At 68.1% G+C, this 56,290-nt stretch carries 52 protein-coding genes and 1 rRNA gene (1 of these 53 cut by a window edge); 15 read left to right on the forward strand and 38 right to left on the reverse strand.

Annotation, left to right across the window (positions count from 1 at the left end; translation table 11 throughout):
* Positions 1–124: 124 nt before the first annotated feature.
* Positions 125–1,651: ribosomal RNA gene (locus AC1DBX_RS15315) — 16S ribosomal RNA — on the reverse strand.
* Positions 1,652–1,668: 17 nt separating this feature from the next.
* On the opposite strand from AC1DBX_RS15315, the gene AC1DBX_RS15320 reads away from it, so the two are divergent.
* On the forward strand, positions 1,669–1,872 hold the full coding sequence (locus AC1DBX_RS15320; RefSeq protein ID WP_476932159.1) for a hypothetical protein: 204 nt from the start codon (positions 1,669–1,671) through the stop codon (positions 1,870–1,872).
* A gap of 160 nt (positions 1,873–2,032) precedes the next feature.
* Here the strand turns inward: AC1DBX_RS15320 and tyrS are convergent, their stop codons facing one another.
* The 3 genes from tyrS to AC1DBX_RS15335 all read right to left on the reverse strand — a co-directional run bounded on the left by tyrS (position 2,033) and on the right by AC1DBX_RS15335 (position 6,304).
* Positions 2,033–3,346, reverse strand: coding sequence for a tyrosine--tRNA ligase (gene tyrS, locus AC1DBX_RS15325; protein WP_230007239.1), 1,314 nt, complete (start codon positions 3,344–3,346; stop codon positions 2,033–2,035).
* Positions 3,347–3,406: 60 nt separating this feature from the next.
* Positions 3,407–5,635, reverse strand: coding sequence for a HelD family protein (locus AC1DBX_RS15330; RefSeq protein WP_476849486.1), 2,229 nt, complete (start codon positions 5,633–5,635; stop codon positions 3,407–3,409).
* Between the two features lie 147 nt (positions 5,636–5,782).
* Entirely contained in the window at positions 5,783–6,304 is a 522-nt protein-coding gene (locus AC1DBX_RS15335; RefSeq protein WP_476932188.1) for an adenine phosphoribosyltransferase, read from the reverse strand.
* Positions 6,305–6,491: 187 nt separating this feature from the next.
* Between AC1DBX_RS15335 and AC1DBX_RS15340 the strand changes: the two genes are divergently transcribed.
* Positions 6,492–7,118: a GNAT family N-acetyltransferase gene (locus AC1DBX_RS15340; RefSeq protein WP_476932160.1), complete on the forward strand. Its 627-nt coding sequence runs from the start codon at positions 6,492–6,494 to the stop codon at positions 7,116–7,118.
* On the opposite strand, the gene AC1DBX_RS15345 is transcribed toward AC1DBX_RS15340, so the two are convergent.
* Complete coding sequence (locus AC1DBX_RS15345) at positions 7,115–7,762, reverse strand: hypothetical protein (protein WP_476932161.1); 648 nt, start codon at positions 7,760–7,762, stop codon at positions 7,115–7,117. The genes AC1DBX_RS15340 and AC1DBX_RS15345 overlap by 4 nt on opposite strands.
* A gap of 73 nt (positions 7,763–7,835) precedes the next feature.
* Positions 7,836–8,537, reverse strand: coding sequence for a DNA-3-methyladenine glycosylase (locus AC1DBX_RS15350; RefSeq protein ID WP_476932162.1), 702 nt, complete (start codon positions 8,535–8,537; stop codon positions 7,836–7,838).
* Positions 8,538–8,627: 90 nt separating this feature from the next.
* Between AC1DBX_RS15350 and AC1DBX_RS15355 the strand changes: the two genes are divergently transcribed.
* Together AC1DBX_RS15355 and AC1DBX_RS15360 are read left to right on the forward strand one after the other, a co-directional pair.
* A complete protein-coding gene (locus AC1DBX_RS15355; RefSeq protein ID WP_476932163.1) occupies positions 8,628–10,175 on the forward strand; it encodes an AlkA N-terminal domain-containing protein in 1,548 nt (515 codons plus the stop codon).
* Positions 10,172–10,690 (forward strand): methylated-DNA--[protein]-cysteine S-methyltransferase, encoded by a 519-nt coding sequence (locus AC1DBX_RS15360; protein WP_223917255.1) that lies wholly within the window; start codon positions 10,172–10,174, stop codon positions 10,688–10,690. The genes AC1DBX_RS15355 and AC1DBX_RS15360 overlap by 4 nt, the downstream gene beginning before the upstream one ends.
* A 91-nt stretch (positions 10,691–10,781) precedes the next feature.
* Here AC1DBX_RS15360 and AC1DBX_RS15365 read toward each other — a convergent pair whose 3' ends face one another.
* From AC1DBX_RS15365 to argC, 10 genes are all read right to left on the reverse strand, one after another.
* Entirely contained in the window at positions 10,782–11,519 is a 738-nt protein-coding gene (locus tag AC1DBX_RS15365; RefSeq protein ID WP_230010643.1) for a maleylpyruvate isomerase family mycothiol-dependent enzyme, read from the reverse strand.
* A 57-nt stretch (positions 11,520–11,576) separates the two neighbouring features.
* Positions 11,577–12,113 (reverse strand): pyridoxine/pyridoxamine 5'-phosphate oxidase, encoded by a 537-nt coding sequence (locus AC1DBX_RS15370; protein WP_476932164.1) that lies wholly within the window; start codon positions 12,111–12,113, stop codon positions 11,577–11,579.
* A gap of 178 nt (positions 12,114–12,291) precedes the next feature.
* The gene (gene argH, locus AC1DBX_RS15375; protein ID WP_476856405.1) at positions 12,292–13,719 is read right to left on the reverse strand and encodes an argininosuccinate lyase; all 1,428 of its coding nucleotides are present in this window, start codon (positions 13,717–13,719) and stop codon (positions 12,292–12,294) included.
* Positions 13,720–13,724: 5 nt separating this feature from the next.
* Entirely contained in the window at positions 13,725–14,930 is a 1,206-nt protein-coding gene (locus tag AC1DBX_RS15380; protein WP_028277269.1) for an argininosuccinate synthase, read from the reverse strand.
* A 107-nt stretch (positions 14,931–15,037) separates the two neighbouring features.
* Complete coding sequence (locus AC1DBX_RS15385) at positions 15,038–15,568, reverse strand: arginine repressor (protein WP_079551248.1); 531 nt, start codon at positions 15,566–15,568, stop codon at positions 15,038–15,040.
* Positions 15,568–16,611, reverse strand: coding sequence for an ornithine carbamoyltransferase (gene argF / locus AC1DBX_RS15390; RefSeq protein WP_476872817.1), 1,044 nt, complete (start codon positions 16,609–16,611; stop codon positions 15,568–15,570). The genes AC1DBX_RS15385 and argF overlap by 1 nt, the downstream gene beginning before the upstream one ends.
* A complete protein-coding gene (locus AC1DBX_RS15395; protein ID WP_476887981.1) occupies positions 16,608–17,903 on the reverse strand; it encodes an acetylornithine transaminase in 1,296 nt (431 codons plus the stop codon). Before AC1DBX_RS15395 ends, argF begins: the two co-directional genes overlap by 4 nt.
* 149 nt (positions 17,904–18,052) lie before the next feature.
* Positions 18,053–18,985 (reverse strand): acetylglutamate kinase, encoded by a 933-nt coding sequence (gene argB, locus AC1DBX_RS15400; RefSeq protein ID WP_223917243.1) that lies wholly within the window; start codon positions 18,983–18,985, stop codon positions 18,053–18,055.
* 71 nt (positions 18,986–19,056) lie between these two features.
* Positions 19,057–20,223, reverse strand: a complete 1,167-nt coding sequence (gene argJ, locus AC1DBX_RS15405; protein ID WP_476849476.1) for a bifunctional glutamate N-acetyltransferase/amino-acid acetyltransferase ArgJ — start codon at positions 20,221–20,223, stop codon at positions 19,057–19,059.
* A complete protein-coding gene (argC, locus tag AC1DBX_RS15410) occupies positions 20,220–21,263 on the reverse strand; it encodes an N-acetyl-gamma-glutamyl-phosphate reductase (protein ID WP_476932165.1) in 1,044 nt (347 codons plus the stop codon). Before argC ends, argJ begins: the two co-directional genes overlap by 4 nt.
* Before the next feature lie 185 nt (positions 21,264–21,448).
* On the opposite strand from argC, the gene AC1DBX_RS15415 reads away from it, so the two are divergent.
* The 4 genes from AC1DBX_RS15415 to AC1DBX_RS15430 all read left to right on the forward strand — a co-directional run bounded on the left by AC1DBX_RS15415 (position 21,449) and on the right by AC1DBX_RS15430 (position 29,202).
* Positions 21,449–22,552, forward strand: a complete 1,104-nt coding sequence (locus AC1DBX_RS15415; protein WP_028277262.1) for a fatty acid desaturase family protein — start codon at positions 21,449–21,451, stop codon at positions 22,550–22,552.
* Between the two features lie 164 nt (positions 22,553–22,716).
* Positions 22,717–23,682, forward strand: coding sequence for a quinone oxidoreductase family protein (locus AC1DBX_RS15420; RefSeq protein ID WP_476932166.1), 966 nt, complete (start codon positions 22,717–22,719; stop codon positions 23,680–23,682).
* A gap of 113 nt (positions 23,683–23,795) precedes the next feature.
* Positions 23,796–27,728, forward strand: coding sequence for a Pls/PosA family non-ribosomal peptide synthetase (locus AC1DBX_RS15425; protein ID WP_476932189.1), 3,933 nt, complete (start codon positions 23,796–23,798; stop codon positions 27,726–27,728).
* A 49-nt stretch (positions 27,729–27,777) separates the two neighbouring features.
* On the forward strand, positions 27,778–29,202 hold the full coding sequence (locus AC1DBX_RS15430) for a M1 family metallopeptidase (RefSeq protein ID WP_476859021.1): 1,425 nt from the start codon (positions 27,778–27,780) through the stop codon (positions 29,200–29,202).
* Positions 29,203–29,221: 19 nt separating this feature from the next.
* Here the strand turns inward: AC1DBX_RS15430 and AC1DBX_RS15435 are convergent, their stop codons facing one another.
* From AC1DBX_RS15435 to pheS, 3 genes are read right to left on the reverse strand one after another with little or no spacing between them, the layout of a single operon-like run.
* A complete protein-coding gene (locus AC1DBX_RS15435) occupies positions 29,222–29,968 on the reverse strand; it encodes a 4'-phosphopantetheinyl transferase family protein (RefSeq protein ID WP_476859022.1) in 747 nt (248 codons plus the stop codon).
* 45 nt (positions 29,969–30,013) lie between these two features.
* A complete protein-coding gene (pheT, locus tag AC1DBX_RS15440; protein WP_476932167.1) occupies positions 30,014–32,557 on the reverse strand; it encodes a phenylalanine--tRNA ligase subunit beta in 2,544 nt (847 codons plus the stop codon).
* 2 nt (positions 32,558–32,559) lie between these two features.
* The gene (pheS, locus tag AC1DBX_RS15445) at positions 32,560–33,621 is read right to left on the reverse strand and encodes a phenylalanine--tRNA ligase subunit alpha (RefSeq protein ID WP_028277258.1); all 1,062 of its coding nucleotides are present in this window, start codon (positions 33,619–33,621) and stop codon (positions 32,560–32,562) included.
* 252 nt (positions 33,622–33,873) lie between these two features.
* On the opposite strand from pheS, the gene AC1DBX_RS15450 reads away from it, so the two are divergent.
* Positions 33,874–34,341, forward strand: a complete 468-nt coding sequence (locus tag AC1DBX_RS15450; protein WP_476932168.1) for a hypothetical protein — start codon at positions 33,874–33,876, stop codon at positions 34,339–34,341.
* A gap of 1 nt (position 34,342) precedes the next feature.
* The gene (locus AC1DBX_RS15455; RefSeq protein ID WP_476932169.1) at positions 34,343–34,981 is read left to right on the forward strand and encodes an SIMPL domain-containing protein; all 639 of its coding nucleotides are present in this window, start codon (positions 34,343–34,345) and stop codon (positions 34,979–34,981) included.
* Between the two features lie 82 nt (positions 34,982–35,063).
* On the opposite strand, the gene pcp is transcribed toward AC1DBX_RS15455, so the two are convergent.
* Positions 35,064–35,705 (reverse strand): pyroglutamyl-peptidase I, encoded by a 642-nt coding sequence (gene pcp, locus AC1DBX_RS15460; RefSeq protein WP_476872813.1) that lies wholly within the window; start codon positions 35,703–35,705, stop codon positions 35,064–35,066.
* A 276-nt stretch (positions 35,706–35,981) separates the two neighbouring features.
* On the opposite strand from pcp, the gene AC1DBX_RS15465 reads away from it, so the two are divergent.
* Complete coding sequence (locus AC1DBX_RS15465; protein ID WP_476932170.1) at positions 35,982–37,139, forward strand: Rv2578c family radical SAM protein; 1,158 nt, start codon at positions 35,982–35,984, stop codon at positions 37,137–37,139.
* Positions 37,140–37,230: 91 nt separating this feature from the next.
* On the opposite strand, the gene AC1DBX_RS15470 is transcribed toward AC1DBX_RS15465, so the two are convergent.
* From AC1DBX_RS15470 to AC1DBX_RS15485, 4 genes are all read right to left on the reverse strand, one after another.
* Positions 37,231–38,604 (reverse strand): NAD(P)(+) transhydrogenase (Re/Si-specific) subunit beta, encoded by a 1,374-nt coding sequence (locus AC1DBX_RS15470; protein WP_223917215.1) that lies wholly within the window; start codon positions 38,602–38,604, stop codon positions 37,231–37,233.
* The gene (locus AC1DBX_RS15475; protein WP_230008096.1) at positions 38,601–38,984 is read right to left on the reverse strand and encodes an NAD(P) transhydrogenase subunit alpha part 2; all 384 of its coding nucleotides are present in this window, start codon (positions 38,982–38,984) and stop codon (positions 38,601–38,603) included. The genes AC1DBX_RS15470 and AC1DBX_RS15475 overlap by 4 nt, the downstream gene beginning before the upstream one ends.
* Complete coding sequence (locus AC1DBX_RS15480) at positions 38,984–40,126, reverse strand: Re/Si-specific NAD(P)(+) transhydrogenase subunit alpha (protein ID WP_476932171.1); 1,143 nt, start codon at positions 40,124–40,126, stop codon at positions 38,984–38,986. Before AC1DBX_RS15480 ends, AC1DBX_RS15475 begins: the two co-directional genes overlap by 1 nt.
* A gap of 88 nt (positions 40,127–40,214) precedes the next feature.
* Positions 40,215–40,679 (reverse strand): (deoxy)nucleoside triphosphate pyrophosphohydrolase, encoded by a 465-nt coding sequence (locus tag AC1DBX_RS15485; RefSeq protein WP_476856419.1) that lies wholly within the window; start codon positions 40,677–40,679, stop codon positions 40,215–40,217.
* A 194-nt stretch (positions 40,680–40,873) separates the two neighbouring features.
* On the opposite strand from AC1DBX_RS15485, the gene AC1DBX_RS15490 reads away from it, so the two are divergent.
* On the forward strand, positions 40,874–42,082 hold the full coding sequence (locus AC1DBX_RS15490; protein ID WP_223917209.1) for an MFS transporter: 1,209 nt from the start codon (positions 40,874–40,876) through the stop codon (positions 42,080–42,082).
* A gap of 227 nt (positions 42,083–42,309) precedes the next feature.
* Here the strand turns inward: AC1DBX_RS15490 and AC1DBX_RS15495 are convergent, their stop codons facing one another.
* On the reverse strand, positions 42,310–43,230 hold the full coding sequence (locus AC1DBX_RS15495) for a cation diffusion facilitator family transporter (protein WP_079551287.1): 921 nt from the start codon (positions 43,228–43,230) through the stop codon (positions 42,310–42,312).
* Between the two features lie 230 nt (positions 43,231–43,460).
* On the opposite strand from AC1DBX_RS15495, the gene AC1DBX_RS15500 reads away from it, so the two are divergent.
* Entirely contained in the window at positions 43,461–43,730 is a 270-nt protein-coding gene (locus tag AC1DBX_RS15500) for a GlsB/YeaQ/YmgE family stress response membrane protein (protein WP_230010760.1), read from the forward strand.
* A gap of 149 nt (positions 43,731–43,879) precedes the next feature.
* Here the strand turns inward: AC1DBX_RS15500 and AC1DBX_RS15505 are convergent, their stop codons facing one another.
* The 4 genes from AC1DBX_RS15505 to infC all read right to left on the reverse strand — a co-directional run bounded on the left by AC1DBX_RS15505 (position 43,880) and on the right by infC (position 46,845).
* Positions 43,880–44,776 (reverse strand): TrmH family RNA methyltransferase, encoded by an 897-nt coding sequence (locus tag AC1DBX_RS15505; RefSeq protein ID WP_223917207.1) that lies wholly within the window; start codon positions 44,774–44,776, stop codon positions 43,880–43,882.
* Positions 44,777–44,841: 65 nt separating this feature from the next.
* Positions 44,842–45,312, reverse strand: coding sequence for a 50S ribosomal protein L20 (rplT, locus tag AC1DBX_RS15510; protein ID WP_028277244.1), 471 nt, complete (start codon positions 45,310–45,312; stop codon positions 44,842–44,844).
* 122 nt (positions 45,313–45,434) lie between these two features.
* The gene (gene rpmI / locus AC1DBX_RS15515) at positions 45,435–45,629 is read right to left on the reverse strand and encodes a 50S ribosomal protein L35 (protein WP_003798720.1); all 195 of its coding nucleotides are present in this window, start codon (positions 45,627–45,629) and stop codon (positions 45,435–45,437) included.
* 115 nt (positions 45,630–45,744) lie between these two features.
* A complete protein-coding gene (gene infC, locus AC1DBX_RS15520) occupies positions 45,745–46,845 on the reverse strand; it encodes a translation initiation factor IF-3 (RefSeq protein ID WP_476932172.1) in 1,101 nt (366 codons plus the stop codon).
* Between the two features lie 437 nt (positions 46,846–47,282).
* Between infC and AC1DBX_RS15525 the strand changes: the two genes are divergently transcribed.
* Entirely contained in the window at positions 47,283–47,669 is a 387-nt protein-coding gene (locus tag AC1DBX_RS15525; protein WP_230010214.1) for a DUF1844 domain-containing protein, read from the forward strand.
* A 139-nt stretch (positions 47,670–47,808) separates the two neighbouring features.
* On the opposite strand, the gene AC1DBX_RS15530 is transcribed toward AC1DBX_RS15525, so the two are convergent.
* The 8 genes from AC1DBX_RS15530 to AC1DBX_RS15565 form a co-directional block, all read right to left on the reverse strand.
* Positions 47,809–49,122 (reverse strand): MFS transporter, encoded by a 1,314-nt coding sequence (locus AC1DBX_RS15530; RefSeq protein ID WP_028277241.1) that lies wholly within the window; start codon positions 49,120–49,122, stop codon positions 47,809–47,811.
* Positions 49,123–49,183: 61 nt separating this feature from the next.
* On the reverse strand, positions 49,184–50,125 hold the full coding sequence (locus AC1DBX_RS15535; RefSeq protein ID WP_476932173.1) for an SseB family protein: 942 nt from the start codon (positions 50,123–50,125) through the stop codon (positions 49,184–49,186).
* Positions 50,126–50,139: 14 nt separating this feature from the next.
* Positions 50,140–50,886 (reverse strand): bifunctional 1-(5-phosphoribosyl)-5-((5-phosphoribosylamino)methylideneamino)imidazole-4-carboxamide isomerase/phosphoribosylanthranilate isomerase PriA, encoded by a 747-nt coding sequence (gene priA / locus AC1DBX_RS15540; protein WP_079551296.1) that lies wholly within the window; start codon positions 50,884–50,886, stop codon positions 50,140–50,142.
* A gap of 41 nt (positions 50,887–50,927) precedes the next feature.
* Positions 50,928–51,086, reverse strand: a complete 159-nt coding sequence (locus AC1DBX_RS15545) for a hypothetical protein (RefSeq protein ID WP_164468561.1) — start codon at positions 51,084–51,086, stop codon at positions 50,928–50,930.
* The gene (gene hisH, locus AC1DBX_RS15550) at positions 51,087–51,836 is read right to left on the reverse strand and encodes an imidazole glycerol phosphate synthase subunit HisH (RefSeq protein ID WP_476849458.1); all 750 of its coding nucleotides are present in this window, start codon (positions 51,834–51,836) and stop codon (positions 51,087–51,089) included.
* Positions 51,833–52,459, reverse strand: a complete 627-nt coding sequence (hisB, locus tag AC1DBX_RS15555) for an imidazoleglycerol-phosphate dehydratase HisB (RefSeq protein WP_476849457.1) — start codon at positions 52,457–52,459, stop codon at positions 51,833–51,835. Before hisB ends, hisH begins: the two co-directional genes overlap by 4 nt.
* A gap of 71 nt (positions 52,460–52,530) precedes the next feature.
* A complete protein-coding gene (locus AC1DBX_RS15560; protein WP_230008559.1) occupies positions 52,531–53,649 on the reverse strand; it encodes a histidinol-phosphate transaminase in 1,119 nt (372 codons plus the stop codon).
* Positions 53,650–53,717: 68 nt separating this feature from the next.
* Positions 53,718–54,152, reverse strand: a complete 435-nt coding sequence (locus AC1DBX_RS15565; RefSeq protein WP_476859207.1) for a LysM peptidoglycan-binding domain-containing protein — start codon at positions 54,150–54,152, stop codon at positions 53,718–53,720.
* 517 nt (positions 54,153–54,669) lie between these two features.
* On the opposite strand from AC1DBX_RS15565, the gene lexA reads away from it, so the two are divergent.
* Positions 54,670–55,419, forward strand: a complete 750-nt coding sequence (gene lexA / locus AC1DBX_RS15570) for a transcriptional repressor LexA (RefSeq protein WP_230008558.1) — start codon at positions 54,670–54,672, stop codon at positions 55,417–55,419.
* Between the two features lie 96 nt (positions 55,420–55,515).
* On the opposite strand, the gene AC1DBX_RS15575 is transcribed toward lexA, so the two are convergent.
* Positions 55,516–56,290: the final stretch of an ATP-dependent DNA helicase gene (locus AC1DBX_RS15575; RefSeq protein ID WP_476932174.1), read on the reverse strand. Its footprint extends 1,391 nt past the window's final position; the window shows 775 of its 2,166 coding nt (coding positions 1,392–2,166); the start codon falls outside the window, past its right edge; it ends in the stop codon at positions 55,516–55,518.

Here is a 56,290-nt window from a genome sequence, read left to right on the forward strand (position 1 = left end):
CTATTTGTTGATATTCCACCCGTGAGCACCCGCCGCAGAACTWGCGTCTGCGCAACGGGCGTACTCCTGACAACCCCACCACACSSRCATAACGCCCGGCAGGGTGGTTGTAGGTGCTCCTTAGAAAGGAGGTGATCCAGCCGCACCTTCCGGTACGGCTACCTTGTTACGACTTAGTCCCAATCGCCAGTCCCACCTTCGACAGCTCCCTCCCACAAGGGGTTAGGCCACCGGCTTCGGGTGTTACCAACTTTCGTGACTTGACGGGCGGTGTGTACAAGGCCCGGGAACGTATTCACCGCAGCGTTGCTGATCTGCGATTACTAGCGACTCCGACTTCATGGGGTCGAGTTGCAGACCCCAATCCGAACTGAGACCGGCTTTTTGGGATTAGCTCCACCTCACAGTATCGCAACCCTTTGTACCGGCCATTGTAGCATGCGTGAAGCCCAAGACATAAGGGGCATGATGATTTGACGTCGTCCCCACCTTCCTCCGAGTTGACCCCGGCAGTCTCCCATGAGTCCCCGCCATTACGCGCTGGCAACATGGAACGAGGGTTGCGCTCGTTGCGGGACTTAACCCAACATCTCACGACACGAGCTGACGACAACCATGCACCACCTGTGAACCGGCCCCAAAGGGGAAGGACTGTTTCCAGCCCGGTCCGGCCCATGTCAAGCCTTGGTAAGGTTCTTCGCGTTGCATCGAATTAATCCGCATGCTCCGCCGCTTGTGCGGGCCCCCGTCAATTCCTTTGAGTTTTAGCCTTGCGGCCGTACTCCCCAGGCGGGGCACTTAATGCGTTAGCTACGGCGCGGAAAACGTGGAATGTCCCCCACACCTAGTGCCCAACGTTTACGGCATGGACTACCAGGGTATCTAATCCTGTTCGCTCCCCATGCTTTCGCTCCTCAGCGTCAGTTAATGCCCAGAGACCTGCCTTCGCCATCGGTGTTCCTCCTGATATCTGCGCATTTCACCGCTACACCAGGAATTCCAGTCTCCCCTACATCACTCTAGTCTGCCCGTACCCACCGCAGATCCGGAGTTGAGCCCCGGACTTTCACGGCAGACGCGACAAACCGCCTACGAGCTCTTTACGCCCAATAATTCCGGATAACGCTTGCGCCCTACGTATTACCGCGGCTGCTGGCACGTAGTTAGCCGGCGCTTCTTCTGCAGGTACCGTCACTTTCGCTTCTTCCCTACTGAAAGAGGTTTACAACCCGAAGGCCGTCATCCCTCACGCGGCGTCGCTGCATCAGGCTTGCGCCCATTGTGCAATATTCCCCACTGCTGCCTCCCGTAGGAGTCTGGGCCGTGTCTCAGTCCCAGTGTGGCCGGTCACCCTCTCAGGCCGGCTACCCGTCGTCGCCTTGGTGAGCCATTACCYCACCAACAAGCTGATAGGCCGCGAGTCCATCCAAAACCACAATAAAGCTTTCCACCCCCCACCATGCGATGAGGAGTCATATCCGGTATTAGACCCAGTTTCCCAGGCTTATCCCAGAGTTAAGGGCAGGTTACTCACGTGTTACTCACCCGTTCGCCACTAATCCCCGGTGCAAGCACCGGATCATCGTTCGACTTGCATGTGTTAAGCACGCCGCCAGCGTTCATCCTGAGCCAGGATCAAACTCTCCGTTGAAGTAAAACAGACACAACATGCGCCCCCGGGAAAACGGGATACTTGCCGAAACAATTCATTTCCATGAATTCTCTATTTCGCTTTTCTTCGCTGCGATGTTTACAGCTTATTTCATTCATTTCCACTTTGCAAATTCGCGATTTTCATCGGAATTTCGCTTTGCGGAGCGAATCCGCCCAGCAGAATTGAAGCAATTTTCATTATGTGCGCCTGGCGCATGAAGAATTGCTTCTCATTTGTGGGGGTTTGTCACCACTCAACGGCGGCAACTCAGAAAACAATACACGCTCCTCCCCGGCCGTGCAAATCGGCCGGGAAGGAGCGTGCGGGTGCGTTTTCGGTACCAGTCGGGATCCGCTACCAGTCAGGATCCCGTGCTGGTCAGGGCGCGGCGACTTCCACTGTTGCCAGGTTCTTCTTGCCCCGGCGCAGAAGCAGGTAGCGCCCGTGCAGCAACTCGCTGGCCGCAATAACGGCGTCCGGGTCAGATACCTTCGCATTGTTGACGTAGGCCCCGCCCTCCCCCACAGTGCGGCGTGCGGCGGACTTGCTCTCAGACAGACCGGAGGCGACCAGCAGCTCGATGATGCCCAGGGCGCCGGCGTCAACCGTGGCGGAGGGCAGCTCGGAGGTCGCCGCCTTCAGTGTCGCTTCGTCCAGTACGGAGAGGTCGCCGTTGCCGAACACCGCGGCGGAAGCCGCAATGACCTTCTCGGTGGCGTCCACGCCATGGACGAGCGAAGTCACCTCGTAGGCCAGCTTTCGCTGGCCCTCGCGGGCGAAAGGCCGTTCGGCGATCGCGAGCTCCAGTTCCTCAATCTCGGCGCGGCTCAAGAAGGTGAACACTTTGAGTCGGTCCGCGACGTCGGCGTCCGCCGTGTTGAGCCAGAACTGGTAGAACGCGTACGGGCTGCACATGGTTGGATCCAGCCAGATCGCGTTGCCCTCGCTCTTGCCGAACTTGGTGCCGTCAGAGTTGGTGATGAGCGGCGTTCCCAGGGCGTGGACGTGCTTGCCCTCAACCTTGCGGATGAGCTCGGTGCCACTGGTGAGGTTGCCCCACTGATCCGAGCCGCCGGTCTGCAGCATGCAACCGTAGTCGCGGAACAACTGAAGGTAGTCCATGCCCTGCAGGATCTGGTAGCTGAACTCCGTGTAGCTGATGCCTTCGTCGGAACTGAGGCGGGAGGCAACGGCGTCCTTGCGGAGCATGGTGCCGACACGGTAGTGCTTGCCGATCTCGCGCAGGAAGTCGATGGCGCTCAGGGGCGCCGTCCAGTCCAGGTTGTTGACCATCCGGGCCGCGTTGTCGCCCTCGAAGCTCAGGAACCGGCGGACCTGGGCCTGAAGGTAGCCCACCCACTCGGACACGGTGTCCTTGGTGTTCAGGGTGCGTTCCGCCGTCGGACGCGGATCACCGATCAAGCCCGTGGAGCCGCCCACGAGTCCGAGTGGCTTGTGGCCGGCCAACTGGATCCGGCGCATGAGCAGCAGCTGGACCAGGTTGCCCAGGTGCAGGCTCGGCGCGGTCGGATCGAAGCCGCAGTAATACGTCACGGGGTCGCCGGCGAGGAGCTTTTCGAGCTCCGCCTCATCCGTGGAGACGTGGACAAGGCCGCGCCATTTCAGCTCCTGCCAGATATTGGCAAAGCTGGGATCGTTCTGCTGGGCATCGAGAATATTTAGCTGGGACACGGAATCTAAGTTAGCAGGATCAACCGGGCCGCAGCGCAGGTGACGCCCGCCGGCCCGGGCCTACTCCTCGATGCCTGCCGGGACTCCGGCGGCGGCGATGAGCCGCAGGCGCTGGGTGGGCCGGGTCATGGCCACGTACAGGTCACCCACCCGGCCGTGCTCGTGGTTGAGCATGTCGGTCGGTTCCAGGACCACGACGCCGTCGAATTCCAGCCCCTTCGCCTCGCGGGGACTGATCACCACGATGTCCTGCGCGTAACTCCCGGCGCCCGTCCCGACCCGGTGGCCGTACACGGCCCGCAGTGCCGCGCTGGCCTCGGGGAGAAGGCCGCCGTCGGCGATGACCGCCAGCAGGCCGCCCTCGATGGCGTCCAGTTCCTCCGGAAGCACCTCGACGAGCTTGTTGACGATCTGGCCCTGGCCGACTTTGTCGATGACCGGGGACCAGCGCCCTTCCCGCACGGCCTTGGGCGCCGAAACCACCAATCCGGCCGCGGTCGCCATGCGGGCAGCGGCCTCGGCGATCTGGGACGGGGTGCGGTAGTTGACGGTCAGCTCCTCGAGCTGCCAGCGGTCGCCGAACATGGGGCCCAGGGCGCTGTGCCAGGAGTTGGCACCGGCAACAGAACTGGTCTGCGCGATGTCGCCCACGATCGTGAAGGACTTCAGCGGGCAGCGGCGGACCAGCAGCCGCCACTGCATGGGTGACAGCTCCTGCGCTTCGTCCACCACAATGTGCCCGAAGGCCCAGGAACGGTCCGTGGTGGCACGCTCTGCAGCGGTCAGCCGCGTCTCACGCTCCTGGTTCTGGTCCACCAGGTCTTCGGCCGTGACAAGGACGTCCACACCGGCGGTTTCCATGTTGACCAGGGTCTGCTTGGCGTTGGCCAGGTCGCGGGCCCGGTCTTGTTCCTGCTGCGCCAGGCCGCGCCCGGCGGCGGCATCAAGCTCGCCGAGCAATTCGGCAGCCTCGTCCAGCAGCGGAACGTCGGACTCGGTCCAGGGCGAATCGGCCGGGCGGAGCAGCAGCGCGCGTTCTTCCGGGCTGAGGTTCGGGGTGCATGCCTCGAGGATGGCCGGCTTGCTGAGCAGCTCCCCCACGAGTTTCTCCGGGGTCATCGGCATCCAGCACAGGTTCAGGGCGATCCGGACATCCCGGGCCGAGCGGACATCCTCCGCCAGGTACGAGCGGTCGGCGTTGTTGCCGATGTTGCCTGCCTCCACCAGCTCCGTCATCTGCTCGGTCAATTCGCGGAGCAGGATCTTGACGAAGGAGACGCGGGCCTCGTTGTGCGGTTTGCCCGTGGCGCGCGCCCTCTCCTTGGCGCGGCGGACCTGCCTCGGTGTGAGGACCAGTTTGCGGCCGTCCACCTCAAGGGTCCGGTTTCCGGCCGGAATGCGCTGCCGGTTGGCCACGGCGTTGGCGACCACCTCGGCCATGTCAAGCCGGCCCTTGATGGCGGCGACTGCGGAGTCCGGCTCGGCCACGGCGGTGATCCCGGGCATCAGCCGGCCCAGGCTCGCCATGACGACGCCGGTCTCGCCGAGCGAGGGCAGCACGCGTTCGATGTACTTCATGAAGGACGACGTCGGCCCCACCAGCAGGACGCCGGCGCTCTTGAGCCGGTCCCGGTGCGTGTAGAGCAGGTACGCGGCGCGGTGCAGGGCGACAGCGGTCTTGCCCGTGCCCGGGCCGCCCTGGACCACGAGGGCGCCGGAGATGGAGGAACGGATGATCCGGTCCTGCTCGGACTGGATGGTGCCGACGATGTCTGACATCCGGCCCGTCCGCTTGGAGTTCAGGGCAGCCAGCAGGGCACCCTCGCCCTGGAGCGAATCGTTGTCGGCGAGCATGCCGGCGTCGAGCACGTCATCCTCGATTGCCTTGACCTCGCGGCCCTGCAGGATCAGGTGGCGGCGGCGGCGGACGCCCTGCCGGTCGAACGCCGTGGCCTGGTAGAAATGGCCGGCCTCGGGCGCACGCCAGTCCACCATGAGCCGCTGCAGGTCCTCGGTGGTCAAGCCGATGCGGCCGATGTACTGGGCCTCCCCGGAATCCAGGTCCAGGCGGCCGAACACGAGCCGGTCATCGACGGCGTCGAGCTGGGCGAGGCGGTCCTCGTAGAGGGCGGCGAAGGCATCACGTTCGGAAACGTTCTGCATGGTGCCCACGGCACCGGCCCGGCGCACCTGGGCCAGCTGGGTGCGCTTCTCCGCCCGCAACTCATCGAGCCGGGCGTAAAGTCCGGCCACATAGTCGCGTTCATGGGCCAAATCAGCGTCGTGCATCGAACGTTCCCCTATCGAAAAAGACAGACCCACCATTCTACAGCCATTTCGGCGGCACGGCTGTTGCATGTCGCCGAACAATGCCAAGGCAGTCTTCGTCAGGGAATTCTACCGACACGTCCCGGATGGTCCAGCCCGGCAGGCCCGCTAGATCCGCAACAGGGACCGGACGTTGTGGCCGGTCAGGGCCGTGCGGCCGCCAAGATCGTCGAGTTCCATGACCACACCGATGCCGGCCACGTGGATCCCGCACCGCTCGAACAGCCGCGCCGCGGCGCCGAGCGTGCCGCCCGTGGCGAGCACGTCGTCGAGGATCAGCACCCGGCTCCCCGGCGCCAGGTCCGTGGTGTGCAGCTCAAGGGTGGCGGTGCCGTACTCCAGTGCGTAGTCCTCGGAGAACACCTCGCGCGGAAGCTTGCCGGCCTTGCGAACCGTGATGACCCCGGTCCCGGTGGCGTAGGCGGCGGCCGCCGCGAGCAGGAAGCCGCGGGCCTCCACTCCGGCGACGGCGTCGAACTGGCCCTGGAAAGGTCCCACCAGGGCATCGACGACGGCCCCGAAGGCGGCGCCGTCGGCGAACACCGGGGTCAGGTCCTTGAAGCTGACCCCGGGTTTGGGATAGTCCGGGATGGTGGCGCACAGGCTCTTGATCAGCTCATCCGCCGGCATTGCGGTCGTCGTCTGGTTCGGGTCGCTTTGATTCACCCATCCACCTTACTGGCTGGTAGCGGGAAGCCTCCCGGGCCCCGGCCTTCCGGGCCGGCGGCTCCGCCGCAACCCGCCGGCCATCGAATGTTCACGCTGTCGGTGCCGGATTCGCAGCTCCTGTCCATCCCGCCGGTGATTAAATGCTCGAATGCGACACGAAATCGTCCTCTCCGGCCATGGGGTTCGGCTGGTTCCGCTGGCCCCGCACCATGCGGCGGGCCTCTTCGATTTTGTGGACGCCGGCATGTGGGCAGGCATGGCGGCACCGATGCCGGGGACGGCCCGCGAGCTGGCGGCGCTGTTCCGGTCACGGCTGGAGGATCCCGCCACCATCCCGTTCGCCGTGACGGACGGGCGCACCGGCGCCCTGCTGGGCACGACGTCCCTCCGCGACTACGTTCCGGACCAGCAACGCCTGGAAATCGGCGGAACATTCTACGGGCGGCAGTTCTGGGGCAGCCACGTCAATCCGGCGAGCAAACACATGCTCCTCGCCTACGCCTATGAGGTACTGGAAGTGGACCGGGTGGCTTTCCGCTGCGACGCCCGCAACACCCGGAGCGCGACGGCGATCGAACGGCTCGGCGCACAATTCGAGGGGGTCCTCCGCGGCCACCGCGCGGCGCCGGGCGGGGGACGCGCGGACACCGCCGTCTTCTCGATCCTCTCGCAGGAGTGGCCGCACGTGCGCGAGGACCTGCGGCGCCGGCTCGCCCCCTTCGCCGTCGGCGCCGGCTACTCGCTGGGCAGCTTCGCAGCAACCTGGAACCCCTAATCCCCTGCCGCCGGAGGCAAGGCGTCCGGATGAACGGGAGGCACTGCATCTGGAGGCCCGGCATCTGGAGGCACGGAGTCCGGTTCCGGCGGGCGCAGGAGTTCGTTGGCAAGCCCGTAGGAGACGATGTCCAGCGCTTTTCGGAGCGCGCGTTCGGCGTCGAACCGACCGGCTGCCACGCGGCTCAGCCGGGCGTAGTCCCCGGCCCATCCGGACCGGCGGAACCTGTCGGCGTCACCGTGAAGGAGCCGTCCATAGAGGACGTCCTCGAACAAGTCATGGTCGGCCAGGGCGATTTCGGCCATCAGCGCCTCGCGGTCCCGGATCATCCCGTTGGTGAACATCCCGGCCGCTTCCGCTGCGCCTTGGGCTAGCCGGGAGTCCGCCGAGTAGTTGCACAGGCGCAGCGCCCGCACCACGAGTTTGAGCGAAACGTGTTCTTCGGGAACGATGAATTTGCGCAGCAGGGCCGCGCGGAAGAGCTCAATCCAGTGCCGGCGCTCTGCTTCGACGGAGTCCGCCGCGACCTGCCCGCAGTCGGGGGTGAACAGTTCCACCATGCGGAAGTACTCGGTGGCCAGCTCCGCGAAGATCTGGAGCCGCTCCAGCTCACTGCCCGGTTTTCCGCGCTTTCCCTCGCCCATACTGCTCCATCATCCCCCACCACACGTGCCGGCATCAGGGCGCGGGAACGGGGCGCACACAGTGCCCGCTACCTCACGCGCCGCGGGCGCTTGGCGCCTTTGCCGGCTTTGCTGCCTTGTAGCGGGAGACGGTCGGGTCGCCGCTGAGCCAGAACCGCCAGGGGTACTCGTGGCTGCCGCCGTCGCCGGAGACGCCGACGCGCGGACCGGAGCTGATGCCCGCGGCGACCCCCTCCGGCGGGTACGCGGCCGGTTCCAGCCGGAACGGCGGCGCGAGGGCATTCCGCCCGCTGTCCGCCGTCGTCAGTCCCAGCGCGGTGGCCAGCCGGGCAGGCCCGCTCGCGAGGTCGACATCCGATTTCGACGTCGGCCGCCTGGCCCTCGCCAGCTCATGTCCCGCGACCACTTCGCCGGCCCGCAGCAGGAGCGCCGATGCCACGCCCTCGGGCCCGCACACGATATTGGCGCAATGGTGCATCCCGTACGTGAAATACACGTAGAGGTGGCCGGCCGGGCCGAACATCGGGGCGTTGCGGGCCGTTTGGCCGCGAAAGGTGTGGGACCCGGGGTCAGGGTGGTGCGAATCATGCGGGCCCAGGTATGCCTCCACTTCGGTAATCCGAACCGAGACGGATCCGCCGGGCCCGTCGTGCGTCAGCACCGCGCCGAGGATCAGCGGCGCCACGTGCCGGGCATCGGCCGAAAGCAGCTCGCGGACGGACTCGGCCGCGCCGGACTCCGTGCCGGACTCGGCAGGAAGCGGGCTGGAAGTCATGCTCAGACTTTAACAAACACCGCCGAAGGAGAGGACGGCCGTGTCCGAATTCCGCTAGCAGCTGTTCCGCGAAGCTGGCAGGATGGGGTGATGGACTTCTGGCAGCGCTACCGGGCAATCGATGCCCGGGACACCCGATTCGACGGGCAGTTCTACACAGCTGTCCGGACCACCGGCATCTATTGCCGGCCCTCGTGCCCCGCGCGGACGCCCAAGGCGGACAATGTCACCTTCTATGAAACGTCCGCCGCGGCGCACGACGCCGGCTACCGTGCGTGCAAACGCTGCCTGCCCGAGGCCGTGCCTGGTACGCCGGCCTGGAACGTGCGCTCCGATATCGCCGGCCGGGCCATGCGGCTCATCAATGACGGCGTGATCAACCGCGACGGCGTCGAGGGGCTCGCGGCCCGGCTCGGATACTCCTCGCGCCAGCTCAACCGGATCCTCAGCCACGAACTCGGCGCCGGCCCGCTGTCCCTGGCGCGGGCGAGCCGCGCCCAGACCGCCCGCACCCTGCTGGTCTCCACCGCCATGAAAGTCTCGGACATCGCCTTCGCCGCCGGATTCAGCAGCGTGCGCCAGTTCAACGAGACCATCGGCGAGGTCTTTGCGATGACGCCTTCCGCGCTCCGGGCCACAGCCAGGCATCACCGCTCCCCCGCGGCGACCACAGCGCTCACACTCAACCTTCCGTACCGCGAACCGTTCGACCCGGGCGTCTTTGATTTTTTGGCAGTCCGCGCCATCCCCGGGATCGAGGAAGGTACCTCCACTTCCTACGCCCGGACCCTGCGGCTGACGCACGGCGATGCCCGCTTCCGCGTGGATTACGACGCCGGCGCGCCCGGGCGTCCGCTCGTGCTGACCATCGGCGCCGTCGACCTCCGGGATCTGGCCGCCCTGCTGAGCAGGGTCCGCCGGCTGCTGGACCTGGACGCCGATCCGGTCGCCATCGATGCCGCCCTCGAGGCCGACTCCCGGCTGGCCGCCGCGGTGGCGCGCACGCCGGGCATGCGGATGCCCGGCGCCGTTGATCCGCAGGAACTGCTGATCCGGGCGATGATCGGCCAACAGATCACCGTGGCCGCCGCGCGGACCGCCCTGGTCCAGCTTTCCGCGGTCGGAAGCGCGAGCCTGGTGCCCGACGACGGCCTCCACCGGCTTTTCCCGACGGCCGAGCAGATCGCCGGGACCGGCTTCGAACTGCTCCGAGGCCCGCAGCGGCGGATCGATGCTGTCCGGGACGCCGCGGCGGCGATGGCCTCGGGCGACCTCGACTTCGGCTACGGCGATGACGTGCAGGGGCTGGAGGCCAAACTCCTGCCCCTGTCCGGCGTCGGGCCGTGGACCGTGGGATACGTCGCGATGCGGGTCATCGGCGCGCCGGATGTGTTCCTGGCCAACGACGCCGCGGTCCGCAACGGTATCCGTTCACTCGCCGAGACCCCCGACGGCGCCACACTTACCCCGGATTTCCGTGAGGTCAGCCCCTGGCGCTCCTACGCCACCATGCACCTGTGGCGCGCAGCAGCGGCTGCCCAGGCCGCGGCGCGCAAGCCGTCCCTGCCGCCGAGGCAGGCTCCAACGCAGAACCACAAGCAGACTCCGAAGCAGACTCCGAAGGAAGCGAAACCATGAAAGCCCAGCTGTTGACCATGTCCACCCCGGACGGTCCGTTCACCATCATTGCCCGGGACGGGGCTGTCTTGTCGTCGGGCTGGACCGCCGTTCCCGGCGAGCTGACCGGCCAGATCCACGCTGACCTGCTTCCGGCCGAATTCGAGACCGTCACCGGGCTCGGCGGGATCTCCGAAGCCGTGGAGGCGTTCTATGCCGGCGATCCGGAGCCGGCCATGGGGGTGCCGGTGCTGCAGAAGTCCGGTCCGTTCCGCAGCCATGCCTGGGACGTGCTGCGCACGGTCGCGCCGGGGCGCCCGGTGACCTACACGGAGTATGCGGAGCTGTCCGGCAACGCCAAGGCCGTCCGGGCGGCGGCCAGTGCCTGCGCCTTCAACGCGGCGGCACTGTTTGTTCCCTGCCACCGCGTCATCCGCACCGACGGGACCCTGGGCGGCTTCCGCTGGGGGCTGGCCGTCAAGGGCAGCCTGTTGGACCGGGAACGCGAAGCAGCCCTCGCGACGGCACGGCCCTAGGCCTTATTCCATAGGCCTGCCGGGCCCGGGCGTGCTCAGTTGTTGACCGGCGCACCGTGTGCGAGGGACGGCCTGCCGGACCCGGGCGGGCTCAGTTGTTGACCGGAACGCCGGCAGGCCAGGGCAGCAGCTTCGGAAGGTCGACGCCGTCGGCCGCGGCGGTGGCGCGCAGGCTGCCGAGGGTGGGGTTGCGGCCGGCGAGCCACGCGGCGATGTCCGTGAGCATGCCGTTGATCACGGTCGATGTTCCGCCGCTCCCGATGGCTACCGCCGGCAGGCCAAGCGGCTGCAACACGAAGCGCTGGCCCTCGGGTACCCGCGCGGAGAGGAAATCGAAAAGGTGCCCGCAGAACGGGCGGCTCCAGGTTTCCGGTCCGTGGCCGGTGCCGAGGTCGGCGGCATGGATGACGAGTTCGCGCCACAGTGCCAGGCCGCCGTCGAACACGACTCCCCCGCGGTAGGTGATGGGCTCACGCCAGCCGGCCGCGTCGAGGGAGTCGAAGGCGCGCAGGGCCCGGTCCAACGCCGCGTCGAGGTCGGCCCGGTGCTGCGCGAGGCTGTGGCCGGCCGCCATCTCGATGGCGCGGTTCCGCCCCTCGAAGCCGCCGTCATAGAGTTCGACGCCCTCGCCGCGGGCGGCATATTCGAGCTGCCGGCCCATCGCGTTGGCAATCCCGCAGATGTGGGCCAGCACGTGGCCGCGGCTCCAGCCGGGCAGTTCCGACGGCGCTTTGATGTCCTGTTCCGTCAGTTTCGCGGCGATTCCGGCCACGACTCCGGCGGCGCGGTGCAGTTCTGCCCGAAGGTTCTCTGGTGTGATTGAGGTCATGGCGCCCATCCTAAACCGAGCCACCCGATTAAGTCGGATTAACTGAGCGATGCCCGGTCAGCGGGGCGCGTAGCGGCGCCGGATGTGCCGGCGGTCGTGCCGGGCCTGCCAGAATTCGATTTCGCGCGGCCGGAGGGCGTAGAGCTGCCAGTCTGTGTTTTCATTGTTTGCATTTTCGCTGCCGTCGGCGCCGGGCCGGGCCCGCCAGTCGGCGGCCGAGGCTTCCGCGGACAGCTCCACGACGTCCCCGGCCACGCGGACCTGGCGGCCCTGCTGTTGCCAGAAGAAGTTCAGCGCCGCATGCGGGTTGGCCGTGAGTTCCTTGCCCTTGCGGGATTCCCTGGAGGTTGCGAAGTGCCAGCCGTCGGCGTCGATGTCCTTCAGGATCAGCATCCGCGACGACGGCCGGCCGTGCTCATCGGCGGTGGCCAGGCTGCACGCGTTGGGCTGCGGCACCCCGGCCGCCAGGGCCTCGTCCAGCCACAGCCGGAACAGCTCCGCGGGGTCCGCGGGCGCCGCCGCAGGATCGAAGTCCGGGAGCACTTCCGGGAAGTCGGGCAGGGCACGCAGCAGTTGGCGGAACGATTCGCTCATGTCGCAATGCTAGCGGGGAGTTTTCGGCGGCAAACGCACAACGCTCCCTCACTTTTGGCAAGAAATCCGCCGACGCTCCTGCAGGCAATGCAGGAGCGTCGACCGAGACGCTGCCGGAACTCCCCACCGGCACCGTAGCCTCGCAAGCTCGGCCAGGGAACCCTCTCGCGTGTGCTAACTAGCCCGCGTACTCGCGCGCACCGGCGAGCTCACCCTCGAGGGCCAGCAGCTGGCGTTCGACGGCGGCCGGTGCGGTGCCGCCCTGCGAGTTCCGGCTGTTGAGCGAACCCTCGGTGGACAGGACCGTGCGGACCTCCGGCGTCAGGTGTTCCGAGATGGCGGCGTATTCCTCGTCCGTGAGGTCCCAGAGCTCGACGCCGCGGCTTTCGGCCTGCTTGACCGCGGCGCCGGAGAGCTCGTGCGCCTCGCGGAACGGCACACCCTGGCGGACCAGCCATTCGGCGATGTCCGTCGCCAGGGCGAAACCCTGGGGAGCCAGCGCTTCCATCCGTTCGGTGTTGAACTTCAGCGTCGCGATCATCCCGGAGACTGCCGGGAGCAGGACCTCCAGGGTGTCGGCGGCGTCGAAGACCGGTTCCTTGTCCTCCTGCAGGTCGCGGTTGTACGCGAGCGGCAGGCCCTTCAGGGTGGCCAGCAGCCCGGTCAGGTTGCCGATCAGCCGGCCGGCCTTGCCGCGAGCGAGTTCGGCCACGTCCGGGTTCTTCTTCTGCGGCATGATCGAGGAGCCTGTGGAGTAGGAATCGTGCAGGGTGACGAAGGAGAATTCCTTCGTGGCCCACAGGATCACTTCCTCCGAGACCCGGGACAGGTCCACGCCGATCATGGCCGTGATCCAGGCGAACTCGGCGAAGACGTCGCGGGAGGCGGTGCCGTCGATCGAGTTGTGCGTCGCCGAGAAGAAGCCCAGGTCCGCGGCGACGGCCTCGGGGTCCAGGCCGAGCGAGGAGCCCGCCAGGGCACCGGAGCCGTAGGGCGAAACCCCGGCGCGCTTATCCCAGTCGGCCAGCCGCTGCACATCGCGCAGCAGCGCCCATGCGTGGGCCAGCAGGTGGTGGCTGAGCAGTACCGGCTGGGCGTGCTGCAGGTGGGTGCGGCCGGGCATGGCCACGCCCTTGTGCGCCTTGGCCTGGTCCACGAGAGCGTCAATCGTGGCGAGCACGCCGCGGGCGATGATCCGGGCGTGGTCGCGCAGGAACATCCGTCCCAGGGTGGCCACCTGGTCGTTGCGGGACCGGCCAGCGCGGAGCTTGCCGCCAAGCTGGGTACCGGCGCGCTCGATCAGGCCACGCTCGAGCGAACCGTGCACGTCCTCATCGGACTCGGCCGGCAGGTAGGCTCCGGAGGCGACGTCCTCATCCAGCTGCGTCAGGGCGGCCAGCATGCCGTCCAGTTCGGCGTCGTCCAGCAGCCCGGCCTTGTGCAGCACGCGGGCGTGCGCCTTGGACCCGGCGATGTCGTAGCGGGCCAGCCGCCAGTCGAAGTGCGTGGACTTGCTCAGCGCGGCGAGGGCGTCCGCTGGGCCGCCGGCGAACCGGCCGCCCCACAGCGCTCCCGTATTTGTAGCCTCAGACTTTTGCTCAGCCACAGGGGCTACTCTCCTGCGACGCGGATGTCGCGGCCGGAGGCAACCTTGGCGGACATGCCCCACAGCTCGATGAATCCGCGCGCCATCGACTGGTCGAACGTGTCGCCGGTGTCGTACGTGGCAAGGTCGAAGTCGTAGAGCGAGGTCTCGGAGCGGCGTCCGTTGACGATCGCCTGGCCGCCGTGCAGCACCATGCGGATGTCGCCGGAGACGTATTTCTGGGTGTCCTCGATGAAGGCGTCGAGGGAGCGCTTGAGCGGCGAGAACCACTGGCCGTCGTAGACCAGCTCGGCCCAGCGCTGGCCGACGGTCGCCTTGAAGCGGGCCTGCTCGCGCTCGATCGTGATGTCTTCGAGGTGCTTGTGCGCGGTGATGAGCGCCATGGCGCCCGGTGCCTCGTAGATCTCGCGGGACTTGATGCCCACGAGGCGGTCCTCGACGACGTCGATCCGGCCCACGCCCTGGGCACCGGCGCGGCGGTTGAGTTCCTTGATGGCCTGCAGCGGGGTGACCTTGACGCCGTCGATCGCGACCGGCACGCCGGCTTCGAAGGAGATGGTGACCTCATCCGGTGCCGGCGGGAATTCCGGGGTGGCGGTGTAGTCGTAGATGTCCTTGGTGGGGGCGTTCCAGATGTCCTCGAGGTAGCCGGTTTCGACGGCGCGGCCCCAGACGTTCTGGTCGATCGAGTACGGGTTCTTCTTGGTGGTCTCGATCGGCAGTCCCTTTTCCTCGGCGAAGGCGATGGCCTTGTCGCGGGTCAGGGCGAGGTCACGGACCGGGGCGATGCACTTAAGGTCCGGGCCGAGGGTCTGGATGCCGACTTCGAAGCGGACCTGGTCGTTGCCCTTGCCGGTGCAGCCGTGGGCGACGGTGGTGGCGCCGAATTCGCGGGCGGCCTTGACCAGGTGCTTGACGATCACCGGACGGGAGATGGCGGAGACCAGCGGGTAGTGGCCCTGGTAGAGGGCGTTGGCCTTCAGCGTGGGCACGCAGTACTCGTTGGCGAACTCGTCGCTGGCGTCGGCGACGTAGGCCTCGACGGCGCCGCAGCCCAGCGCGCGCTGGCGGATGGTCTCCAGCGATTCGCCGCCCTGTCCGACGTCGACCGCCACGGCGATGACCTCGGCGCCGGTGGCTTCACCGATCCAGCCGATGGCTACGGAAGTATCCAGGCCACCGGAGTAGGCCAGAACAATACGCTCAGTCACGGAAATGCTCCTTAGTTGTTTGGTGATGCATTAAGTCTGGGAAAAGCTCTGTTGCAAGCCTGTCACACACCCGGGTGCCCGGTCCTGTGAAGGGCTCATGGTGTGGCTTATTGGCCGGCTTCCTCGGCGAACTGCAGGAAGCGTGCGGCGATGTCCGCGCCGCCCAGGGGGTCCCGGGTGACAAGCAGGACGGTGTCGTCCCCGGCGATGGTGCCCAGGATCGAGGGCATTACGGAGTGGTCGATGGCGAGGGCCAGGAAGTTCGCGGCGCCCGGCGGGGTCCGAAGCACCACGAGGTTGGCGGAGGCCTCGGCGGTGACGAGCAGTTCCCCGCACAACCGGGTCAGCCGGGCGTCGAGGATTTCCTGCGTGACGCCGCTCTTGGCCGCCCGCTCGCCGCCCTCCCCCGGGACGGCGTAGACCAGCACGCCGTCCTTGCCGCGGACCCGGACGGCGCCGAGTTCCACGAGGTCTCGTGACAGCGTGGCCTGGGTGACCTGGACGCCGTCGTCCGCGAGCAGCGCCGCGAGCTCGGCCTGGGAACGGACAGATTCGCCCGTGAGAATCGCCGTGATCCGCGCCTGCCGGGCTGTCTTGGTGGCCGGGCTGGCCCCAGGAGAGGCTGGCTGGACGGACATCAGGCCGGTCCGCCCACCGGTGCCGGACCATCGAGTGGCGCGAGCCCACCGACTGGCGCCAGACCGTCAACCACTGCCAGACCCGAGCGGTGCATGAGCCAGGCCATGAGTGCCTTCTGCGCGTGCAGCCGGTTTTCGGCCTCGTCCCAGACCACCGACTGCGGGCCGTCAATGACGTCGGCGGCGATCTCGTAGCCCCGGTAGGCCGGGAGGCAGTGCAGCACGACGGCGTCCGGCGCCGCGAGCTTCATCGCGTCGGCATCCACGGAATAGGCGCGGAACAGCTTCATCCGCGCTTCCTTCTCCGCCTCCTGGCCCATGGACACCCACGTGTCGGTCGCGACGACGTCGGCGCCCAGGAGCGCTTCGGCGGGGTCAACCGTCACCAGCACCGAGCCGCCGGTCTCCGCGGCACGGTCCTCGGCGGCGGCGATGATCTCCGGCGACGGCAGGTAGCCCTCCGGTCCGGCGATACGGACGTTCATGCCCGCCGTCACGCCGGCCAGCAGGTAGGAGTTGGCCATGTTGTTGGCCGAGTCGCCCAGGTAGGCCATGGTCAGGCCCTGGAGCGAGCCTTTGTGTTCCTTGACGGTCAGCAGATCGGCTAGGAGCTGGCATGGGTGGTAGTCATCGCACAGGGCGTTGATGACCGGAACGCGGGAGTTCTCGGCCATGGCGACGAGCCCGGCGTGCGCGCCGGTGCGCCACACAATGGTGGAGACCATGCGTTCGAGCACCTTGGCAGTGTCCTCGACCGATTCTTTGTGCCCGATCTGCGCCTCGCCGGGGTTGATGATGAGCGCGTTGCCGCCCATGTCCGCGATGCCGGTGGCGAAGGAGACCCTGGTCCGGGTGGAGGTCTTGTCGAAGATGACGGCCACCGTCCGGCGGCCGTTGCCGTCTGCGGCGAAGGGCTGCACGCTGTAGGGCGCGGCCTTCATCCTGACGGCGAGCTCGAGGACCTCGGCCTGCTCGGCCGGGCTGAGGTCCGTGTCCTTGAGGAAATGGCGGGTGGGCACTGAGGCGGTCACGGCGGCGGTCACTTGGCGTCCTTTGCAGCGTTGGTCTTGGCGGTCTCGAGCAATGCGGGCAGGGCGGCCAGGAAAAGGTCTGCCTGCTCGGTGGTCAGGATCAGCGGGGGCGCCAGCCGGATGGTGCGCGGGCCCGGGCTGTTGACGATGAACCCGGCGTCGAGGCCGGCGGCCACGACGCCCGGGGCGACGTCGGCGTCGAGGTCGAAGCCGATCAGCAGCCCCTCGCCGCGGACCTCTGTCACGCCGGCGATTCCGGCGAGGCCGGCGCGCAGATGCTCCCCCAGGTTCCGGACGTGGGCCAGGATGTCCTGGTTTTCCAGGACGTGCAGGGTGGCGAGGGCGGCGGCGGTGGCCACCGGGTTGCCGCCGAAGGTCGTCCCGTGCTGGCCGGCAGTCAGCAGAGCAGACGTTTCCGGGCCGAACGTGACGAGCGCGCCGACCGGGAAGCCGCCGCCCAGGCCCTTGGCGAGGGTCACGGCGTCGGGCACGATGCCGGCGTCCTCGCTGGCCAGCCACTTGCCGGTGCGGCCGATGCCGGTCTGGACCTCGTCGAGGATCAGCAGGGCGCCGGCCGCGCTCGTGGCCTCGCGGGCCGCCTTGAGGTAGCCGGCAGGCAGCGGCCGGACGCCGGCCTCTCCTTGGATCGGTTCGAGGAAGACGGCGGCAGTGGTCTCATCAATGGCGGCGCGGAGCGCCTCGATGTCACCGAACGGGACATGCACGACGCCGCCGGGCAGCGGCGCGAATGGCGCCCGGTAGGCCTCCTTGGAGGTCAGCGCGAGGGCGCCCATGGTGCGCCCGTGGAAGGCGCCTTCGAGCGCGATGATCTTGGTGCGCGGCTTCGCTGTTTTTTCCGCGACAGTATTCTCCGCGGCCGCGGACTGGCTGGCGCCACTGTTACGGCGCGCCAGCTTGAAGGCCGCCTCGACGGCTTCGGTGCCGGAGTTGGCGAAGAACACCTTGGAGCCGGCCGGGGCCTTGGACAGTTCCAGCAGCTTCTCGGCCAGGGCGATCTGGGTGGGGCTCGTGAAGAAGTTCGAGACATGGCCCAGGGTGGCCAGCTGGCTGGAGATCACCGAGGTCACGAACGGGTGGGCGTGGCCGAGGGCGTTCACCGCGATGCCGCCGAGCAGGTCCAGGTATTCCTTGCCGTCGGCGTCCCACACGAGGCAGCCGGCGCCGCGGACCAGGACCCGCTGCGGGGTGCCGAAGACGCCCAGCAGGGAGGAGGAGTAGCGGGACAGCCACTCGGCTCCGCTGCGGCTGGAAACGATTGTGGTTGCGGCGGTCTCCGCAGCGATGGGGGCCCCGCCCGTCCCCGGACTCACCCCCTCCTCGCCAGCTCGGACGGGGACCCCGGAGGCCGTGGGCCCACCGCGGTGCCCGACCACACCCGGCCCCCCATCGCTGCTGCGGCCTTCAGCGGAATGGCTCAGTTCAGTGCTGCTCACTATGCGTTCACTTCCTCGTCGGGGACGACCTGGGTGCCGATGCCGGCGGTCGTAAAGGTTTCCAGGAGCATCGAGTGCGGCAGGCGGCCGTCCACGATGTGGGCGCGCTCGACGCCGTCGTCAATGGCTTTCAGGCACGCCGCCATCTTCGGGATCATGCCGGACTCAAGGCGCGGCAGCATCTCGCGCAGCTCCGACGCCGTCAGCGACGAAATGAGCGATGACCTGTCCGGCCAGTTGGCGTAGAGGCCTTCGACATCGGTCAGGATGACCAGCTTGGAGGCACCCAGGGCCGACGCCACCGCGGCCGCCGCCGTGTCCGCGTTCACATTAAGTACCTGACCGGTGGTGGATCCGTCGTCGTGGATTTCCGGGGCGACGGTGGAGATCACTGGAATCCGGCCGGCCGCGAGGATGTCCACAATCCCTTCCGGGTTCACCCCGACCACCTCGCCCACCAGGCCCAGGTCCACCTCTTCGCCGTCCACCACGGTGCCGGTGCGGACGGCGCGGAGCAGGCCGCCGTCTTCGCCGGACATCCCGACGGCGTACGGGCCGTGGGAGTTGATTAGGCCCACGAGTTCGCGTCCCACCTGGCCGGTGAGGACCATCCGGACCACGTCCATGGCCTCGGGCGTGGTGACACGCAGCCCGCCCTTGAATTCGGATTCGATCCCGAGCCGGCTGAGCATGGCGTTGATCTGCGGGCCGCCGCCATGCACCACCACGGGGTGGATGCCGACGTGGTGCAGGAACACGACGTCCTCGGCGAAGGCGCGGCGGAGCTCGTCGTTGACCATGGCATTGCCGCCGTACTTGATCACCATGGTGCTGCCGGCAAAGCGCTGGATCCAGGGCAGCGCCTCGATCAGCGTAGCGGCTTTGTCCCGGGCGTCGGACTGGGAGGTGGTCTCGCGTGTCTGGGTGTTCATGCTGTTCGTCCTCTGTTCATCCCTACTGTTCATCCCTACTGTTCATCCGTCTGTTCATCCCTCCGGGGAGGTCAGCTGGAGTAGGCGCTGTTTTCGTGGACGTAGTCGTGGGTGAGGTCGTTGGTGAGGATCGTGGCCTCGGCTGCACCGGCCTGCAGGTCGATTTCGACCAGGACCTCGCGCGGTTCGAGGTCCACGAGGTTCCGGTCATCGCCGATGCTGCCGTTGCGGCAGATCTGCACACCGTTCATGGACACGTTCAGCTGGTCCGGTTCGAAGGCCGCGTCGGTGGTGCCGACGGCGGACAGCACGCGGCCCCAGTTGGGGTCCTTGCCGAAGATCGCGGTCTTGAACAGGTTGGAGCGGGCGACGGCGCGGCTGACGATTTCGGCGTCCCGCTCGCTCGCGGCGTTGAACGTCCGGATCGCGATGTCGTGGCTGGCGCCCTCGGCGTCGCCGATCAGTTTCCGGGCCAGCTCGGCGCAGACCTGGGTCAGGCCGGCGCCGAAGTCGGCGGCGGACGGCGCGGCACCGGAGGCGCCGGAGGCGAGCAGCACCACGGTGTCGTTGGTGGACATGCAGCCGTCCGAGTCCGCCCGGTCGAAGGTGAGCCGCGTGGCGTTGCGGAGTTCGGCGTCGAGCACGTCCGGCGGGACGTCGGCGTCCGTGGTGAGGACCACCAGCATGGTGGCCAGGCCCGGGGCCAGCATGCCGGCGCCCTTGGCCATGCCGCCGATGGTGAACTGCGTGCCGTCCGCGGCCGTGCCGGTGAAGACGGACTGCTTGGACACCGAATCCGTGGTCATGATCGCGGTGGCCGCTGCGGGGCCGCCGTCCGCGGCCAGGGCTGCGGTGGCGGAACCGATCCCGGCCAGGATTTTCTCCATGGGGAGCTGCTCGCCAATCAGTCCGGTGGAGCAGACCACGACGTCGGTGGCGGAGACGCCGAGGGCTTCGGCGGTCTTCTCCGCGGTGGTGTGCGTGTTCTGGAACCCCTGGGGCCCGGTGCAGGCGTTGGCCCCGCCGGAGTTGAGGATCACGGCATCCACGCGGCCGTCCTTGACCACTTCGCGGGACCAGTGCACGGGGGCCGCGGCGACGCGGTTGGACGTGAAGACCGCCGCGGCGGCCTTGGACGGGCCGTCGTTGACCACGAGGGCCACATCCGGCTTGCCGGAAGCCTTGAGCCCGGCCGTCACGCCGGCGGCGCGGAATCCCTGCGGTGCGGTGATGCTCACGGTGCGACTCCCGGGAGGTTGAGGCCGGCGGTTTCCGCCAGGCCGAGGGCTAGGTTCATGGACTGCACGGCCCCGCCGGCGGTCCCCTTGGTGAGGTTGTCGATGGCGCAGCACACGATCACGCGGCCGGTGTGCTCATCGAAGGCGAGCTGCATGACCGTGTGGTTAGATCCCTGGACCGATTTCGTGGAGGGCCACTGCCCCTCGGGGAGCAGGTGCACGAACGGTTCGTCGTCGTAGGCTTCGGCCCAGGCGGCACGCAGGTCTGCGGCAGTGACTCTGCGGCCTGGCTGCTGCCGCACCCTGGCGGTCGCCGTGGTGAGGATGCCGCGGCTCATCGGCGCCAGCGTGGGCGTGAAGGAGACGGTGACCGGGGCCCCCAGCGCTTTCGAGAGTCCCTGTTCGATCTCGGGGGTGTGCCGGTGTCCCCCGCCGACCCCGTAGGGGCTCATGGAGCCCATGACTTCGGCGCCGATCAGGTTGACCTTGGCGGCTTTGCCGGCCCCTGAGGTGCCGGAGGCGGAGACGATCACGACGTCGTCGCCCTCCAGCAGCTGGTTGCTGAAGCCGGGAGTGAGGGCCAGCAGGGCCGAGGTCGGGTAGCAGCCGGGGACGGCGATCCGGGTGGCGCCGCGGAGGGCATCGCGCTGGCCGGGCAGTTCCGGGAGGCCGTAGGGCCAGGTTCCGGCGTGGGCCGACCCGTAGAACTTCTCCCAGGCCGCCGGGTCCTCGAGGCGGTGGTCCGCGCCGGCGTCGATGACCAGGGTCCCGGCGGGCAGCTGCGCCGCGATCTCCGCGGATGCCCCGTGCGGAAGCGCCAGGAAAACGACGTCGTGCCCGGCCAGGTTATCCACGGTGGTGTCTTCGAGAATCCGGTCCGCGAGGCCATGGAGATGCGGCTGCAATTCCCCTAGTCTGGAACCGGCGTTGCTGTGGGCCGTGATGGCGCCGATGGTGACGTCGGGATGACCGGCGAGGAGCCGCAGGACCTCGCCGCCGGCATAGCCGCTAGCCCCGGAAACGGCAACAGAAATAGTCATAAGCACGACTATACAGCAAGAGTATGCATAGATGCCGATATTTATGCATCAAAGGGCGCGTGTCCAAAGCTCCCGAAGGGCGCCGCGGAAACCCGGGGCGTATGCTTGGTAAAGGGTGATCCAGACCGTGCAGCTGCGAATGTCAGCTGCAGCGTTGCCCGTAACCGTGACGAGGCAAGCGCCCTATGACCGCCACTTCCACCCTTCCCGCCGAAACGCCTGCGCGGCCGCCATCGCGGGTCCGGCAGCCCAACGCCGTGGTCCTGAGCTATTCGGAACTCCTCAAGAGCGTGAAGACGGCCGGCCTCCTCGAACGGCGCGTCGGGTTCTACATCACGGTGTTCGCCAGCCTGGTGCTCCTGATGGCCGCCACCTGGTTCGGGTTCGCGCTGATCGGTGACAGCTGGTTCCAGCTCCTGATCGCCGCCGCCCTGGGCATCATCTGCACGCAGTTGAGTTTCCTGGCCCACGAGGCCGGGCACCGGCAGATCTTCGCGTCCCGCCGCGCCAACGACTGGGCAGCACGCCTGCTCGCCACCTCCGTGGCCGGGATCAGCTACTCCTGGTGGGAGCAGAAGCACGGCGCGCACCACAACCACCCGAACGTCATCTCCAAGGACCCGGACATCGCGCCCGGCCCCATCGCCTTCCACCCCGAAGCCGTAGCCGACCGCCAGGGACGCCTCGCGTTCCTGACCCGCAAGCAGGGCTGGTTCTTCTTCCCGCTCCTGTTCCTGGTGGGCCTGGGACTGCAGATCGATTCCGTGAAATTCATCGTCCGCCGGGCCAAGGTCACGCACCGCTGGGTCGAAATCCCGATCCTCGCGGTCCGGCTCAGCCTCCTGCCGGTCCTCGCGTTCACCTTCCTGCCGCTGGGCATGGCGTTCGCCTTCATCGGCGTCCAACTGGCCGTGTTCGGCTTCTACATGGGCGCGTCCTTCGCGCCGAACCACAAGGGCATGCCGGTGCTGCCGGCGGACAGCCGGGTGGACTTCTTCAGCCGCCAGGTCCTGACGTCCCGGAACATCTCGGGCGGCCGCTTCATGGACATCCTGCTCGGCGGCCTCAACCGCCAAGCCGAACACCACCTCTTCCCGGACATGGCCCGCCCGCAGCTGCACCAGGCCGCCAAGATCGTCCGCGAGTACTGCGCCAAGCACCAGGTCCCGTACACGGAAACCACGCTGATGCAGTCGTACGCCATCATTGTCCGCTACCTCAACGACGTCGGACTCGCCGCCGGCCGCCACTTCGAATGCCCGATGGCAACGGTAACCCGCCGCTACTAAAGGACGGACCGCCGGCGGCCGCGCAGGACCTGCCGCCTCCTGGCAACGTCCGCCCAAACATCACGTGACGGCTGGTTACGGAAGGCCCCTTCATGGTTACCCCCGGTGTCCCTAGGATGGACCCAGGGACCGGGACAGAATTCCCCGCCCGGAAAAGGAGCCACATGATGCACGCAATCGTCGCCCGCCAGGCCGGCGGCCCCGAGGTCCTCGAACTCGACAAGACAGCCCGGCCCGTTCCCGGGCCCGGCCAGCTGCTGGTCAAGGTCGCGGCCGCGGGCGTGAACTTCATTGACACCTACAAGCGCAGCGGCGTCTACAAGGTCAGCTACCCCTTCACGCCCGGCTCCGAGGCCGCGGGCACCGTGGAGGAGGTCGGCGACGCCGTCACCGGGTTTGCTCCCGGTGACCGGGTGGCCACGGCCGAGGGCGCTGACTGCTACGCCGGCTACGCACTCGTCGATGAGGACAAGGCCCTCCCGGTTCCCGACGGCCTGGATGATTTCACCGCCGCGGCGCTGCCGCTGCAGGGCGTGACGGCCCACTACCTGATCAACTCCACCTTCAAGGTCGAGTCCGGCCACACCGTGCTGCTCCACGCCGGCGCCGGCGGTGTGGGGCTCCTGATGATCCAGTTGCTCAAGGCCAGGGGCGCCAACGTCATCACCACCGTTTCGACTGACGCGAAAGAGCAGCTGGCCCGCGAAGCCGGCGCCGACCACGTGCTGCGCTACGACGGTTTGGCCGACCGGGTCCGGGATCTGACCAACGGCACCGGCGCGGATGTGGTGTACGACGGCGTCGGAAAAGACACTTTCGACGCCTCCCTGGCGTCCCTGCGCATCCGGGGCATGCTGGTCCTCTTCGGCGCAGCGTCCGGCCCGGTCCCGCCGTTCGACCCGCAGCGGCTCAACGCCGGCGGCTCGCTGTACCTCACGCGGCCCACCATGGGCCACTACCTGCGCGACGCCCGGGAACGCCGCTGGCGCTCCGACGAAGTCTTTGCCGCCGCTGCCGACGGCAGCCTCAAGGTCAGGATCGGCGCACGCTATCCTCTCGGCGAGGCAGCCCTTGCCCACGAGGACCTTGAACAGCGCCGCACCACCGGCAAAGTCATCCTCGTCCCCTAAGCTGCACGGTCCCCCAAGCCGTACGGCAACACCATCCGTTCATCTCCTGCAGGGACAATGCGCCAGTGACCGAGCAACGACTGACCCCCAGTGAAGCCCCCGACGCCGGTGCGGTGCAGAGTCTTCCTGCTCCCCGTCCCACCGTCCACGAGCCCCAGCTGCCGGGCGCCCTCTCCGCCCCGCCGGAGCGCACGCTGATAGACATCGTCCGGGATACTGCCGCCCGGTACCCGGACGCTTCGGCGCTCGACGACGGCCACCGTTCGCTCAGTTACGCCCAGCTCATGGACGAGGTCCGGGCCACCGCCCGGAAACTGCACCTCGCCGGGCTGGGTGCCGGCGACAAGATGGGCGTCCGGATCCCGTCGGGCACCAACGAACTCTACGTCTCGATCCTGGCGGTGCTGCTGGTCGGTGCGGCCTATGTCCCCGTAGACGCCGACGATCCCGACGAACGGGCCAAACTGGTCTTCGGGGAGGCGAGGGTGGCGGGCATCCTCCGCGCCGGCGGGAAGATCGTCACGGACAGCAACCGCCCCCGCCCGTTCCCCGACGCGAGGCCGCCCGGTCCCGACGACGACGCGTGGGTCATTTTCACCTCCGGCTCCACCGGCACCCCCAAGGGCGTCGCGGTCCAGCACCGCTCGGCCGCCGCGTTCGTGGACGCCGAGGCCCGCATCTTCCTGCAGGCCGATCCGGTGGGCCCGCAGGACCGGGTGCTGGCCGGCCTGTCCGTTGCCTTCGATGCCTCCTGCGAGGAAATGTGGCTCGCGTGGCGCCACGGCGCCTGCCTGGTTCCGGCACCCCGGGCACTGGTGCGGACCGGCATGGACCTCGGCCCCTGGCTCATCAGCCACGGCATCACCGTGGTCTCCACCGTCCCCACACTGGCCGCTCTCTGGCCCGTGGAGTCGCTGGAAAGTGTCCGGCTGCTGATCTTCGGCGGGGAGGCGTGCCCGCCCGACCTTGCCGAACGGCTCGCCGTCGAAGGACGCGAAGTATGGAACACCTACGGGCCCACCGAGGCCACCGTGGTCGCGTGCGCCGCGCAGCTCGGCGCGCCCGGCCCCGTCCGGATCGGCCTGCCGCTGGACGGCTGGGACCTCGCCGTCGTCGACGCCGATTCGCTGCCCGTCGCCGAAGGCGCGGTGGGCGAACTGATCATCGGCGGCGTGGGGCTGGCCCGGTACCTTGACCCGGTCAAGGACGCGGAAAAGTATGCCCCCATGCCGTCCCTGGGCTGGCCGCGCGCCTACCGCTCCGGCGACCTCGTCAGGTACGAAGCAGAAGGCCTCATTTTCCAGGGCCGCGCCGATGAGCAGGTCAAGCTCGGCGGCCGCCGGATCGAGCTCGGCGAAATCGACGCCGCCCTGCAGTCCCTGCCGGATATCGCCGGCGCCGCCGCCGCCGTGCAGACCACCGCGGCCGGCAACCAGATCCTGGTCGGCTACCTTGCCGCCGTCGCCGGCCGGGACATCGACCTCGCAGCCGCCCGCGAACTGCTGGGCGAACGCCTGCCCGCGCCCCTCATTCCGTTGCTGACGCTCGTCGATTCGCTGCCGACCAAGACCAGCGGCAAAGTGGACCGCCACGCCCTGCCCTGGCCGCTCAGCGGAACCGGAGCGGCAGAGGCCGAAGGTGCCCCGCTGAACCTGCCGGAGGACGCGCAGTGGATCGTGGAGCAGTGGAGCGCCGTGCTGGGAAGCCCGGTCACCAGCCTCGATGCCGACTTCTTCGCCTACGGCGGCGGCTCGCTGGCCGCCGCGCAGCTCGTGTCCGCCCTCCGCGTCCGCTATCCCACCATCACGGTGGCCGATATCTACGCGACGCCCCGGGTGGGCGCCCTGGTGGACGAGGCCCGTCAGTCGCTGCCTGAGGGTGGTGCCGTCGCTGCCCAGGAGCGCACCGTCCGGCCCACCGCGCGGAAGTCGCAGGCCTTCCAGACGCTCCTGGGCGTTCCCTTGCACATCCTGGTCGGCATGCGCTGGCTGACCTACCTGATGGCAGCCAACAACCTGCTGGCCGCCGTCGCCGGATTCAGCGCCGCGCCAACGATCTCATGGTGGTGGGTGGGAGCTTCCTGGCTGGTCTTCGTCAGTCCCGCCGGGCGGATGCTGCTCTCCGTCGCCGCCGCCCGCATCCTGCTGCGCAACGTGGTGCCTGGCACCTATCCCCGGTCCGGGCGGGTGCACCTCCGGCTCTGGCTCGCGGAACAGATCCAGGACCTGGCCGGCGCCATAAGCCTCGCCAGCGCGCCCTGGGTGCCCTACTACGCGAAAGCGCTCGGGGCGAAGATCGGCGAGAACGTCCAGCTGCACTCGCTGCCGCCCGTCACCGGGATGCTGACCCTCGGCACAGGGTCCAATATCGAGCCCGAAGTCGATCTGTCCGGCTGGTGGATCGACGGCGACCGTGTCCACATCGGCGCCATCCGGATTGGCCCCGGCGCAAGCGTGGGGGCCCGCAGCACGCTGATGCCGGGAGCCACGGTGGGTGCCGGGGCGCAGGTGGAGCCGGGTTCCGCTGTGATCGGCAAGGTCAAGGCGGGACAGCTCGTGGCCGGGTCGCCGGCCGAGCGCCGTGGCAAGGCCCGGCACTCGTGGCCGGACTCCCCGGACGAGCACCGGCTGATGGGCCGGTTGTGGTTCGCCGGTTTCGCCGCCGCCTCCGCCATGCTGGCGCTCATCCCCTACGTCTCCGCCGCCGTCGCGGCCTTGGTGATCTTCGCGTTCATCCAGGGCAGCTCCTCACTGCCCGCGGCCCTGCCCGGCATAGCGCTCTCGATCCCGCTGGCGGCGCTGGCATGGTTCCTGACCAACCTGCTGCTGATCCTGGCCACGACGAGGCTCCTCAGCGTCGGCCTCGCTGAAGGCTACTACCGGGTCCGGAGCCGGATCGGGTGGCAGGTCTGGGCGACCGAGCGGGTACTGGATCTGGCCCGGGATCTGCTGTTCCCGATCTACGCCAGCCTCTTTACGCCGGTCTGGCTGCGGCTTCTCGGGGCGAAGGTCGGCCGCAACGTGGAGGCCTCGACAGTGCTGCTGATCCCGCGCATGACCACCGTGGGCGAGGGCGCGTTCCTGGCCGACGACACGATGGTGGCGTCCTACGAACTCGACGGCGGCTGGATGCACATAGCACCGGCCAAGATCGGCAAGCGGTCTTTCCTGGGCAACTCGGGCATGACGGCGGCCGGGCGCAGCGTGCCCAAGAACTCCCTCGTGGCGGTGTTGTCCGCGACGCCGGCCAAGGCGAAGTCCGGCACATCGTGGCTCGGCAGCCCGCCGGTGCGGCTGCGGCGCACCGCCATCGCCTCGGACGACACGCGGACCTACCAGCCGCCCCGGAGGCTGAAGGTCGCGCGGGCCCTGTGGGAGCTGTGCCGGTTCGTCCCGGTCATGCTGACGGTCGTCATCGCCGTCGGTGTCATGCTCGCGTTCGACGCGATGGCGGCCCTGTTCAACTACGGAGTCGCCGCTCTCCTGAGCGGAGTGGTGATCCTGCTCGCCGGGGCCACGGCCGCGGGCAGTGCCGTCGTGGCCAAGTGGCTGCTGGTGGGCCGCATCCGCCCCGGCGAGCACCCGCTGTGGAGTTCCTTCATTTGGCGCAACGAGGTAGTGGACACGTTCATTGAGATGGTCAGCGCCCCGTGGTTCGCGCGCGCCGCCACGGGGACACCGGCTCTGGTGTGGTGGCTGCGGGCACTCGGCGCGAAAATCGGTGCCGGGACCTGGTGCGAAAGCTACTGGCTGCCGGAGGCGGACCTCGTCACCCTTGGCAGGAATTCGACCGTCAACCGCGGGTGCGTGGTCCAGACCCATCTGTTCCATGACCGTGTCATGAGCATCGACACTGTTACGCTCGATGACGGAGCCACCATGGGCCCGCACGGCGTCATCCTGCCGCAGGCCAGGATCGGCAGCGGCGGCACGGTGGGGCCGGCATCCCTCGTCATGCGGGGCGAAACCGTCCCTGCCGGGACGTACTGGATGGGCAATCCGGTCAGCCCCTGGGACGGGCCGGCACCGCCCGCAGGGCCCCGTTAGGCCCGGCGCCTGCGCACGTCAACCAGCACCACAACCGAAGGTCCGTCCATTGAGCACCAGCGCACCAAGCAGCAGCGGCGCCGCCGCCCGCGGGGACATCAGCGGGGAAATCAGCCGCGAAATCAGCCGGGCCACGAGCCCGGAAGCCGGCGCCCCGGACCCCTATATGCCCGGCCACGGGACCAATGCCTACCGCGTCACCCGGTATGAACTCGATCTGGACTACCGGGTCAGCAGCAACCGCCTTGCCGGGCACGCCGTCCTGCACGCCATCACGCAGCTCCCGACGTCGGCGATCGTCCTGGACCTGGCCGGCTTGCGGGCCACGAAGATCCAGCTCAACGGGCGCAGGGTACGCCGGTTCACGCAGCGGGCCGAGCAGCTCGTTGTCTACCCCGACAACCCGCTGCTCGCCACCGAGGCCTTCACGCTGGACATCCGCTATGAGGGCTACCCCGCGCCGCGCCGCGGTGTGTGGGGCGAAGTTGGCTGGGAAGAGCTCTCCGATGGGGTGCTGGTCGCCGGGCAGCCCAACGGGGCAGCCTCCTGGTTTCCGTGCAATGACCACCCGCGGGACAAAGCGACTTACCTCATCACCGTGACCACCGACGCGAACTACCGGGCCGTGTGCAACGGGGTGCTGCTCTCCCGCACCAGCAGGGCCAGCCGCGAGACCTGGGTCTTTGAGCAGGCCGAACCCATGGCCACCTACCTGGCCACGGTCCAGATCGGCCGCTACCAGCTCCTGACGCTCAATGCCGACCGGCCCTCAGGGCACGTTCCGCAGTATGTGGCCGTGCCGGCGTCGCTGCAGGCGGGCGCCCGGGCCGCCCTGGCCCGCCAGCCCGACATGATGCGGACCTTCACTAATTGCTTTGGGCCGTACCCGTTCCCGGAGTACACGGTGGTGGTCACCGACGACGTCCTGGAAATCCCGCTGGAAGCGCAGACACTGTCCATCCTGGGGCCCAACCATCTGCGGCAGGACTGGGAATCACAGCGGATGATCGCCCACGAACTCGCCCACCAGTGGTTCGGGAACTCCCTGACCACTGCGACCTGGAAGGACATCTGGCTGCACGAGGGCTTTGCCTGCTACGCGGAATGGATCTGGTCTGAAGAGGCCGGCATCATGTCGGCGGCGGCCCGCGCGCGCGCCGCCTGGCGCAAGCTCGCCGCTGCCCCGCAGGACCTGATGGTGGGCGACCCCGGCCCCGAACTGATGTTTGACGACCGGGTCTACAAACGCGGCGCCCTGGCCCTGCACGCCCTGCGGGTACGCTGCGGCGACCTGGCGTTCTTCGCCCTGCTGCACGACTGGACGGACCGCTTCCGGCACGGCACCGTGACCACCGCCGACTTCATCGTCGCGGCCGCTCACACGACGGGCCTGGACGCAGAGGCCCTGTTGCACCCCTGGCTGTTCGCCGACGCCCTGCCGCCGCTCCCGCAGGCAACGCCGCCCAAGATCTGATCAGGGGCCGGAGCCCTGACTAGGGAAGGACCGCCAGGGCGACGGCTGCCACGAGGTCAGCGGGCAGGCCCGTCTCTGCCGGCGGCAGGTCCCGGAGCCCTGCGCGGCCGTTCACTGTCGGCGCCAGCACGTCCAGGGTGTCCGGGGCCGTCTGCAGCCCGGTGCCCAGCATTTTGAGCCAGGCCTCCTTGCGCGCCCACAGGCGCGCCCTGCCCTGCAGCAGCGCGATGCCGGCCAGCCCGGCGAGGTGCCGTTGTTCCGCCGGCGTCAACACGACGTCGTCGAACCCGTCGAAGTCCGCCCGGGCCGGATCCTCGACGTCGATGCCCAGGTGCTCGCCCGGGTCCGGGTCCACGACCCCGGCCAGAAGCGTCCAGCCGGCCGCACGGGACAGGCTCAGCAGCAGCGGCGCCGCCTGGCCCCGGAGCAGGTAGCCCGGCCGGCCGTGTGAGATGTCCGCGCCGGTGCCGCACCGTGGGCAGCTGTACCAGGCGGTGAGGTCCGACGCCGGAACGCCGAGCAGGCCGGCGGCGAACCGGCGCTGCGCGAGCCGCCCGTGCAGGAAGTCCTCCCGGGTCCGCGGGGTCATGGCCCTGGCCCGGACGAGTTCGGCCCCGTCCAGCAGGGAGCGGGAGTCGCGTTCCAGCTCCGGTTCCGGGTAAAGGGCTGGTGCCGCGTCCACGGTCGCCCCCAGGTCCCTGGGAACCCCGGGGTCGCCGGGAACGCGAAAGGGCGGGCAGGCACGCACAACAAGGTGTGATGCCATGACCCGCCCCTTTCAGAAACGTCTGCGCTGTGACCAGCGCAGTCCTCAGCGCTGCACCGCTCCGAATCGTTCGTGGGCGGCGGCCACGGCACCTTCACGGGCCTCCGAGGCCTCGTCCGCCGTCAGGGTGCGGTCGTCGGCGCGGAAGCGCAGGCTGAACGCCAGCGACTTCTTGCCTTCCTCGATGCCCTTGCCCGCGTAGACGTCGAACAACGCGACGTCCTCGAGCAGTTCGCCGGCGCCTTCACGCAGCGCAGCCAGCACCTCCCCGGCCGGGACGTCCTGCGCCACCACCAAGGCCACGTCCTGCGTGGCCACCGGGTACGTCGAGATGTGCCGGGCCACGATCACGTCGGCGGCTGCCTCGAAGAGGGCGTCGGCGTTCAGTTCCAGTGCCACGGACCGGGCCGGCATGTCGTGCGCCGCCAGCAGCTTCGGGTGCAGCTCGCCGGCGTAGCCCACCACTTCGCCGGTGCGCAGTTCAAGCTGCGCCGCCCGGCCCGGGTGGAAGGCCTGATGCCGGCCCTGCGTGACCAGGAGCTCGACGCCGAGCACGTCGCCGGCGATCCGGGCGATGTCCACCGCGTCCGCCCAGTCCCAGGCCCGCGGGGCGTGGCCCGGGGCAGCGGGAGAGTCGTGCCCCGTGAGCACGGCGGCGAGGTGCAGCGGCTGGTCCGGGACGCCGTCGTACAGGGCATCGAGCACGTCGTCGCCGGGCTTGACGCCGAGCGGCGGAATCGCGGAGGTGCCAAGCTTCTCGCCCGGCAGGAACACGAGCCCGGCCTCGAAAAGGGCGAGGTCGCGGAAGCCGCGGGAGTGGTTGCGCTTGGCAACCTCGATCAGGCCCGGCAGGACGGAGGTCCGCAGGAAGCCGTGCTCCTCGCTGATCGGGTTGGCCAGCTTGAGGGCCTTGCGCTCCGCACCTTCGGCGGGGACGCCAAAGGTGTCATTGGCGGCCTTCGAGACGAACGGATACGCCAGCACCTCGGTGAGTCCGGCGTCGGCGAGGGCCTGGATCAGGCGGCGGCGCTGCTGCTGGACGCGGGTCAGGCCACGGCCCGGGGGCGCCACAGGCAGGGTCGCCGGGATCTTGTCGTAGCCGACCAGCCGGGCGATTTCCTCGGTGAGGTCGTCCTTGGTCTCGAGGTCCTGGCGCCAGCTCGGGGCGGTCACCGTGTAGCCGTTGCCGGTCTTGGCAACGACGGCGCCGAGGTCCTCGAGCGAGGTCAGGATCTGTTCCTCGGTGAAGTCGATCCCGATCCGGGCTGCCGCGTACTCTGCCGGCAGTTCGATGGTGACGGCGTCCGGCGCGGTCCCGACGTCGGTCCCGGCCTCGTCGGCCGTTCCGCCGGCGAGTTCGACCAGCAGGTCCACCACACGCTGGGCGGCCACGTCGGCCACCTGCCAGTCCACGCCGCGTTCGAAGCGCTTGGACGCCTCGGAGGGCAGCTTGTGCCTGCGGCGGGCACGGGCGATCGAAACCTCGTCGAAGTGCGCGGCCTCAACCAGGACGTTCGTGGTGGTGTCCGAGACTTCGGTGTGGGCACCGCCCATGACACCGGCGATTCCGATGGGCCCGGATTCGTCCGTGATCAGCAGATCCTCGACGTCGAGCGTGCGCTCCTTGTCGTCCAGGGTGGTGATCTTCTCCCCCGCCGTGGCCCGCCGGACCACGATGTCGCCGGCCAGCTTGTCCAGGTCATAGCAGTGGTTCGGCTGCCCGAGCTCGAGCATGACGTAGTTGGAGATGTCCACCGGCAGGGAGATGGACCGGATGCCGGCGAGCCGGAGACGGGAGGTCATCCACGGCGGGGTGGGCCGGGTGGCATCGACACCGCGCACGGTGCGGGCCACGAAACGGTCGCAGCCGGGCTTGCCGTAGATGGGGGCGTCGTCGTTGAGCTTGACGCCGTAGCCGCCGGAGAGCGACTGCGGAACCTGGACCTTGGAGACCGGGTCCGTGAACACGGTGCCGGTGGCGTGCGCGTATTCACGGGCCGCACCGCGGATGGAGAAGCAGTAGCTGCGGTCAGGGGTGACGTTGATTTCGGCGGCCTGGTCGTAGAGGCCGAGCAGTTCCATCGCGTCGGTGCCCAGTTCCGGGTCGAGGCCAATCCGGGACAGCACCAGGATGCCGTCGTGGTCCTCCCCGATGCCGAGTTCGCGGACGGAGGCGATCATGCCGGCAGAGAGGTGCCCGTAGGTCTTGCGCGCGGAGATCCGGAAGTCGCCCGGCAGCACGGCGCCCGGAAGGGTGACCACCACCTTGTCGCCTTCCACGAAGTTGTGGGCGCCGCAGATGATGCCCTGCACCCCGGAGGGATCGATGCCGGCGCCGGTCAGGGTCTGCTCACTGCCCTCGGGGACAACCCGGACCTGGCACCAGTTGATGGTCTTGCCGTTGGACTGGGGTTCCTTGACGATGCTGAGCACCTGGCCCACCACGATCGGACCCTGGACGGAGTCCGTGGGCCGGTGGACTGCTTCTTCTTCGAGCCCGACTTTGACGAGTTCGGCCATGACGTCTTCGGCCGTTGCTTCGGCCGGTACCTGCGCGAATTCGCGCAGCCAGGAAAGTGGGATACGCACTGTTAGATCTCCATCCCGAAGTGCTCGCTGAAACGTACGTCGCCTTCAATCATGTCGCGCATGTCGCCAACCTCGTTGCGGAACATGAGGGTGCGTTCGATGCCCATGCCGAAGGCAAAGCCTGAATAGATGTCCGGGTCGATCCCGGCCGCGCGCAGGACGTTGGCGTTGACCATGCCGCAGCCGCCCCACTCGATCCAGCTGGGGCCGCCCTTGGCGCCTGGGTGCCAGATGTCCAGCTCCGCAGAGGGCTCGGTGAACGGGAAGTAGTTGGGCCGCAGCCGGATCTGGGCTTCCGCGCCGAACATCTGGCGTGCGAAGTGCTCCAGGGTGCCGCGGAGGTCTGCCATGCTCAGGTTCTTGTCGATGGCCAGGCCCTCGAACTGGTGGAACACGGGGGTGTGCGTCGCGTCGAGCTCGTCCGTGCGGAACACCTTGCCCGGGCACAGCACATAGATGGGCAGCTCCCGTTCCAGCATGGAGCGGACCTGCACCGGCGAGGTGTGCGTGCGCATGAGCAGGTGGGCCTCGGGCGGCTCGACGAAGAACGTGTCCTGCATGTCGCGGGCGGGGTGGTCCGGCTTGAAGTTCAGGGCATCGAAGTTAAACCATTCGGACTCGACCTCGGGACCTTCGGCGATTTCCCAACCCATGCCGACAAAGATGTCCGCCACGCGGTCCTGCAGCGTGGACAGCGGGTGGCGTGCACCGGCCGTGCGCCGGCGCGGCGCTGCCGTGACATCCACGGTCTCTTCGACGAGGATCCGCGCATCGTTCTCGGCCTCGAGCGCGACCGTGCGGTCCGCGAGCGCCTTGTTGACCCGTCCCCTCGAGGCGCCCATGAGCTTGCCGGCGGCGGCCTTCTGGTCCTTGGGCAGCGCGCCGATCTCACGGTTGGCGAGGCTCAGGGCGGACTTCTCGCCCGTGTGGGCGAGGCGCACGGCCTTGAGTTCATCGAGGGTCGCGGCGGCGGCGATGGCGGCAACGGCCTGGTCTACGGCGGCGGTAATGGCGGCTTCATCCAGAGGATTCGGGACGGCTGCGTCCGGCAAAGTTTCAGTCATCTACTGTTCTTAGCTACGAGTCGGATCATGCCAACAGCGTGCGCCGGGCACAGGGCGCGGCGCAGGTTCTCGGCAAGGCTTGTGGTCACTGTCCCCAGTCTAGTAGACGGCCGTCGGCGGCACGGCACGGCCGCCCCGCACGTGACGCAGCGGTGCCGGCTGCGTCTGGGCACGCCCACGCCGGGATTCCAAGGGCACAGGCCATCCCGGCGGACCCTGACTGCCGGGCACACCCCCGGTTACCATGGCCTCATGACGCCCGGACAACGGCTTCGCCAGATCGCCAACCTGCTCAACGGCTCCACCCTGCTGGGCCTGCTGCTGGCAACCTTGGCGCGGACAACCGTCAGCTCCGGTCCGCGCGGATTGCTGATCGCGGGCCGCTACCGCTGGCGGTTGCCGTTTGCTGCGGCCTTCACCGTGGGCAACGTGATCCTCTTCCGCGCCGGACCGGAATCCGCCCGCGCCAATCCAGTGCTGCTGGGCCACGAAGAGCGCCACAGCACCCAATACGCCTGGTGCCTCGGGCTGCCCTTCCTTCCGCTGTACTTCATAGCCGCCGGCTGGTCCCTCTGGCGCACGGGCAACCCGGGCAGCGCCAACATCTTCGAGCGCCATGCCGGCCTGGAAGCGGGCGGCTACCCCCGGCCCGGCCTGCCCGGACCCATCCCACGCACGCACCGCAGAATGGGCACCGCCCCCGAACGTTACGAGGCCTGACATGACAGACAGCCCCCGAAGCATCTCCGTTGCAGGAACCGGCAGCGCCGAGGCGGTGCCGGACCTGCTGACCGTGTCGATCGGCGTTGAATGCCGCCGCGAGACCGTGGCAGAGGCCTACAGCGAGGCCGGAACGCGGTCGGCCGCCATCACGTCGGAGCTCCGGCAGCACGGCGTGGACAGCGCGGACTTGTCCACCTCCGGGCTGAACGTCCGGGCCGAGCTGAACTGGCAGGATGGCCGGGGCCAGACCGTGACCGGCTATCTGGCCTCCAGCACGCTCACCGTCAGGATCCGCGAGTTGTCCGCGTCCTCGCAGATCCTTGCCGCGGCGGTTGCTGCCGGCGGCGACGCCGTCCGGCTGAACGGGCTGACCCTCGGCTTCGCCGACCCCTCGGCCGTGGAAGCCCGGGCCCGGGAGGCCGCCTGGCAGGACGCCCGCACCACCGCCGAGCATTACGCCGCCCTCGCAGGAGCCGGGCTTGGCAGGGTCCTGTCCCTCACCCAGCACACCGGCTTCCAGGCGCCGATCCCCGTGGCGAAGATGCAGCGGGAAGCGGCGGTGGCCTCACTCACCGTCGAGGCCGGTGAGTCGGGCGTCACCGCCACCATCGGCGTCGTCTGGGAACTGCTGGAATGATTGTCCAGTAATTGTGGAAGCAGTTGTTTCGCGTCGCCGACGGCGGCCGCCACCGGCTCGGGCGGCGGATGACCGGTTTGGGCTAGTGGGTTGCGCCGGCAGGGAGCTTGAGATCCGCCGTCGTCGCCAGCGCAGTGCGCACGACGACGGCGAGCGCCGCCGCCATCTGGGCGGCCGGCAGCGAGGGGGCACTGCTTCCGGCCGGAAGCTGCGTGTCCTGGTAGGGGACGTGGACAAAGCCTCCCCTGGTGCCCGGACGTAGCCGCAGGGCGTGCATGAGCGTGTAGAAGACGTGGTTGCAGACATAGGTCCCGGCACTTTGGGACACTTCGGCCGGGATCTGCTCTGCGGTCAACGCCGCGAGCGCCGCCTTGACGGGCAGCGACGTGAAATAGGCTGCCGGTCCGCCCGGGACTACGGGTTCGTCCACGGGCTGATTGCCGGCATTGTCCGGAATCCGGGCGTCGTCACAATTGATGGCCACCCGTTCCAGCGAGATGCGCGCCCTCCCGCCGGCCTGGCCGGCGCACAGCACAAGCTCCGGCGTGAAACGCTCGAGGGCCTCCGCCAGCACCTGGGCCGACTCGCCGAAGACGCATGGCAATTCCACCGCCTGGACATCCAGCCCTTCGGATTGGAGCAGCCGTGCCGCCGAACGGGCCGCTGCCCACGACGGATTGGCCGTATCGCCGCCAAATGGCTCGAACCCGGTCAGGAGAATCATCGCCCCAGCCTAACAATCCGCCGCCCCACTGCCCGGCAAGGCGCCACCCCCGCGGCACCCTTAACCCGGCCCCGTCCACACTTGGCCGCCAGGGCAGGTGTCGCTCCGGCCTCACGCGTCTGTCCGCGTCGGCAGGGTGAGGATTTCGGCCCCGTCGTTGGTGATGGCGATCGTGTGCTCACTGTGTGCAGTCCGGACCGCCCCATGCTGCAACCGGCCGCCGCCTCGCCCGTCAGCATCCTTGACATTCAGTCGAACATATATTCGAATGTAGGCATGAGATGGGACGCACAAGCACTTGAGCGCGGCGATTCCCCGGCCGCCGCTTCGCCCACGGCTGCCCTGCTGCCCCTGGCCGGACTCGTGCGGACGGTTTCCACCCCGGAGTTTGCCGGGATCACCTTCCATGAGGTCACCGCCAAATCGGTGCTCAACAAGGTGGTCGCCGGTTCGCGGATGCCGTTCGACTGGACCGTCAACCCCTACCGCGGCTGCAGCCACGCCTGCGTCTACTGCTTCGCGCGCAAGAGCCACACCTATCTGGACTTCGACGCCGGACTGGACTTCGACAGCCAGGTGGTGGTCAAGATCAACGCCGCCGAGATCCTGCGCAAGGAGCTGGCCAAGCCCTCCTGGCGGCACGAGCACGTGGCCCTCGGCACCAACACGGACCCGTACCAGCGCGCCGAGGGCCGCTACCAGCTCATGCCCGGCATCATCGGTGCCCTCGCCGATTCCGGCACTCCCCTGTCCATCCTCACCAAGGGCACGCTCCTTGCCCGGGACATCCCGCTGCTGAAGCATGCCGCGGCCCAGGTGCCGGTGGGCGTGGGCATCTCGCTGGCCATGACCAACGAGCAGCTGTCGGAAGCCGTGGAACCGGGCACGCCTGGGCCACGGGCCCGGCTGAAGCTCATCTCCCGTCTGCGGGAAGCGGGCCTGCCCTGCGGCGTCATGGCCATGCCCATCCTGCCGTGGCTCTCCGACAGCGACGACGCCCTCGACTCCCTCTTCGGGGCCCTCGCGGCGGCCGGTGCCACAGGGGTCACGGCCGGTGCGCTGTACCTGAAGCCGGGCACCCGTGAATGGTTCATGCAGTGGATCGCCCGGGAACATCCGCACCTGGCGGGAAAGTACCGCCGGCTGTACGGCAGCGGGTCGTACGCATCCAAGGAATACCGCGCCTGGCTGGCAGGGCGGGTCCGGTATTTCAAGGACCTGCACGGCTTCTCCGGCTCGCAGGGCTTCAGCCACCGGGACCTGGACGGGGGCAGCGACCATGACAACGCCCGGGAGGAAGAAGCCCAGTACCCGGCCGGGAGCATCCCGGACACCGCGGGGCACGCAAACCCACGCCACTCCGGCGCTGCCCGCTCCGGCGCCAATTCTTCCGGCGCCATCCGTTCCGACGCGGCCCAGCCCACACTGTTTTGAAGCCAGCTCCACCTCAAGCACACAGAGCCATGTGCTCCCCTGCGCAGTCAGCCGGAGCGGAAAGTGCCCTGAGCCGCCGGGCGCAGGATGCCTAGAGCGCCTTGACTGCGCCGAGCACCCTGGCCAGCGAATCCTTGGCGTCCCCGAACAGGAGCGTGGTCTTGGGATCGTGCAGGAGCTCATTCTCGATGCCGGCAAACCCCGGGCGCATGGACCGCTTCAGGAACACGACCTGCTGGGCCTGCACCACTTCCAGGATCGGCATCCCGTAAATCGGCGAACCCGGCGAGGACTTGGCCGCCGGGTTGACGACGTCATTGGCCCCGACTACCAGGACGATGTCCGTGGTCGCGAATTCGGGATTGACTTCCGCGAGCTCCCGCAGTGACTCGTACGGCACGTTGGCCTCGGCCAGCAGCACGTTCATGTGGCCCGGCATGCGTCCCGCCACGGGATGGATGGCGAACACGACGTCCACGCCGCGCGCGCCCAGGGCCGTGGCAAGCTCCGCCACTGTGTGCTGGCCCTGGGCCACGGCGAGCCCATAACCGGGAACGATCACCACCCGCTGGGCGTAGCCGAGCTGGACGGCAATGTCCTCCGGGGACGAGGAACGCACTGGCCGGTCGCTCAGGGCGGTGGAACCCGCCGTCGAGCCGCCCTTGAACGCCCCGAACATGATTCCGCCGACTCCGCGCCCCATGGCCGAGGCCATGACCTTGGTCAGGATGGTGCCGCTCGCGCCCACGAGCGTCCCGGCGACCAGCAGCAGGACATTGCCCAGGACCACGCCCGACGCTGCCACCGCCAGCCCCGTGAACGCATTGAGCAGGGAGATCACGATCGGCACGTCCGCCCCGCCCACGGGCAGCACCAGGAGCAGCCCGGCGGCGAGGCCCAGGCCCAGCAATGCGAGCGACCAGCCCAGCGACCCGGTCAGGACCACCAGAGCTCCTGAGATGACCGCCCCCAACAGGACGGCCCCCATCACCCAGGGCATCCCGGGAAACAGCAGCGGACGGGTGCTGATGAGCTCCTGCAGCTTGCCCACGGTCACCGCGGAGCCGGCGAAGGACACCGCGCCCACCAGCATGGTGAAGACCACGGCCAGGCGGACCCATGGATCTTCCTGGTGGCCAAGTTCCAGTACGGCGACGAGCGCCGCGGCCCCGCCCCCGACGCCGTTGAAGAGCGCCACGAGTTGGGGCATCTGGGTCATCTGCACCCGTCGCGCCACGGGGAAGGCAATCGCGGATCCCACGGCGATGGCCGCGAGGATGAGCGGAACATTTTCCAGCCGCGCGGAGAGGAAGACGGTGACGACGGCGAGGAGCGCCCCGGCCGCGCCGATGGCGTTGCCGCGGCGGGCCGTTCGCGGCGAGCTGAGGCCCTTGAGCGCCAGGATGAAGCAGACGGCGGCCACAAGGTAGAGCAGGGCTGTCCATTCGGGGCTCAGGAGACTCATTTGGACTCCCCCGCCGCGTCGGCGGAGCTCCCCTCACCGGGGTGTCCTTCGCCCGCGGTTCCGCCAGCCTTGGCGGCGCCGCTTGGGGCGGGGATGCGTGTCCGTTTGTGGGCGCTGAACATCTCCAGCATCCGGTCCGTGACCACAAAGCCGCCCACCAGGTTGACGGTGGCCAGGACGACGGCCAGGAGCGCGACGCCGAGGACCCACGGGTCACTGGCCTGTCCGGCCACGATGATGGCGCCGACCAGGATGATGCCGTGGATGGCGTTGGCGCCGGACATGAGCGGTGTGTGCAGTTTGCTGGTGACCTTGGAGACGACTTCGAAGCCAACGAACACCGCGAGCACCACCACGGTCAGCAACACGACGGGGCCCATCACGCCTCCCTTTCCAATGCTTCCGCGGTGGGGGCGTGCCGCACCGTGCCGTCGTGGGTCAGGCACGTTCCGGCGACCACTTGGTCGTCGAAGTCCGGGGCCACCGAGCCGCAGTCGGTCATCAGCGCGAGGAAGTTGCTGACGTTCCGGGCGAAAAGCCGGGACGCGTCCGAGGGCATCGCGGATGCCGCGTCCTGCAAACCCACGAGCGTGACCGATCCGCCGTCGACCGGCACCTGCACGTCCTGGCCGGCGATCACGCCTTCGACGTTGCCTCCGGACTCCGCGGCGAGGTCGACGACGACGGATCCTGCCCGCATGCCGGCCACCATGGCGGTGGTCACCAGCAAGGGAGCGGCCCGGCCGGGGATGGCCGCCGTCGTGATCAGGACGTCCGCCGCCGCGACATGCGGGGCCAGGAGGCTGCGCTGGCGTTGCGCCCGGTCCTCACCGAGGGCACGGGCGTAGCCTCCGGTTCCGTCTGCCGCCGCATCGATGTCCAGGTTGATGAACGTGCCGCCCATCGAGGCGACTTCCTCGGCGGAGGCGGCCCGGATGTCGTTGGCCGAGACCCGGGCGCCGAGCCGCTTTGCCGTGCCGATCGCCTGCAGCCCGGCGACGCCGGCCCCAAGGACGAGCACCCTCGCCGGCGGGATGGTACCGGCGGCGGTCATGTAGAGCGGGAAGAACCGCGGGTAGCGGACGGCGGCTTCCAGCACGGCGCGGTAGCCCGTGACCAGGGACTGGGAGCTGAGCGCATCCATGGACTGCGCCCGGGAGATCCGCGGAAGCAGCTCCAGGGCGAACGAGGTGATCCCGGCAGCGGCGAGTGTCCGGACGGTCGGCAGCTCCGAGGACGGCGATGCCAGCCCGATGGTGACGGTGCCGGGCCGCAGCCGGGCCGCGGCCTCCGGGGTGAGCGCGCGGACATGCAGCAGGACGTCCAGGGCCTCCAACGGGAGCTCGGAGATGACCGTCGCGCCGGCCTCCTTGAAGGCGGCGTCGGCGAAGCCTGCTTCGGTGCCAGCACCGCTCTCGACCAGGAGATGGAGCCCGAGCGCCGTCAGCTGCCGGGCCGTCTCCGGTGTGGCCGCGACGCGGCGTTCTCCGGCTCGCTGCTCTCGTCCGACACCGACCTGCACGGGCCACTCCTCTCGGTTGGGATCAGAGTAGGCACATGCCTGACCGTTTGGCGAGAGGCGGGCTCCCGAAGCGCGGCGGCGAGTCCGGTCAGCGGCCCAGTCCCGCTTCCACTCCGCGCGACCCGGTGGCGTGCACAGCCGCCAGGAGGGCCTCGACGATGGGGAGGTCCGCCGGGATCCACGGCAGGTCCAGGACCCCTGCCGGATTGCGGAGGTCGAGCCAGCGCAATTCGTCATGGTCCTCCAGCGGCCGGGGTTCTCCCTGCACGAGCTCCGCGAACCAGACCCTCATCGCCGCCTTCGCGTTGAGCGGCCAGCCCGCGGCGGTTTCCGCGGGCAGCTCCGCCCCGAGCCGCACCAGCACGCCCAGTTCTTCCCGGAGCTCGCGGTGCAGGGCGTCCTCGGCGGCCTCGCCTGGTTCGACTTTTCCGCCCGGGAACTCCCACATTCCGGCAAACTGCGGCGGCGCTGTGCGCCGGGCCACAAGGAGCATGCCCGGGTCGGCCAGGGAGTCCACTACTGCGCCGCCTACGACGCCTATGAGTCCAGTCACGCCCTCAAGTCTAAGGCGGGCGCAGGGTCCGGCGCCCGGGGGCCGGGGCCGGGGCCGGCCCCGGTAGGGGACAATGGTGGAGGCGGCCGCCACGACACCTTCCGGAATATTCGGCGTCCCCTCCCGGTTCTTAAAAGCATATTTATCTGTCCGATCCATCCGGCCTCTCCCGGAAAATCTCTCCGAAAAGACGAATGACAACCACCACACACGCCCCGGCGCCGACCAAGTCCGGCACCCGTCACGTTGCCCTGGCAATCATTGCCCTCGCGATGGGCGGCTTTGGCATCGGCACCACGGAATTCACCATGATGGGCCTGCTCAAGGAGATCGAACAGGGCCTGAACATCAGCACGCCCGAGGCGGGTCACCTGATTTCGGCCTACGCCCTCGGCGTCGTGATTGGCGCGCCGGTGCTGGCCGCGGTCGGGGCCAAACTCCCGCGGAAGTATCTGGCCCTCGGGCTCATGCTCTTCTTCAGCATCGCCAACCTCAGTTCCTTCCTCGCCCCGGACTACGGCTCCATGCTGGTGTCCCGGTTCGCCGCGGGACTCCCCCACGGCGCCTTCTTCGGGGTTGCGGCCGTGATTGCCGCCTCCCTGGTGGCGCCGACCAAGCGGGGCTGGGCCATTTCGATGGTCATGGCCGGGCTGACGGTGTCCAACGTCATTGGCGTCCCCTTCGCCACCTGGCTGGGCCAGAGCTACGGGTGGCGGCTTCTGTTCCTGCTGGTGGGCCTGATCGGCATCATTACGCTGTTCATGCTGTGGAAGTTCGTCCCGTTCCAGAAACCGCACGCCGATGCCAGCTTCCGCAGGGAGCTCGGCGCGCTCAAGCGGCTGCAGGTGTGGCTTGCCATCCTGGTCGGCATCGTCGGCTTCGGCGGGTTCTTCGCGACCTACACCTACATTTCGCACACCATGACCTCCGTCGCCGGCCTCCCGGCGGCCTGGCTGCCGCTGGTCGTGGCCCTGTACGGCGTGGGCATGGTGGTGGGCAACATCGTTGGCGGCCGGATCGCCGACAAATCCGTCATGGGCACGATTTACTGGGTCCTGCCCGGCACGGCGGTGGCACTCGTGGTTTATGCCGTGGGCGTCCACTGGGCCTGGTCCGCGCTGGTCATGGTGTTCGTCGTTGGCGCCGCCGGGTCCATGCTCGTTCCCGCCCTGCAGACCAGGCTGCTCGATGCGTCCCCTGATGCACCGTCGCTGGCCTCCTCGCTGAACCATGCTGCGCTCAACGTCGCCAACGCCCTCGGTGCCTTCCTGGGCGGCCTGGTGATCGCCTGGGGCTGGGGCTACGTCGCCCCCGCGCTCGTGGGCGCCGTCCTGGCCGTGCTGGGTCTCGGGGTCGCCGCCTTCAGCGGCGCCGTGGAACGCCGGCGGCCGCTGGCCTCCTAGCCACCCCGCCACCCGCCAGAACACCGCGGCAGAACAGCCGCGGCCGCGGTACCCCGCCAACGGCAGAGGAAGAGGCCGAGGCAGCAGGGTGCAGATGCTCCAAAAAGAACAGCAGTCCTGTCCAGTGATGCACTGGGCAGGACTGCTGTTCTGTTGAGGGGCTGCCGTTCCATCTGGCGGCTGCCGTTCTCCCTATGGGCTTCCGTTCTCCCTGTGGGCTGGGCGGCTCAGGGGGCGCTGACGCGCTGCACATCCGGTTCCAGATAGATGACCCGGGCAATCGGGACGGCTTCCCGAACCCGGACCTCCGCGTCATCAATCGCCTTCGCAATGTCCTGGCCCGAGTCCGAGCGGCCGATGCTGATCTTGGCCGCCACCAGCAGCTCCTCGGGGCCAAGGTGCATGGTCTTGAGGTGAATGATGCTGGTGCCGCCGGCCTCGATCGCGCTGCGGATCTTGGCGACGTCATCGCGGGTGGCCGACTCGCCCAGCAGCAGGGACTTGGTTTCCATGGCCAGCACCACGGCGATCGCCACGAGCAGCAGACCGATCATCGCGGTGCCGAGGGCGTCCCAGATGCCGTTCCCGGTCAGGAGCGTCAGGCCCACGCCGAAGAGCGCGAACACCAGGCCCACGAGGGCGCCGAAGTCCTCGAGCAGGATCACCGGGAGTTCCGGCTGCTTGGCGTTGCGGATGAACTTAACCCAGCTCTGCTTCCCACGCAGGGGGTTGGATTCGATGATCGCTGTCCGGAACGAGAACGACTCGGCAATGATCGCGCCGATCAGGACGGCCAGCGGCACCCACCAGAAGTCACCTTCGATGGCGTGCGGGTGCTGGATTTTTCCCCAGGCCTCGTACAGTGCGAACAGGCCGCCGACGCTGAAAAGCACAATCGAAACGATGAAGGCGTAGATGTAACGCTCGCGGCCGTAGCCGAAGGGGTGCTCGGGGCTGGCTTCCCGCTTTGCGCGTTTGCCGCCGAGCAGGAGCAGCAGCTGGTTGCCGGAGTCTGCGAGGGAGTGAATCGCCTCGGCCAGCATGGACGAGGACAGCGTCAGAAAGTAGGCGACGAACTTCAAAACGGCGATGGTCAGGTTTGCGGCCAGCGCCGCGAGAATCGCCTTGGTACCGCCATTTGCAGCCACGTGAGCTTCTCCTTATGGGGTTCTTCCGGGGTGTATGCGAACACCGGAAGAACCCAGCGCCCACAAGGAATACCGTACCGGTTTCCGGGCCGGCGCCGAACCGCGGCGGGGACCAACGCTGCCACGTAACGATTGGGTAGTCCCCTGCTGACAAGCAATCCGCCCTATGTTAGCTTGAAGCCATATTCGGTATTCACAATTTGGATGCCGAAAAATATGTAGGAGGAGACATGGGCTTTCTTGGCTGGATCATTCTCGGACTCATAGTGGGTGCAATCGTCAAGGCACTCTTGCCCGGCAGGGTCGGTGGCGGCTGGGTTACCAGCCTCGTGCTCGGCGTCGTCGGCGCGATTGTTGGCGGCTGGATCGGGGACCTGCTGTTCGGCGGCGGCAAGATGGAATTCTGGAATCTCGGTTCCTGGCTCCTGGCCATCGTCGGTGGCCTCGCGGCCGCGTTCATCTACGGCGCCATCACAGGGCGCAACAAGACCACCACCTAATTCTTCAAGGCACTGGCCGCACACTTTGTGTGGGGGCGGCAGTGACACTACGACGGCGGGGCTCACCATTCGGTGGGCCCCGCCTTTCGTTTGGCCTGCGTTTTTCGGACAGGAATTCCTGCCGGACCCGCTGGTTTCCTGCTGAGCGGCTAGGGGGTTTGCTGGGAGCGGGCGCTGGCGTACAGGCAGACAGTGGCTGCGGTGCCGAGGTTCAGGCTTTCCGCTTCCCCGTACACCGGCACGGCCACCCGGTGGTCGGCCAGCGCGATCTCGTCCTCGGACAGGCCTTGGGCCTCGTTGCCGAAGAGCCAGGCGGTCGGCTGTTCCAACGCGTACACCGATTCGGCGGCGGATGCCCCCAGGCGGCGGGCCGCGTTCTCGTCCTGGAGACGGTCCAGGTCCAGTTGTCCCTTGCCGTCCGCGGCCAGCACGCCGACGCCACGCTCCCGGCAGCGGGCCACGACTTCCTCGACCTCCGCGCCGAGGACAACGGGCAGATGGAACAGGGAACCCGCCGTCGACCGCACGGCCTTGGGGTTGTAGATGTCCACGCTCGAGCCGGTCAGGATGACGGCGTCGGCGCCGGCGGCGTCGGCCGCCCGCAACACGGTGCCGGCGTTGCCGGGGTCCCGGACCTGGCACAGGACGGCAATCAGCCGCGGGCCGGTGTCGAGCACGTGCTCAAGGCTGACGTCCAGGAAGCCGCAGACGGCAATGATGCCCTGTGGGGTGACGGTGTCCGCCATCGCAGCGATCACTTCGTCGGTTGCGAGGTGCGCGTGGGTTCCCTCGGCCAGCTGCTCCAGCTCCGGGTGGCGGTCCAGGCAGGCCTCGGTGGCGTACACCTCATAGACGATGCCGGGCTCCCCCGCAGCGATCCTCTTCCGGTGCAGGACCAAAGCCTCACGGACCGCCTGCGGGCCTTCGGCCAGGAACTCGCGACGCTTTAAACGGGCCGGGCGCCCGGCAAGCTGTGCCACCTTCCTCATCCGATCAGCTCGGGGGTTGGAGAGTGGAAAGTCTTGCGGGCGCCCGGTTTCGTTCATATAAGAACCTTAGTGGCTATTCCAGCCGGCTCTTGAACGAGACAGTCTTTCAACTGCGGGAGGAACTACTTTGCAGCCTCGTCGGCGGCCTTCTTGGCAGCAGGCTTCTTCGCGGGAGCCTTCTTGGCAGCCTTGGGAGCCGGAGCAGCCTCAGCCTGGACGGCCGGAGCGGACGTGTCGGCAGGCAGCGAGTCCTTGGCGACCTTGACCAGCGCGGCGAAGGCGTTGGCGTCGGAAACGGCCAGCTCGGCCAGCATACGGCGGTCAACCTCAACCTCAGCGGCCTTCAGGCCCTGGATCAGGCGGTTGTAGGTCAGGCCGTTGGCGCGGGATGCAGCGTTGATGCGCTGGATCCAAAGACGGCGGAAGTCGCCCTTCTTCTTCTTACGGTCACCATAGCTGTACACAAACGAGTGCAGCAGCTGCTCTTTTGCCTTGCGGTACAGGCGTGAACGCTGTCCGCGGTAACCCTTTGCGCGTTCGAGGATAACCCGGCGCTTCTTGTGGGCGTTAACCGCCCTCTTCACACGTGCCACGTGCGTACTCCTTAGAAAATTTCTGATCCCAAGCGTCTACTGCCGGAACGGTCCGGCTGGCCTGAGAAGCCTTTTTGGTAGTTGACTGCTGCCAGGTGGCGAACAGTCAGAGAACTTGGAACTTAGATGCCGAGCATCTTCCGGATGACCTTGGCGTCGCCCTTGAAGACGATCTTGTCGCCGGCAAGGCGACGGGTCAGCCGGGAGGACTTGTGCTCGAGGTAGTGGCGGCGGTTGGCCTGCTGGCGGCGCAGCTTGCCGGTACCGGTCAGCTTGAAGCGCTTCTTAGCACCGCTGTGGGTCTTCATCTTCGGCATGGGAACCGATCTCCTTACGTATCCGCAGAAAAGTCTGCAGCTCTTTCGTGCAGCCACCCCTGCGGGCGGCGTGCTGGTTGCCTGCTGCCGGACATTGCTGTCCGGCAGCCGTGAACTAGTTGGTCTTCTTGGTGCCAGGCTTGGCGGCTGCCCGGGGGGCGGCCGGCCGTGCGGCGGGCTTCGGCGCTGCGGGCCTGGGTACCGGCTTCGGAGCAGCAACCGGCTTCGGTGCTGCTGCCGGAGCGGCTGCCTTTTCCTCGGGAGCCTTCGCTGCTGCCGGGGCCGGAGCGGCCTTCGGAGCCGCGGGAGCCTTGGCTGCTGCCGGCTTCTCGGCCGCCTTCGGAGCCGCCGGAGCCTTCGCTGCTGCCGGCTTCTCGGCTGCCTTCGGAGCCGCCGGAGCCTTCGCTGCTGCCGGCTCCTCGGCTGCCTTCGGTGCGGCTTCCGCCGGCACGTCCTGGGCGGGGGCCTCGTCGGCCTTGGTCTCTTCGACCGGAGCCGCTTCAACCTTGGCTTCTTCAACCTTGGTCTCTTCGACCTTGGCTTCTTCGACCTTGGTCTCTTCGACCTTGGCTTCTTCGACGGGTGCCTCCGGCGATACGACGTAGCCTTCCGGCAGGAGGTCCGACAGCGTCTGGGTCAGCGGGGCGTTGCCACCGGAGACATCGACGCGTCCCGAAGCCTTGGCTTCGTTCTCAGCCTTGGCTTCTGCGCGCTGCGTTGCGCGGCGGGCCTCCGCCTTGGCTTCGGCCTTGTTCTTCAGCGGGCCAACCACCATGACCATGTTGCGGCCATCGATGCGCGGGCTGGACTCCACCACACCAACTTCGGCGACGTCGTCGGCGAAGCGCTGGAGCAGGCGGATGCCCATCTCGGGGCGCTGCTGCTCGCGGCCGCGGAACTGGATCATGGCCTTGACCTTGTCGCCGGCACCGAGGAAGCGGAGCGCGTGTCCGCGCTTCGTTTCGTAGTCGTGGGTGTCGATCTTCAGGCGGAAACGGATTTCCTTCAGGACCGTGTTGGTCTGGTTCTTCCGGGCCTCGCGTGCCTTGACAGCGGCTTCGTACTTGTACTTGCCGAAGTCCATCAGCTTGCACACCGGAGGCTTCGCCTGCGGTGCAACTTCAACGAGATCAAGATCGGACTCGGCAGCCAAACGCAGGGCATCCTCAATACGGACAATTCCTACTTGTTCGCCTGCAGGGCCGACCAGCCGCACCTCGGGGACGCGGATACGCTCATTGATTCTTGGCTCGCTAATGTTAAAGCTCCTGTGTTCGTGAGGGGTATTCCACCGGCAAAAAGAGAAGGCCCCCAATTGCCGGAGCAATCGAAGGCCTCGAGATCGGAACTGCCGCCCTCAATGGGGCAACATGCACTTCCTGCGGACCGGAGTCCGAGGTAGTGCCCGACCAGGTACCCGGCAACCTTGACTCCTGGACAGGAGGGGCTTCCCGAAGGAAGTTTCGCGGCTGACGCGGGTGGGAGAGAACTCCGCTTGCAAACTAAAGCCAACTCTACAGAAAGACACCCGTTCAACGCACGTATGCGTCGCCGGGCGCCAACTTCAGTGACAAGCACTGCCAGTCAGAACACTGCATTCTATAAAAGCTTGAGAATAACGACATTTAGTCGGTCTGTGACAAGCTTACCAGCATGAGCACTTCAGATAGTAATTCCCACGTCTTCGAGCCCGCGGCAGCCCAAGCGGACGTCTCGCAGCAGATCCGCGACATCTCGGAAGTCCCCTCCATCGAGGTCATCACCACGGCCGCCGTGCACCTGATGAGCGCCGCCGCGGTAAAGCTCGGCCTCGCCGCCGAGGAAAATGCCCAGGACCTCAAGGACCTGGACGAGGCCCGCAAGCTGATCACCGCCCTCGCCGGTCTGGTGACCGCGGCGGCGCCCGAAATCGGCTCACAGCACGCTGGACCGTTGCGCGACGGACTCCGTTCGCTTCAGCTGGCCTTCCGCGAAGAATCGATCATCCCGGACGCTCCGGGCAAGGGCCCGGGCGAGAAGTACACCGGCCCCGTCAACTAAGCACCCGTCAGCCAGGACAACGCCGGCGTGCGGACCACCCAGGTCCGCCCGCCGGCGTCGTTATTTTCCGTCCGCAGGATTTGCCGTTCACAAAGCCAGGGCGCGTGCCCGGAGTGGCGCAATGGCGGCAGGCCCGCGTTCAGACGCGGGCCAGGCGGCTGCGCCGGACCTGTTGCAGGGCCAGTCCCACCAGGCAGAGGGCCACGCCCGCCAACCCCACTGAGACGAAGCCGGCCGACGGGCCGATGAGGTCAATGAACAGCCCGGCAAGAGGCGCGCCCAGGGCCACTCCGCCGGTGAGCGATGACCCGTACCAGCCCATCGCCTCGCCACGCCGGCTTTCATCCACCAGTTCGGCCACCTTTTCCGAGGCCGCGGACAACACCGGCGCGCACAGCAGACCCGGCAGCAACGCGAGCAGGCTGAGCGTCCAGACGTCGGTCGCGAAGGCCATCGGAACCGTCAGCGCTGACATCCCCAGCAACAGGAGGATCGGGGAAACGGCCCGGTGCATGGCACCGTAGAGGACGCCGCCCACCACCGAGGCCGCGCACCAGAAGAGGAACACGATGCCGATTTCGGCCTGGTGGCCGCCGGTCTGGAGCGCCGCGACGATGCCGACGTCGGTGCCGCTGAGGACCATGCCGGCACCGGCGCCGACGGCAAACACGGCGGCTACGGCGGCGGTGAACCAGCTGAAGTTGTGGATGACCCTGTGGCGCAGGCCGGATCCCCGCCGGCGGCGCTCCTCGGCGGCGGCCGCCAGGGGTGCCAGTTCGGCTGCTGCCTCCTGCAGGTGGGCCGGCGCGGCGGCGACCACTGCGGCTTCCGCGCACTCCAGCTCCTGCGCCTCAAGCCCGGCGTCCGGGGAAGCACTCCGGGTGGGCGGGTTGAACCACATGAGGAAGAGCCCGGAGACGGATGTGGCCACTCCCACGACTGTCAGGCCCAGGACGGACTGGCCGCTGGTGGCGACGACGGCTCCGACGGCCGGGCCGATCATGAAGACCAGCTCGGTGGCGATGGCGTCGAGCGCAAAGGCAGTCCGGCGCTGTTCCCCGGGGGCCAGAACGCCCAGCGACTGCCGCACCACGCTGAAGATGGGCAGGGTCAGCAGGCCCCCGATGAAGACCAGGGGCAACAGGGCCTCGTAGGACACGTGCGGCACGATCGACCAGATCACGGCCTCGGAGACCACAGACGGAATCAGCGCCTTTCGCAGCCCCACGGTGTCGACCCGGCGTCCGCGCCAGGGCGCGCCGACGGCGATACCGATCGTCATCACGGCGGCGGCCGCTCCGGCGGCGGCGTAGCCCTGGCCGAGGGTCAGGACGATGTGCAGGGTCAGCAGGACGCCGGCCGCCGAGTGCGGTATGCGGGCGATCATGCCGACCAACAGGAGGCGCCTGATGGGCCGGATCGCCAGCAGCTGACGGTAAAGCGCGAAATTCACGGACTATATCCTTCTGGTACTGCCCACGGCAGCACCGGGAGGTCCCCCGTTGGGCCGTCAGCTATGGTGCTGCGCGCTGCAGCTTGACCTCGATCGAATCAACCCGCTCGGCAAAGATTTCATTCCGGGCCCAGGCGTTATTGAGGCCGGCGACGATCGACTGCACGCCGGCGGCGTCGAGACCGTCTTCAAGGTAGAGGACCACACGGAGTTCCGGGCCGGCTCCCCCACCGGGGAGCCGCCTGCCATCGGCCGTGGCCGAGGCAACTCCACCCCCCGGATGAATTTCAACACGGCGGACCGCCGGAAAGCCAACCGCGCCTTCCCCGAGTGCACCCGCGAGATCGGGATCGGCGTATGACGGCGTCCATGGCTGCTGCTGGGCGAGGGCCCAGACTGCCGGCCGGCGGACCACGAACGTCACTTCCGAGCCGGGATCGAGCACGAGCAGCTCCGCGCCTTCCGCGACCGCTGACAAGGCAGCCCGGGCCGCGTACACGGCGACCGGCCTGGCCTCCGGGTGCCACGCCGTCAGTGACGCCGCCGAGGTGAACACCGGCATGGCCGTCCGCCCGTCCGGCGCCTTGAGCGTCACCAAGGCCATGTCGGCCTGCTTGTCCGAGTGCAGCGGATCCCCGTTGGGCCCGGCCGCGGCCTCGCCCTCTTCGGCGAGCTGGGCGAGAATTGGCACGAACACCCGGGCGGTGGCCAGCGCGGCCACCACGGTCGCCTCGTCGCCAGTGCCCGCGGCGAGGTCGGACAAAGCCGCCAGATAGCCGGCGTCGGCGGTGCCGTCGTCGTCGTCGAAATTATGGATCTTGGCGTCATTGCCGGACAGGCTGCGCCCAGCCCAGGGTTGGCCGGCGGAGTCCGTGGCCCCGCCGGCGCCGGCAAGGGCCGCCGCGATATGCCCGGGCAGATGCCGGATGGGACCGGCCCCGGTCCCTGCCTGCACTGTCTCGTGGGGGTTATTGGGGTCGTGGGTGTCGTGGGAGTGCGTCATGGGCGCCTTCGCCGCTAGCGGCGGCCGGCGACGTCGAGGGCCTCGGGCAGGGTGAAGTTGCCGTTGTAGAGGGCCTTGCCGACGATGGCGCCTTCGACGCCGAGCGGCACCAGGGAGCGCAGGACCTTGAGATCCTCGAGGCTGGAAATGCCGCCGGAGGCGACCACCGGCTTGCCCGTTTTCTCGACCATCTGGCGCAGGAGTTCGACGTTGGGGCCCTGGAGCGTGCCGTCCTTGGTCACATCGGTCACGACGTACCGGGCGCAGCCGGCGTCCTCGAGGCGGCCGAGCACGTCCCAGAGGTCCCCGCCTTCCTTGGTCCAGCCCCGGCCGGCGAGGGTGGTGCCGCGGACATCCAGGCCGACGGCAATCTTGTCGCCGAAGCGCTCGATCACCCGGGCCGTCCATTCCGGGTTTTCCAGTGCCGCCGTGCCCAGGTTGACGCGTGCGACGCCGAGGTCGAGGGCCTTCTCAAGGGATTCGTCGTCGCGAAGGCCGCCGGAGAGCTCCACCTTGATATCGAGCCGGCCGACGACCTCGCGCAGGAGCTCGGCGTTGGAGCCGCGCCCGAACGCGGCGTCCAGGTCGACCAGATGCACCCACTCAGCCCCCTGCTGCTGCCAGTTGAGGGCGGCCTCCAGCGGGGTGCCGTAGCTCGTCTCGCTGCCGGCTTCGCCCTGTACGAGCCGGACGGCCTGTCCGTTGACGACGTCGACGGCGGGCAGGAGCTCGAGTACGGGCAGCGGGGTTTCGGTGGTCATCGTGGAGTCCTCAGCTTGGGGATGGTGGTGGGGAGGGGCGGTCAGGACGCCGGCAGGGTCAGGAGGTAGGCGGCCAGCAGTGACATGCCGGCGAGGATGTAGAAAACGATCTGCACCCAGAGCGGACTTTTCTGCTGGCGGAAGGAGATCCCGCCGCCAACCAGCAGGCCGGCCACGCCCATGAGCACCAGGGACCACATCTAGGCGGTCCCTTCCGGGGCTGCGGTACGGTCCGGGGCTGCGGGGCGCAGGCTTTGGACCCAGTTGCGCAGCAGCCGGGCGCCGGCGTCGCCGGACTTCTCCGGGTGGAACTGGGTGGCACACAGCGGGCCGTTTTCCACGGCCGCGATGAACGGGGCACCGTGGTCGGACCAGGTCACCAGCGGCGCAGCCATCCGCGGCTGGATGACGTCGAAGTCCCACTTCTGGACACCGTAGGAGTGCACGAAGTAGAAGCGCTCGTCCTCAACCCCGGCGAAGAGCCTGGACCCTTCGGGGACGGCGACGGTGTTCCAGCCCATGTGGGGCACGACGTCGGCAGGCAACAGTTCCACCTTGCCGGGCCACTCCCCCATGCCCTCGGCTTCGGTGCCGTGTTCGACGCCGGCCTCGAACAGCACTTGGAGCCCGACGCAGATGGCCAGCACGGGGCGGCCTCCGGCGACACGGCGGCCGATCATGCGGATGGCGTCAACGGCCTTGAGTTCGCGCATGACGGTTTCGAAGGCGCCGACACCGGGGACGACGAGGCCGTCGGCATTGAGGACATCCTCAGGCTTGGAGCTGAGGATGACTTCGGCGCCGGCCCGCTCCAGCGCGCGGACGGCGGACCGGACATTCCCGGAGCCGTAGTCCAGCACCGTAACTGTGGGCTTTCCCTGCGGGGAGACCGGCTTGGCCGCGGCGGCGGGGTCGATGATGGCCCCGTCGCGGAGCACCGGGCCGGTCACAAAGCACCCTTTGTCGACGGGATGCCCTCGACGCGGGGATCCGGCTCGACGGCTGCGCGCAGGGCACGGGCAAAGGCCTTGAACTGGGCCTCGACGATGTGGTGGGGGTCACGCCCGGCAGTGACGTTCATGTGCAGGCAGATCCCGGCGTGAAGGGTGATCGCCTCGAAGACGTGGCGGGTCAGGGAGCCCGTAAAGTGGCCGCCGATCAGGTGGTATTCCTGGCCTGCCGGCTCGCCGGCGTGGACCAGGTAGGGACGGCCGGAGACGTCCACGACAGCTTGCGCGAGGGCCTCATCGAGGGGAACGGTCGCCTCGCCAAAGCGGCGGATCCCGGCTTTGTTGCCCAGGGCGGTCCGCAGAACCTCGCCGAAAGTGATGGCCACGTCCTCGACAGTGTGGTGGACATCGATGTGGGTGTCGCCGGTGGCCTTGACGGTCATGTCGATCAAGGAGTGCTTGCTGAGGGCCGTCAGCATGTGGTCGTAGAACGGGACCGACGTGCTGATGTCTGAAACGCCGGTGCCGTCCAGGTTGATCTCGACCAGGACCGAGGACTCGCTGGTGGTCCGTTCCATGCGTGCGGTCCGGCCCTCGGCGGCGGTGGATCCGGTGGTGCTCATGTAGATGTGTCCTTTGGAAGAAGGCAGGGTGTTGGGCAATCTGGCGGGGACGATTGGGCTCCCCACCAAGTCTAGGCCTGCGGCTTTGCGGAGCCGGCCAGGATGAGTTCAAGTGCCTCCAGGAAGGCTGTGGTTTCTGTCTCAGTGCCGGCGGTGACGCGCAGGTGCCCCGGAATACCGACGTCGCGGATGAGGACACCGGCGTCCAGCATGCGCTGCCAAACCTCATGGGGGTTCTCGAGGCCGCCGAAGAACACGTAGTTGGAATCAGACGCGGCCGGGGTCAAGCCCAACCGCGTCAGTTCCGACACGATCCGGTCGCGCTGGCGCTTGATGTCCTCGACGTCCGCCATGAGCGCCTCCCGGTGGCGCAGGGCAGCCAGGGCCGCAGCCTGGGTGATAGCGGAGAGGTGGTACGGGAGACGGACCAGGCGCAGGGCATCCGCGACCTCCGGGGCCGCGGCCATGTAGCCGAGCCGCGCACCCGCGAGGGCGAAGGCCTTGCTCATGGTGCGCGAGACGATGAGCCGCTCCCGGCCAGGCAGCAGGGTGAGGGCACTGGGCGTGCCGTCGTGGGCGAACTCGTGATAGGCCTCGTCGACGATCACGATGGTCTGGCTGGCCTCGCCGGCGTCATAGACTGCCTCGACCACATCAAGGCCCAGCCCCGTGCCGGTCGGGTTGTTCGGGGAACAGAGGAAGACAATGTTGGGCTGAAGCTCGCGGACTTGCTGTGCCGCTGATTCCGCACTGAGCCCATAGTCGGACGCGCGGGCCCCGACGACGTACTCCGTATCCGTGCCGGAGGCCAGCAGCGGGTACATCGAATACGTGGGAGGGAACCCGAGGGCCGTCCGGCCAGGGCCCCCGAAGGCCTGGAGGATTTGCTGAAGGACTTCGTTGGAACCATTCGCGGCCCAGATGTTCTCCGCGTCCAGCCCATGGCCAAGGTATTCGGCGAGGGCTTCGCGCAATTCGGTGAATTCGCGGTCCGGATAGCGGTTCAGCCCGGCAGCGGCGGCGCTCACGGCTTCGGTAATCGCGGCGCGGACATCGGCCGGGACCCCATGGGTGTTCTCGTTGACGTTGAGCAGGATGGGGACGTCCAGCTGCGGCGCGCCATACGGACGCAGGCCACGCAGATTGGTTCGGAGGGGCAGTCGGTTGAGGCGCTCAAGCTGGTCAGTCACGTGACCAGTTTAAGTGGTAGCGGGACGGGCGCTGAAACTGTGACGCCCGCGACGGCACCCGGGGGTGGCTACTTGGACGGAACAAACAGTTGCTGGCCCGGCATCACACGCGCGGCGTCCAGATTGTTCAACTGCACGATATCGGCCACAACATCGCGGGGATCGCGCTCCGGGGCCACCGACCCGGCAATGGCCCAGAGGGACTCCCCCGGTTGGACTGTGACGGATACGGTCGGCGTCACCGAGAGCTGGTCTGCGGAATCTGCCGCTTTCGCGGGAGCGTTGAGGAATCCGCTGAAGGACAGGATGAACGCCGCCAGCAGAATCAGGGGGACGCCGAAAAAGACGAAGCGTCCGCGCCGGGTGAGCCGAAGCGGCGGCTGCTTGGTCCGGCCGCCGGAAACCGCGGCGGCGGCTCCTTGCTGCGCCCGCGACGGCGCGGAGCCGCGGCGCCTGGCGTTGAGCGGGTACACGTTGCCGTGACTGGAAACGCCCTGGCCCATGCCGCTTTGGTCGAGGCCGCCGTGTCCGATGCTGCCGCGTCCGATGCTGCGGCTATCCGCTGCGCCACCCGGACCAACACCACGGTGGCGGGTCGTGACGCCCTGAATGTTAGTGCCGTCAAACGCGCTTGAAACTGACATGAACTGAGCCCTCCTGGACCATAAGTTGCCGCCCGGCGTACTCACGTACTCGCCGCCAACCGGCCGAACCTTCGAACATAGAACCGAATATTGCCTGCGAACCCAGATCGTCGGAATCGAACACATATTCGAATCTTACTTGTTCTGTTTTAGCACTTACTAACGAACGATGTCGAGACTCGCTAGAACAAATGTTTGAAAAAGGTCTGCGGCTGGCCTATTTTTGAGGGACAGGACAACCACTTTCGAACTCCCACTTTCGAACTACCAGTGGGAATTCATTCGTAGTTGATCAGCAGGGTCTGACATTTCAGGCCGGAAGTTCCCGGTGACAGCAGCCACGGCAGCCGGGCGGAACGGAAAGGCGTTGGCGAACATGGCAGCACAAGCCACCGGCGGCAGGGCCACCCCACGGAGCCCGCAGCCCGCCCGGGCCCCCAAGAGCCTCACCGTCCGGCAAAAGAAAATCCTGGAGACCATCCAGCGGTCCGTCACGGACAAGGGCTACCCGCCGTCCATGCGCGAAATCGGCGACACCGTCGGTCTCGCCAGCCTGTCGAGCGTGACCCACCAGCTCTCCCAACTGGAAAAGCTCGGCTACCTGCGGCGTGATCCGAAGCGGCCCCGGGCCATGGAAGTGCTCATGCCGCTGACCCTGGACGAGGGGGCCACGCCGATATCTGGTATCGAGAAGTCCAGCCCCTTGCGGGCCGTCGGCGGCCTGTCGGTAACCGAGCTCGCCAGCGCCACTGACACGGCAATGGTGCCGTTCGTCGGACGCATCGCCGCCGGCGGGCCGATCCTCGCGGACCAGGTGGTGGAGGACGTCATGCCGCTGCCCCGCCAACTCGTGGGCCATGGCGAACTCTTCATGCTCAAGGTGGCCGGCGACTCGATGATCGACGCCGCCATCTGCGACGGCGACTGGGTGGTTGTCCGCCGCCAGGGTGATGCCGTGAACGGCGATATCGTTGCCGCCTTGCTGGACGACGAAGCCACGGTCAAGACCTTCCGCCAGCGGGACGGCCACACGTGGCTGTTGCCGCAAAACACCCAGTACGAGCCCATTCTGGGCGACCACGCCGTAATCATGGGCAAGGTCGTATCGGTACTGCGCTCCCTCTAAACTGCGCTCCCCTTAGCCATCCGGGGCATGCTGCCAGTTCGGAGCGGCCACCCCGCGGCGGATTTCCGGCGCAGGGTGACGGCCCCGGTTTGGGACTTAAGCTTTCGCGGAGTCTTTCGCCAGGCGCTTCAGGGCTGCCATGGCAATCGATGAATCGGTGGTGGGCCAGAACGGCGGCAGCGCGGCGCGCAGGAAGCCGCCGTAACGCTCCGTGGAGAGCCGCGAATCCAGCACTGCCACCACGCCCTTATCCGAGGTCGAGCGGATCAGCCGTCCGGCGCCCTGCGCGAGGCGGATGGCGGCGTGCGTGGCCGAGACGGCCATGAAGCCATTGCCGCCGGACTGGGCCACGGCCCGCGAACGTGCCGTCATCAGCGGGTCGTCCGGCCGCGGGAAGGGAATCCGGTCGATGACCACCAGCCGGCAGGACACGCCAGGGACGTCGACGCCCTGCCAGAGGGACATGGTGCCGAACAAACACGTGTCAGGTTCGTCGGCAAACTGCCGCACGAGTGCCGTCATGGTCGACTCCCCCTGGCACAGGATGCTGAGGCCCAGCCGGGGCCGCATGGCCTCGGCTGCTTCCTCTGCGGCGCGCCGCGAGGAGAACAGGCACAGGGCGCCTCCGCCGGAGGCGCGGATCAGCTTCTCGAGTTCGTCCAGGGCCTCGGGGGACGTTCCGCGGCCGGGTTTGGGCAGGTGCCGGGCTACGTAGAGGATGCCCTGCTTCGGGTAGTCGAACGGGGAGCCGACGTCGACGCCGGTCCAGCTCGGGGCGCCGTTGCCAACCAGGCCCAGGCCGCCGGCGGCGGGTTCGAAGGCAGCGCCGATGGCCAGTGTGGCCGAGGTCAGGATGACGGTGTGGTCCGCG

The sequence above is a fragment of the Arthrobacter sp. 10N44_2 genome (assembly GCF_056394385.1).

Coding starts and splice junctions, on each gene's coding strand:
- AC1DBX_RS15320 (WP_476932159.1), top strand. CDS start 1,669: ATGCGCCCCCGGGAAAACGGGATACTTGCCGAAACAATTCATTTCCAT.
- AC1DBX_RS15330 (WP_476849486.1), bottom strand. CDS start 5,635: ATGCACGACGCTGATTTGGCCCATGAACGCGACTATGTGGCCGGACTT.
- AC1DBX_RS15335 (WP_476932188.1), bottom strand. CDS start 6,304: ATGCCGGCGGATGAGCTGATCAAGAGCCTGTGCGCCACCATCCCGGAC.
- AC1DBX_RS15340 (WP_476932160.1), top strand. CDS start 6,492: ATGCGACACGAAATCGTCCTCTCCGGCCATGGGGTTCGGCTGGTTCCG.
- AC1DBX_RS15345 (WP_476932161.1), bottom strand. CDS start 7,762: ATGGGCGAGGGAAAGCGCGGAAAACCGGGCAGTGAGCTGGAGCGGCTC.
- AC1DBX_RS15350 (WP_476932162.1), bottom strand. CDS start 8,537: ATGACTTCCAGCCCGCTTCCTGCCGAGTCCGGCACGGAGTCCGGCGCG.
- AC1DBX_RS15355 (WP_476932163.1), top strand. CDS start 8,628: ATGGACTTCTGGCAGCGCTACCGGGCAATCGATGCCCGGGACACCCGA.
- AC1DBX_RS15360 (WP_223917255.1), top strand. CDS start 10,172: ATGAAAGCCCAGCTGTTGACCATGTCCACCCCGGACGGTCCGTTCACC.
- AC1DBX_RS15365 (WP_230010643.1), bottom strand. CDS start 11,519: ATGACCTCAATCACACCAGAGAACCTTCGGGCAGAACTGCACCGCGCC.
- AC1DBX_RS15370 (WP_476932164.1), bottom strand. CDS start 12,113: ATGAGCGAATCGTTCCGCCAACTGCTGCGTGCCCTGCCCGACTTCCCG.
- AC1DBX_RS15385 (WP_079551248.1), bottom strand. CDS start 15,568: ATGTCCGTCCAGCCAGCCTCTCCTGGGGCCAGCCCGGCCACCAAGACA.
- argB (WP_223917243.1), bottom strand. CDS start 18,985: ATGAACACCCAGACACGCGAGACCACCTCCCAGTCCGACGCCCGGGAC.
- argC (WP_476932165.1), bottom strand. CDS start 21,263: ATGACTATTTCTGTTGCCGTTTCCGGGGCTAGCGGCTATGCCGGCGGC.
- AC1DBX_RS15415 (WP_028277262.1), top strand. CDS start 21,449: ATGACCGCCACTTCCACCCTTCCCGCCGAAACGCCTGCGCGGCCGCCA.
- AC1DBX_RS15420 (WP_476932166.1), top strand. CDS start 22,717: ATGATGCACGCAATCGTCGCCCGCCAGGCCGGCGGCCCCGAGGTCCTC.
- AC1DBX_RS15435 (WP_476859022.1), bottom strand. CDS start 29,968: ATGGCATCACACCTTGTTGTGCGTGCCTGCCCGCCCTTTCGCGTTCCC.
- pheS (WP_028277258.1), bottom strand. CDS start 33,621: ATGACTGAAACTTTGCCGGACGCAGCCGTCCCGAATCCTCTGGATGAA.
- AC1DBX_RS15450 (WP_476932168.1), top strand. CDS start 33,874: ATGACGCCCGGACAACGGCTTCGCCAGATCGCCAACCTGCTCAACGGC.
- AC1DBX_RS15455 (WP_476932169.1), top strand. CDS start 34,343: ATGACAGACAGCCCCCGAAGCATCTCCGTTGCAGGAACCGGCAGCGCC.
- pcp (WP_476872813.1), bottom strand. CDS start 35,705: ATGATTCTCCTGACCGGGTTCGAGCCATTTGGCGGCGATACGGCCAAT.
- AC1DBX_RS15465 (WP_476932170.1), top strand. CDS start 35,982: ATGAGATGGGACGCACAAGCACTTGAGCGCGGCGATTCCCCGGCCGCC.
- AC1DBX_RS15470 (WP_223917215.1), bottom strand. CDS start 38,604: ATGAGTCTCCTGAGCCCCGAATGGACAGCCCTGCTCTACCTTGTGGCC.
- AC1DBX_RS15475 (WP_230008096.1), bottom strand. CDS start 38,984: ATGGGCCCCGTCGTGTTGCTGACCGTGGTGGTGCTCGCGGTGTTCGTT.
- AC1DBX_RS15490 (WP_223917209.1), top strand. CDS start 40,874: ATGACAACCACCACACACGCCCCGGCGCCGACCAAGTCCGGCACCCGT.
- AC1DBX_RS15500 (WP_230010760.1), top strand. CDS start 43,461: ATGGGCTTTCTTGGCTGGATCATTCTCGGACTCATAGTGGGTGCAATC.
- AC1DBX_RS15505 (WP_223917207.1), bottom strand. CDS start 44,776: ATGAACGAAACCGGGCGCCCGCAAGACTTTCCACTCTCCAACCCCCGA.
- rpmI (WP_003798720.1), bottom strand. CDS start 45,629: ATGCCGAAGATGAAGACCCACAGCGGTGCTAAGAAGCGCTTCAAGCTG.
- AC1DBX_RS15525 (WP_230010214.1), top strand. CDS start 47,283: ATGAGCACTTCAGATAGTAATTCCCACGTCTTCGAGCCCGCGGCAGCC.
- AC1DBX_RS15535 (WP_476932173.1), bottom strand. CDS start 50,125: ATGACGCACTCCCACGACACCCACGACCCCAATAACCCCCACGAGACA.
- priA (WP_079551296.1), bottom strand. CDS start 50,886: ATGACCACCGAAACCCCGCTGCCCGTACTCGAGCTCCTGCCCGCCGTC.
- AC1DBX_RS15545 (WP_164468561.1), bottom strand. CDS start 51,086: ATGTGGTCCCTGGTGCTCATGGGCGTGGCCGGCCTGCTGGTTGGCGGC.
- hisB (WP_476849457.1), bottom strand. CDS start 52,459: ATGAGCACCACCGGATCCACCGCCGCCGAGGGCCGGACCGCACGCATG.
- AC1DBX_RS15565 (WP_476859207.1), bottom strand. CDS start 54,152: ATGGGCCAGGGCGTTTCCAGTCACGGCAACGTGTACCCGCTCAACGCC.
- lexA (WP_230008558.1), top strand. CDS start 54,670: ATGGCAGCACAAGCCACCGGCGGCAGGGCCACCCCACGGAGCCCGCAG.